Here is a 57,671-nt window from a genome sequence, read left to right on the forward strand (position 1 = left end):
CATCGCCAGGCTTCAAATTTCTTGTTTATGTCTTTTGACATGAACAGTAAAAGAATTTACTTAGCGACCATAGCACAGCGGTCCCACCTGATCCCATGCCGAACTCAGAAGTGAAACGTTGTAGCGCCGATGGTAGTGTGGGGTCTCCCCATGTGAGAGTAGGTCATTGCTGAACACCCTTTCAAAACCCAGCCTTCGGCTGGGTTTTCTCGTTTCTGCTCCCCCTCATTTTCACTTCATAGTATGAATTTTTTCGAAGTAATCTTCCCGAACATTAATTCTTTTTATCTGTTTTCTCTTGCGGTAACTGTTATTCTCTTATAGTTTATTTAGATATCTGGACGTCTAAACATCCCTTTGGTGTCCGAGGCTATGTTTAAGGAGTGAACACCATGCCGATCAAAATTCCTGATCAACTGCCCGCAACGGATATTCTTCGTGGGGAGAATATTTTTGTTATGTCAGAAACCCGGGCTGCGAGTCAGGAAATTCGTCCTTTGAAGGTATTGTTGCTGAATTTGATGCCGAAGAAAATTGAGACGGAAACTCAATTTCTCAGGCTATTATCCAATACCCCTTTGCAGGTGGATGTTGAGCTTTTACGTATCGATAATCGTCCAACCAAGAATACGCCAACAGAGCATTTAGATACGTTCTATCGTCAGTTTGAGATGGTTAAGAACCGTAATTTTGATGGCCTAATCGTGACAGGTGCACCGCTAGGGTTGGTACAGTTTGAGGATGTACTGTATTGGGAAGAAATCCAGGCCATCATGAGTTGGGCTCGTACTCATGTGACTTCGACCTTGTTTGTGTGCTGGGCTGCTCAAGCTGGCCTGAAGCTACTTTATGACTTACCTAAGCGAACCCGCAAGGAGAAACTTTCTGGCGTCTATTGGCATCAGGTTCATGATTGCCGCAATCCGATTGTGAGAGGATTTGATGACAATTTTCTTGCTCCACATTCCCGATATGCCGATTTTTCGCCAGAGTATTTAGAAAATCATACCGATTTGGATATCTTAGCGACATCCTCTCAGGCTGGTGTTTACCTGGCTGCGACCAAAGACAAACGCAATGTTTTTGTGACAGGCCATCCCGAATATGATGCTCTGACCTTGCATAACGAGTACACAAGAGATGCAGGAGAAGGCATGGAGCCTAACTTGCCTCTTAATTACTACCCTGACGATAACCCTGAGTTACCACCGGTTGCTAGTTGGCGTAGCCACGGTCATTTGCTGTTTTCAAATTGGCTAAATTACTGTGTTTATCAGCAAACACCGTATGACCTTGAGCATTTTTCTGAAGAGCGCTTCACCAAGGATGAATAGTTCATTGGGGACAGTGGAGACAAAAAAAGACCTGCCATGGCAGGTCTTTTTTATCGGGGGGAATGAACAGGATCAAGCGTTCTGCTTGGCTTCCCATTGTTTCGCTTTATGGATGAGAGGTGTGATTGTTGAGCCTTGTACCAGGATAGAAAACACCACCACGGCATAGGTCATCACAAGGATAATCTCACGGACATCGATTTGCTTGTCCGGGATAACCATGATCCCTGCTGGGATCGACATCGCCATGGCCAGTGCAAGGCCACCACGCAGGCCACCCCAAGTGAGGATTTTGACTGACAGCGGGTTGTAGTCACGGTAGCGGTTGAAGCCGACATAAGAGAGCTTGACGCTCAGGTAGCGGCTCAATAGAACGAGTGGTACGGCAATTACCATCATGATCCAGTCTTCTTGGTGGAAGGCAAATTGCAGCATGCTCATACCAATCAGCAAGAACAGTAGCCCGTTGAGGAATTCATCCACTAATTCCCAGAAGTGGTCGAGGTGATCCTCGCTCTCTTTAGAAAAGCCGATATAGCGGGTCCAGTTACCGATCATGATCCCCGATACGACCATGGCCAGCGGACCTGAGACATGCAGGACATCTGCCAGAACATATCCGGCAGTTGGGATACCTAATGTCAGTAGTAGTTCCATTGAGTGGTCATTGGTGGCACTGATCAAGTAGTGGAAAATCAAACCGAGGGCAAAGCCGTAGGCGATACCACCGATAGCCTCTTGCAAGAATAATTTACCGACACCCATGGCGGTGGGTGCTTCGTTGCCAAAGGCAATCGTGAAGAGTGTTACGAAGATGACGAGGCCGAAACCGTCATTGAACAATGACTCGCCTTCGATTTGCGTCGAAATGCGCTTTGGGGCATTGAGCTTTTTGACAATGGCCAGAACAGCAATCGGGTCGGTAGGAGAGATCAGGGCACCAAAGAGCAGGCAGTAAATAAGGTCAAATTGGATACCCAGCCCTTGGCAAATACCCCAGAGGGCGAAGCCGATAAAGAAGGTGGAGAAAAGGGTGGCAAACAGGGCGAGGGTGGTGATTTCCCATTTTTGATCTTTGAGGTGGGGAAGTTTGATCCCCAACCCTCCGGCAAACAGAAGAAAGCCGAGGATCCCTTTGAGCAAGAAGCTTTCGAAATCAATTTTTCCGAGTTGATCCGCAGCTATGCTTTCGAGGTGGAACCAACCGTTTTGGCCAGCGACGATAATAATAAGTGAAAGGATCAGGGCGCCAGCAGTAATGGCGATCGTTGATTGCATTTTGCCGATTTTGCTGTTGATAAACGCTATCAGCATGGCGGCGGCAGCTAGAAAGCAGAGGGTGCTATAGACGGACATCCTAGGACCTCGGAGGTTGTGGATTGTAAAGGGCGAAAGTGTGACAAAATATAAATCTAACGTGCTTCAATAGCCATTATTATTTTATTTTAGTGAGTTAATATTTAATCAAGTGAAACACCATTTAGCCATCTAGATTTCCATTGTTGCTGTGGTAGGATGTGAAAAAGCTGTAACATGAAATAAGGAAGTAATGTGGTGGTGATGGGCAAGGAACAATTACAGAAGCGCCTGAATGAGCAGATATTGATCATCGATGGCGGCATGGGAACCATGATCCAGAGTTATAAACTCGAGGAACATGACTATCGCGGGACGCGTTTTGCTGAGTGGCAGTCGGATCTCAAGGGCAATAATGATCTGCTGGTTCTGACGCAGCCACAACTTATCAAGGATATCCATTGTGCCTATCTAGAGGCCGGGGCCGATATCCTCGAAACCAATACATTTAATGCGACCAGCATTGCGATGGCTGATTATGCAATGGAGAGCCTCAGTGCCGAGATAAATTTCGAGGCTGCCAGATTGGCCCGGCAGGCAGCCGACGAATGGACGGCGCAAACGCCGGATAAGCCACGCTTCGTTGCCGGGGTGCTCGGTCCTACCAACCGGACGTGTTCTATTTCTCCGGATGTCAACGATCCCGGTTACCGTAATGTTACCTTTGACCAACTGGTTGAGGCCTATGCTGAATCGACTCGGGCCCTGCTCGATGGCGGTGCCGATATTATTTTGATCGAAACAATTTTCGATACCCTCAATGCTAAGGCCTGTGCTTTTGCCGTCGATCTTGTGTTTGACGAGCGTGGTGAGAGCTTACCTGTGATGATTTCCGGAACCATTACCGATGCCTCGGGGCGGACGTTATCCGGGCAGACGACGGAAGCCTTTTACAATTCCCTACGCCACGTAAACCCGATTTCTTTTGGCCTGAACTGCGCGCTGGGGCCGGATGAGCTTCGTCCTTATGTCGAAGAAATATCGCGCATATCGGAAACTTATGTGTCGGCTCACCCTAATGCCGGGTTGCCTAATGCGTTTGGTGAATATGATCTTTCGCCCGAAGAGATGGCGAGCCATGTTGCCGAGTGGGCCCAAAGTGGCTTTATTAACCTGATAGGGGGCTGCTGCGGAACCACGCCCGAGCATATCCGCCATATGTACGAGGCGACTCGTGGGTTGTCCCCCCGCCCCTTGCCTGAGATCCCTATTGCTTGCCGGCTTTCCGGGTTGGAGCCGTTGACCATCGAGAAGGAGACATTGTTTCTCAATGTTGGCGAGCGAACCAATGTGACGGGATCGGCGCGCTTCAAGCGCCTGATCAAGGAGGAGCTCTATGACGAGGCCCTCGAAGTTGCCCGCCAGCAGGTGGAAAACGGGGCGCAGATCATTGATATCAACATGGATGAGGGGATGCTGGATGCGAAAGCGTGCATGGTGCGCTTTCTCAACTTGTGTGCCTCCGAGCCGGAAATCTCTAAAGTCCCGATCATGGTGGACTCCTCCAAATGGGAGGTGATCGAGGCGGGCCTGAAGTGCATTCAGGGTAAAGGTATTGTCAATTCTATCTCATTGAAGGAAGGCAAAGCCAAGTTTGTCGAGCAGGCAAAACTGATCCGCCGCTATGGTGCTGCGGTGATCGTAATGGCATTTGATGAGGTTGGCCAGGCCGAGACTCGCGAGCGAAAGCTGCAAATATGTACCCAAGCCTACCGGATTTTGGTCGATGAGGTTGGCTTCCCGCCAGAAGATATTATCTTCGACCCCAACATTTTTGCCGTGGCGACAGGGATCGAAGAACATAATAATTATGCCGTCGACTTTATCGAGGCTGTGGCGGATATCAAGCGCGACCTGCCATATGCCATGATCTCCGGCGGGGTCTCCAACGTTTCCTTCTCGTTCCGCGGTAATAATTACGTGCGCGAGGCCATCCACGCGGTGTTCCTTTACCATTGTTTCAAAAATGGCATGGATATGGGGATAGTTAACGCAGGTCAGCTAGAAATCTACGATAACGTGCCTGATAAACTGCGTGAAGCCGTTGAAGATGTGGTGCTCAATAGACGGAGTGATAGCACCGAGCGCTTGCTCGATATTGCGGCCGAATATGCGGGCAAGGGGGTAGGGAAAGAGGAGGATGCCTCGGCACTAGAATGGCGTACTTGGCCTGTAGAGAAACGCTTGGAGCATGCCCTTGTCAAAGGGATCACCGAATTCATCGTTGCCGATACTGAAGAGGCCCGGGTGAATGCCGCCAAGCCGCTGGCGGTTATTGAAGGGCCGTTAATGGATGGTATGAATGTGGTCGGCGATCTGTTTGGTGAGGGTAAGATGTTCTTGCCGCAGGTGGTGAAGTCTGCCCGAGTGATGAAGCAGGCGGTGGCTCATTTGGAGCCCTTTATCAATGCTGAGAAGCAGGCGGGGAGCTCGAACGGCAAGATCCTGCTGGCGACGGTGAAGGGGGATGTGCACGATATCGGCAAGAATATTGTCGGAGTGGTTTTGCAGTGCAATAACTACGAGATTATTGATCTTGGTGTGATGGTGCCTTGCGAGAAGATCCTCAAAGTCGCCAAGGAAGAAAATGTCGATATTATTGGTTTGTCGGGGCTGATCACCCCTTCATTGGATGAAATGGTCCATGTCGCCAAGGAAATGGAGCGGCAAGGGTTCGACTTGCCTCTGCTTATTGGCGGTGCGACGACGTCTAAAGCCCATACTGCGGTGAAGATCGAGCAAAACTACCGTCAGCCCGTGGTTTACGTCAACAATGCCTCGCGGGCTGTCGGGGTCTGTACCTCTTTGCTTTCTGATGAATTGCGGCCTGCTTTTGTTGAGCGGTTAGATCTTGATTATGACAGGGTTCGTGATCAGCATAACCGCAAAAAACCGCGGACCAAGCCAATCAGCCTTGATGCGGCTCGCGACAACAAGGTTGCGATTGACTGGGGTAGCTATAACCCCCCAATACCGGCCCAGCCGGAGATTCAGGTGTTTGATAATATGGATGTGGCGACCTTGCGCCGTTATATAGACTGGACCCCTTTCTTTATGACCTGGTCGCTGATGGGGAAATACCCGGCGATCCTTGATCATGATGAAGTCGGTGAGGAGGCCCGCCGTCTGTTTGCTGATGCCAATGCCTTGCTCGACAGAGTGGAGCGAGAGGGATTGCTTCAGGCAAGGGGGATGTGTGCCTTGTTTCCCGCGAATAGTGTGGGGGATGATATTGAAGTCTATACCGACGAAAGCCGGGAGACCGTTGCGAGGGTACTGCATCATTTACGCCAGCAGACCGACAAACCTAAAGGTCCCAACTATTGCCTGTCAGATTATATTGCCCCGAAAGAAAGCGGAAAACCTGATTGGATCGGGGCATTTGCGGTCACTGGGGGGATTGGCGAGCGTGAACTGGCTGATGCTTACAAGGCACAGGGGGATGATTACAACGCGATCATGATCCAAGCCGTGGCTGATCGGTTGGCAGAAGCGTTTGCCGAGTATCTGCATGAGCGGGTGAGGACGGAAATTTGGGGCTATTCGCCGCAAGAGAGCCTGACCAACGATGATTTGATTCGGGAAAAATATCAGGGGATCAGGCCAGCACCTGGCTACCCAGCCTGTCCTGAGCATTCCGAGAAAGGCGCTTTGTGGGATTTGCTCGGGGTTGAAGAGGCGATTGGCATGTCGCTGACGAGTAGTTATGCAATGTGGCCGGGGGCTTCGGTATCGGGATGGTATTTCTCTCACCCTGAGTCTCGTTACTTTGCTGTTGCCCAGATTCAGCCTGACCAGCGTGACAGCTATGCTGATCGCAAGGGATGGGATTTGGCCGAGGCCGAGAAATGGCTGGGGCCAAACCTCGGTTGATTGTGAAAGATCAAAAAAGGCACTCTGGGAGTGCCTTTTTTTCATCAAGGTTCAGCTTATTCAAACAGGCCCTGATGAAGGGTCTGCACCACTTCGCGTGACTCGGCTGTTTTGACCAGGAAGCACAAGTTGTGGGTGCTGGCTCCAAAGCAGATCATCCGAGGGCTGTATTTTTCCAGTCGGCTGAATACTTGGGTTGCAGCGCCTGGGGCGTCGCCCAGATCATTGCCGATCAGAGCAACGAGGCAGAGATCTTGTTCGACCTCAACCCGGCAAAGTTTGCTCAGGGCTTCCATCGCGGCTTCTGGCAGGCGAGGTGCGCCGCCGCACGTATCTGTTTGATCCAACGTTAGGGAAACGCTGACTTCAGATGTTGTGATGAGATCCACCGAGATTTTGTATTCGGCCAGGATTCTGAATACCTCGGCCAAGAAACCGTAAGCATGGAACATGTTCAGGCTAGTCAGGGTGACCATCGTCTGGTTGCAGCGCAGAGCCAGGGCTCGGAATTTCGGAGCATCGGTGACACTCTGGCGAATCCATGTTCCGCCTTGTTCAGGGGCTTTGGAGGAGCCGACAAATACAGGGATTTGCTGGCGCACAGCCGGGAGCAAGGTTGACGGGTGAAGGATCTTAGCGCCGAAGTTTGCCATTTCGGAGGCTTCGCAGAAGCTGATCTCTTTGATCGGCTTGGCGTTGGCTGCAATGCGAGGGTCAGTGGTGTACATCCCCGGGACATCGGTCCAGATCTCTAGGATTTCTGCACTGATGGCTTCGGCGATCAACGCTGCGCTGTAGTCGCTGCCACCACGGCCCAAGGTCGTCGTGACGCCAGATTCGTCGGCCCCGATAAAGCCCTGTGATACGATAATCGTATCTGTCTTCAAAATAGGCTGAAGATGCTGGTCGGCAAGTTGTCGAATGGTGTCGACCTCAGGTACGGCTTTGCCGTACTGGCTGTCGGTCCGCATGACGTCACGGATATCGAAACGTAGGGCGCTCGCCCCCATTTCGTTGAGAATTTGGGTAAACAAGTGGGTAGAGAGCAATTCACCATGGGCGACAAGCTGGTCAGTCAGTTGTACTGACGGCTTTTGTGCGGCTTGCTCTGCTAATTTAGCAATATGGCTAATAAGTTGTTCGACCTGGGTTGTGACCGTTTCAGGGTGGGCCAATTGGTCGATGATGTCTTGGTGGATCGTTCGTAGTTGTTGTAGCCGTTTGGAGCGCTGCTCGTTATCGGCAAGTCCGTTTGCAAGTTCAACCAGCAGGTTGGTTACGCCAGAACATGCACTAATCAACACTACCTTAGCGGCAGGATTATCCTTGATGATAGTGGCACTTCGGCTCATGGCGGCATGATCGGCTACGCTGGTGCCGCCAAATTTCGCTACGGTAATCGGTGGAGGAACAGTAAAGTTATTTTCTACAAAGCTCACAATGAGTCTCCCAGTATGAAATAGAACAATCAATTACCAGGGGGGACTCGGGATCAGATCCCGACATACAGTCGGAGCAATTAGGTAGGATGTAGACGTCGAACGGTACAACAACCAGAAGCTCCTCACCTTCCTGTACCATAGGTTGGAAGGTGACAGCCAGAAGGATTCAACCTCCAAAGCCGATATGCCATGCCCCCTGTCATGCCATATCTCGGCGTTACTCCCCCTCTCAAGATTGCTTTGGGGTGGGGCCCCGCAATCATCGATACCTGGGTAACGCTCCTCTTCTGTCTGCCCCCGAAAAATCACGATTTCGGGATGAACAAAAAACGATCTGTATTGAAGCTGATTTTCTAGCCCTTTGTCAATTGGTTGCAGGGAAGAATAAGCAAAAAAAATGCAAAAAAGTGTCTGGGTTTGGCTGCTATCAATATTCTGTTCATAAATACACTTATCTTCGAGGGGAACTGGCGAGCCGGCATGTATTGATGAAAGTATTGGCGCGGGTATTCAACAGTAAGACGGATGCATAGATATACGCATATTGGCGGGGGAGCTGATATAGTCATATTGAACCCTATAACCAAGGCTGACCGAAGAACGTCAGGGAGGACCAAGCATGACTAAAACCAGTTTCTACCCCCCGCAACGGACATTGATGGGACCTGGCCCGTCAGATATTTCCCCGCAGGTGCTGCAAGCATTGAGCCGGCCGACAATCGGCCATCTCGATCCGTTGTTCATCGGGATGATGGATGAGCTAAAGCAGTTGCTACAGTATGCCTTCCAAACCCAGAACCCATTTACTATCGCGGTATCAGCCCCCGGCAGTGCGGGTATGGAGGCGTGTTTCGTCAATTTGGTCGAGCCCGGCGATAAGGTGATTGTCTGCCGTAACGGGGTGTTTGGCGACCGAATGAGGGAAAATGTCGAGCGTTGTGGCGGGATCGCGGTCATGGTCGATAATGCGTGGGGAGAGCCGGTTGATCCAGAACTGGTTGAACAAGCCTTGGAGGCTCACCCCGATGCGGTGATTGTCGCGTTCGTTCATGCCGAGACATCAACTGGAGCGCTGAGCGATGCCGAAGTGATTGCTCGGCTGGCCAGAGAGCACGGCTGCCTGACGATAGTCGATGCGGTGACATCGCTCGGTGGTGTTCCGCTGCTGGTGGACGAATGGCAGCTTGATGCTGTTTATTCGGGTAGCCAGAAGTGCCTGTCATGCGTGCCGGGGTTGTCGCCTCTGACGTTTTCAGAGCGTGCAGTGACCAAGATCCAGTCGCGCAAGACCCCGGTCCAGAGCTGGTTTTTGGATCAGAGCCTGGTGTTGGGCTACTGGAGCGGTGAGGGCAAGCGTAGCTACCATCATACCGCCCCGGTCAACAGTCTTTATGCGCTGCATGAAGCTCTGGTAATCCTGTACAACGAGGGGCTGGAGAATGCGTGGCAGCGCCACCGTGATATGCATAATGAACTGCGAGAGGGGCTGGAACAGCTGGGTATTGCCTTCGTTGTCGAACAGCCTTATCGCCTGCCGCAGCTGAATGCGGTGTATATCCCGGACGGGGTGGATGATGCCGCCGTGCGGAAATTATTGCTCGAACGTTATAACTTGGAGATCGGTGCCGGACTGGGGGCGCTGGCGGGCAAAGCATGGCGGATTGGCCTGATGGGGTATGCGGCCCGTAGCGAGAATATTGCGTTGTGTCTGCGGGCATTGGAGAGCGTGCTGAAGTAACGCCACCAACAGCAGGGAGAAAATGGCAGCCGAGAGATCGGCTGCCATTTTTTTATCGGGCCAGGGGCTTATGGGCACCGTCTTTGGCTGGGGTGAAATCCTCTAACGGGAAGAGGTAGATGGCTTCTAGGCGTACCTGCTCGGCCAGTTCAGGCTTGTCGATGAAGGTATAGGCCACGATAAGCTGACGGTAGAGTTTCGGGCGAGTCCATGTTTTGGCTTTTATGTTTGCCCAGTGGATAAACTCGTTAACCAATTGGTCGTTATCATTGGCCATTCCGATTTGCAATTGGGCTTGATAGAGATCCCATTCGTAACGGTTTTGCCATGCCCAAGGGTTGTTGACTTTGAGCAGCAGGTCAATGTTGCCCTCGGGATTATTTTCGAAACGGCTAAGCAGTTGCCCCGAATATAGCGAAGTGGTCATGAACGTTGTCACGATAAGCGGCAATATCCATGCTGAGACGCGAATAGGCACAATATGTTTTAAGGGCGTCTTATGGTATTTGGCTGTCAGGTTATCGACCCAGTAGATCAGGATAACAAAGGTGATCCAGTGAACCAGTGAATAGTAGAACGGGTACTCTAGCTGGATATGCAGCACTATGGGGAAAAACAGCCCCAACAAGGCAAGCCGTGTGCCGTGGCGGGCTTTTTTTACTTTAAACAGCACAGCTGCCGTCGCAAGGAAAATACCGAGGAGCGGAACGATGCCTCCTTCTACCGCCCAGAACAACAGCTCGTTGTGAGGATGGTGGAGAGTGGGTAATCCAGCTGGCTGGCTTGGGTCAAGCTGGTGCCACTGAGCAGTTTGTAGCAGGTAGTTGGTGGTGAATGTGCCGTAGCCGTAGCCGGTCAATGGCTGGTTTTCTAGCATTGCGACCGCTTGTGATAGATGGCTCACGGGGAGACCGGCTAGAGTCTGGCTGTCATCAGGCGGGGTCCACTCGATTTGGGTACCGATATGCAAGGCAATACTTAGGCCGAGCATTACCATCAAAAACCACATCCGGCCTTGTGCCCTGGCGGCAAAGTGGCGTAGATAGGGAAGCATCAGACAGCTAGCGATCACCGCGGCAAGCCAGCCGGTCTTGGAGCTCAGAATAACCAGCAGCGGAATGGTGACGACAGGGGTCAGGAGTAAAAAAAGCTGCCGCCATGACCATTTCCCGCGGTACATCGGAATACGTGCCAGCAGATAGGCCGACAGAGCCAAGCCGGTAGCAAGAAAACTGGCCATGGTAGTGTTGTTGGGAAAGATACCAGCAGGGTTGAGGCTGAGGTCCGCAAGAGAAGCGAAAGGGCTGAACGGCGATTGCAGGATCAGTTGCACCCAGCCCCAGACTGCCTGCATCCAGATAGCGATCAAGAGCATCCAAAGCAGGGCCTGACGCTGCTTCAGGTTGAAGGCAAATTGTTGGAGAGCGATAAACAGCAGCATCCCGCTCCACAGACCCAGCAAGCGAGGTAATGCCTGAACAGGATTGGCTTGCGGATAGGCAAGGGGCAGGGTGAGCAGCAGGCAACTGATCAGCAGGACGACGGTCAGTCTGGAATAGCGCCAGATACGCTGACGGCTGATTTCCAGCAGACCGACGCCGAGCGCCAGGCTTAGCGGGATCCAGCTCATGGCATTGGAAGGAAGGGCGAGCCCTGTCCCTGCAGGATGCGGCTGGAAGTAGTGCATTGTCAGCAGGAACAAGCAGCCTAGTGCGACCAGAAACGGCTTGATCAAGGGTTTGCTGATCCCTTTGTCTGCCATCTGGGTGCCTTTTACGTACAACACTGTCATTGCGTTTCCATTCGAGAGAAAACCGGGCCAAGGCCCGGTTTGTCATTTTGTTATTGTCTTATCCCGTTATTTTACTGTGCTTACAGTGGGTAGCAACGGTTTCAGGAAGCGTGCCGTGTGAGATCCCTCTACGGTTGCCACCTGTTCGGGGGTGCCGCAGGCAATAATCTCGCCGCCGCCGCTGCCGCCTTCCGGCCCTAGGTCAATAATCCAGTCGGCTGTTTTGATGACATCGAGATTATGCTCGATCACCACGATGGTGTTGCCGTGGTCGCGTAGCCGGTGCAGGACATTGAGCAGTTGCTGAATATCATGGAAGTGGAGGCCGGTTGTCGGCTCGTCGAGGATATACAGCGTCTTGCCGGTGTCTCGTTTGGATAGCTCGCGGGCGAGCTTGACTCGCTGGGCCTCGCCCCCGGAAAGGGTCGTGGCGGCTTGGCCGAGGCGGATATAGGACAGGCCGACATCCATCAGGGTTTGCAGCTTGCGGGCGATGGCTGGCACCGGGTCGAAGAACTCTCGCGCATCCTCGACGGTCAGCTCCAGTACCTCATCGATGGTTTTGCCTTTGTAGCGGACTTCCAGAGTCTCGCGGTTGTAGCGCTTGCCCTTACAGGCATCGCACGGCACATAGACATCCGGCAGAAAGTGCATTTCGACTTTGATCATCCCGTCACCCTGACAGGCTTCGCAGCGGCCGCCCTTGACGTTGAAGCTGAAGCGGCCCGGCTTGTAGCCACGGGTACGCGATTCAGGGGTGCCGGAGAACAGCTCGCGGATCGGGGTGAAGATCCCGGTGTAGGTCGCAGGGTTCGAGCGCGGCGTACGGCCAATCGGGCTTTGGTCGATGTCGATCACTTTGTCGAAATGCTCAAGATCGCGGATTTCGCGGTAAGGAGCCGGCTGACCGGTGGTTGCCCCGTTGAGGTGCTGGTGGGCAATAGTGAAGAAGGTATCGTTGATCAGGGTGGATTTTCCCGAGCCGGATACCCCTGTCACACAGGTCAGCAAGCCGACCGGGATCTCGATATCGACGTTCTTCAGGTTGTTGCCGGTAGCGCCGAGCAGCTTGACGGTACGCTCGGGATCCATTTCGATCCGGTGTTCGGGCACGGCAATGGCTTTTTGACCGCTGAGATACTGGCCGGTTAGTGACTGCTCGTTGGACAGAATGTCTTCAAGCGTCCCTTCGGCGATGATGCTGCCGCCGTGGACTCCGGCCCCCGGGCCGATGTCGATGATGTGGTCGGCGGTGCGGATCGCATCTTCGTCATGCTCAACCACGATGACGGTGTTGCCGAGATCGCGTAAGTGGGTCAGGGTTTTGAGCAACCGTTCGTTGTCGCGCTGGTGGAGGCCGATAGAGGGTTCGTCCAGCACATACATGACACCGACTAGGCCTGCGCCAATCTGGCTGGCAAGGCGGATCCGCTGGGCTTCGCCGCCGGAGAGGGTCTCGGCACTGCGCGACAGGTTAAGGTAGTTGAGGCCAACATTGACCAAGAAGCTGAGGCGATCATTGATTTCCTTGAGGATCTTCTCGGCAATTTGGGCTTTCTGGCCGGTCAGCTCAAGCTGGCTGAAAAATGCCATGGCTTCGCTGATACTCATCTCGCTTACGGCGGGCAGGGCGGTATCGTTGATGAACACATGGCGAGCCTCTAGACGCAGGCGCGAGCCGCCGCAGCTGCCGCACGGCTTGGTCGAGACGAATTTGGCCAGCTCTTCGCGTACCGAGTTGGATTCGGTTTCGCGGTAGCGGCGCTCCATGTTGTTGAGGATCCCCTCGAATGGGTGGCGGCGTACCGTGATATCACCACGGTCATTGATGTATTTGAACTCGATATCGGTTCGGCCCGATCCTTTCAGCACGACCTCTTTGATTTTGGCCGGCAGCTCATTGTAGGGAGCCTCGATATCGAAGCCGTAGTGCTCGGCCAGCGAGCCGAGCATCTGGAAGTAGTAGAAATTGCGGCGGTCCCAGCCGCGGATTGCCCCACCGGCCAGGCTCAGTTCGCCGTTTTGAACCACCCGTTCGGGATCGAAAAACTGCTGGTTGCCCAAGCCGTCACAGGTCCCGCAGGCACCGGCCGGGTTGTTGAACGAGAACAGGCGCGGCTCAAGTTCAGCCATGCTGTAGCCGCAGTGGGGGCAGGCAAAGTTGGCCGAAAAGATGATCTCATCGTGCTCGCCTGCGGTCATCGGGCTGACCACGACGGTACCGCCGGACAGCTCCAGTGCGGTTTCGAAGGATTCGGCCAGCCGCTGCTGGAGATCATCGCGAACCTTGAAGCGATCGACCACGACTTCGATGGTATGTTTCTTGTGGAGCTCCAGCGTCGGTGGATCGGACAGATCACATACCTCGCCGTCGATCCTCGCGCGGATATAGCCTTGGGCCGCGAGGTTTGCCAGTGTCTTGACATGCTCGCCCTTGCGCTCTTTGACGATCGGGGCCAGCAGCATCATTTTGCTGCCCTCAGGCAGCTCCAGCACTTTGTCTACCATCTGGCTCACGGTCTGGGCGGCCAGCTCCGTGTTGTGGGTCGGGCAGCGCGGTTCGCCGACACGGGCATACAGCAGGCGCAGGTAGTCGTAGACTTCGGTAATGGTACCGACAGTTGAGCGGGGGTTGTGGGATGTCGACTTCTGCTCGATGGAGATCGCGGGGGAGAGACCTTCGATATGGTCGACATCGGGTTTTTCCATCAGTGACAGGAACTGGCGGGCATAGGCCGACAGGGACTCAACGTAGCGGCGTTGGCCTTCGGCATACAGGGTATCGAAGGCAAGGGAAGATTTCCCTGAACCCGACAGGCCCGTGATCACGATCAGTTGATCCCGGGGCAGCGTGAGGGAAATGTTCTTGAGGTTATGGGTTCGGGCACCCCTGACTTCGATTTTATCCATATCGTATGCTTATTATTGATTCGTATGTGAATGCGGCATTATTGCACAGCCCCTAGATCCGGAAAAGAAAAAAGCTGTATGAATGCACAGTAAAGTGGTTATAATAGCAGCACAGTTTTCTTGCAGATCCTCGCTGTATTTCTCTCTTAATCTCTAGGCTCAGCCCTATTCGATTCAGGGGGAAAATGGTAGACTGCGCGATTAAGTATAAACTTTCAATAACGGTGTACGGGAATGTTACCGGCGCCGATCAAGAGATTGGAGAGAACTATGGCCAGTCGTGGCATCAACAAAGTTATCCTAGTGGGTAACTTGGGTAATGATCCAGAAATCCGTTATATGCCAAGTGGCGGTGCAGTAGCAAATATTACTGTTGCTACCTCTGAGACATGGCGCGATAAGAACACCGGTGAGCAGCGCGAGAAAACCGAGTGGCACCGTGTTGCGCTGTTTGGCAAACTTGCTGAAGTGGCAGGCGAATACCTGCGCAAAGGTTCTCAGGTCTACATCGAAGGTCAGCTTCAGACCCGTAAATGGCAGAACCAGCAAGGCCAAGATCAGTACACGACTGAAATCGTGGTTCAGGGCTTTAACGGCGTGATGCAAATGCTTGGCGGTCGTCAGGGCGGTCAGGGCGCACCTATGGGTGGCCAGCAGCAACAAGGTGGTTGGGGGCAGCCTCAGCAGCCAGCAGCCCAGCAGCAGAGCTACGCACCTCAGCAGCAGTCTGCACCGCAGCAGCCACAACAGCAGGCTGCTCCTCAGCCTCAGTACAATGAGCCACCAATGGATTTTGACGACGATATTCCGTTCTGATCCATGCAATACTGAACACAAGAAGCCCCGCATTGCGGGGCTTTTTTTGTCTGTGGCAAATTATTCGAACAAGAAGAAATAGCCGTAGGCAACCAGCAGTGCGGGGATGGCTGAGTATACGGTGGCTACGAGGGCTGCCTTTGGTGCCAGGGCGATGGCCGGGAACAGGGCGTCCCCGTCGTTGCTGATGGCATTGCCGAGTTGAGCCGAGAGCGGGACGGTCCCTGAGAGGTAGAGGCTGGTCACCAGAATTTGCGGGCCGCAGCCGGGAAGCAGGCCGATAGCCACTCCCATCAATGGCAGCAGCAGGGCCCAGTTGGAAAACAGCTTGGCCAGATCCAAACCATTCCAGTACAGGGTCAGTTCGAACAGTAAGAAGGCGGCGATCACCCAACTAGTGACAAAGTTGGTATCTTGGGCCACGCGCTGGAACAGGTTGGCGGTACGGAGCTTGGGATCTTCGGAAACCGCGGATTCATAGTCGGTCACATCACGGCTTATCGCCCATAGCAGCATGGCTGTCACGGCGGCGGCGGCACCTGCGATGGCCGTTGTGCCGGCGGGAAGGCCAAAGGCCAGATCGGTATCGATCTGGAGCGATCCCATGATGGCAATAGTGATCGCCGGCAAGAGCATCCATTGCCAGAATTTGCCCTGAAGGCGGACGCCAGGCTGGTTCAGTGCCGGCGGGTGGTTTTTATCGCAACAGGTATTCGTTGCTTGCTGGATGTTGTCTGGCCGCATGAAGTGCTCGCCGTGGATGGCGTCGATCAGCCAGCCGGAAAGTAGGCCGACAACAAAGCCGAGGGCAACGACCATTAGTCCGGTTGAGGGTTTCGCGGCAAGCAGCAAGAAGGCGGCGTCCCCCATGGTTGCGGTCAGGACAGCAACGACAGCCCCGAAGCTGAGCTTGCCCCTGACATATTGAGTGATGACGACAATGGCCCCGCCGCAGCCGGGCAGCGCACCCATCGCTGAGGCAAAGATCACCTGGAAGCGGGCGCTTTTTTCCAACAAGAGGGAAAGGGAGTTATTGCCTTGGCTCAGTTTGGCGGAAATAGCATGGTAGATTGCCAGCGTTGCGGCCACGTAGGCGGCAACCTGCCAGAAGGCATCAGCGAGTACATTGACGGTCAGTTCGCGGGTGCCGTCGGATGCGACCAGCAAGGCCAGCAGGATCATTGGCAGGAGCAGCCGCTTGTAGGTTAACCGGTGTTGCCTGGGTAATGCCCTTTCTAGAGCCTGTTGGATAGGTGCCATATCAATCTCTGTCTCTGCATTATAGGAAAGTATAGAAGTAATTTAAATGCAAACGAGAATTATTATCAAGTGGTATTTTCGTTAGGACACATACCACCTGATCGGGCCTAGCCTCAGCGGAGGTTTCCGGCGGCGGCTTTGGCCTTGATAAAGTCGATGAAGAGCTTGGTCTTGACGTGGTTGAATTCCAGCTTGGGGTAATAGGCGTAGGCCGAGAGGAGCGGTTGTTTCAGGCCCGGCAAGACGGGCACGAGCAACCCTTTGCTGAGTTCGCGTTTTACGGTGTTTGCACTGGCAAGAATGATCCCCATCCCGGCCACGGCGGCAGCGACGAGGGCTTCAGGGTTTTGGGTGGTGAAGTTGCCTTTGAGGCGTAGGCGAATATCATTTTCGAACAGGTGTTCCTGCTCATGGCCGTGGCTTCCGAACAGCAGGCAATTATGCTGGATGAGCTGCTCGGGGCTTTCGATGGCGGGCTTGCCGTCAAGGTAGGCAGGGGCTGCGTAGAATCCGGTCTGGAAGCTGAAGAGCTTGGTCGCGATGTAGCTCGATGAATTGAAATCCGCCAGCTCTTTGCTGATAAAGAGATCTAGATTGAGATCCGGAAGTTGTCCGGGGGTGATGGTATGGAGCTCAATTTGGATATTCGGATAGCTTTGGGTGAACTCGGCCAAGTAGTTGACCAGCAGGCGGCTGCCGGTTGCCAGCGGGGCACCGATCCGCAGGACGCCGCTGACTTCGCCGTAGGTGGATGTGGTTTCTGCCAGCATCTGGTGCCAATCGTCGAGCAGGCGCGCGCTGCGTTGGTAGAAAAGCCTACCGGCATCGGTCATGGTCAGGCTGCGGGTGGTGCGTTTGAGAAGCTGGACGCCGAGTTGCTTTTCTAGCCAGGAAAGACGCTTGGATAAGGCCGAGCTTGAGGTGTTTAGTTTGGTGGCGGCTTGGGCTAGCGACCCTTCGTTGACGACCATGACAAAACTGTTGGTGCAGGTGATCCAATCCATTCTATTACTCGGCTCCGGCGTTATATTCCATACATTATCATGGCTTTGATGCGCACGCAGCTTACATGCTGGTATTTGTTGGCCTGAAATGGCACTGAGGAATGAATAAATTGCTAATTTGTAGGGTGGGGCACTGACACGGCAAAACAATGGATGTTATTTTTAAGTTATGGATTTAAGCATGCTCGGCATGTTGAACTGCCTCCTTTTAATCGTGTAGATAGCGGGTATATGAGAAAAGCTTCTGGAATGAGGCTAACCAATCGCTTGGTAGCTTTTGTAACGTTAATTGTAATTTGTGCCATGTTCATTATTTTTGTGGGCGGTGCCGTCAGTTTTCGTAAGTTGGGACAGGATTACCTCACCCACTACCTCGATGGCGTTGTCGGGGTGATCGACCAAGAAATGGCAGAGCCCCAGGGGGCGTCATCCATGTCCCGCTGGCTGCCGAAGTTGCTCAAGGCGAGCAATGTTGTTGAGCTGGAAATTGGTAGTGAAAGCGGCATTGTATACACCTTCAAGGGGCTGCAAAAGCTGCCCGACCCATCGATTCTTCATGCCAGCCATTACGAATTGGCGCATAATCCCGGCTTTTATGTCTCCCTCAAGTCACTCCCGCCCTATACCGAGTTCACTTATTCGATCGGTGCGATGTCCTCGATTAGCCTTGCTATCGCGTTGATTATTTCCGGCTTGGTATGGGGGCTTGATTGGCTGCGGCGTCAGCTGCACGGTTCGGAGTTGCTCGAAGAGCGAGGGCGGATGATCCTAGCCGGCAAAGTGGATGACTTTGCGGTGGGGGATGAGCAGGAATGGCCGGCAACGGCGAGCTTGGCGCTGGATCAGATGATTGCCGAGCTCAAGGATGCCCGTCAGGAGCGAAGCCGGTTCGATACCTTTATCCGCACCCACACTTTTCTTGACCAGTTGACTGGCGCAGCCAATCGGGTGATGTTCGACAGTCGGCTTCAGTCAATGCTTCAGGATCAGGAGGCCCACGGTGCCGTGCTGCTGATCCGGATCGCCGACTGGGACGAGCTGCTGGCGGAAAAAGGCAAGGAAGCGGCCGATGAGTTGATTCAGGATGTCGGGGTTGTGTTGTCCAACTTGGTTCAACGCTATCCGGAGACGGTACTGGCCCGCTATTTCGACGCCGAGTTTGCGATCTTGCTACCGCAGCAGTCGGGCAAGGAGGTGAAACAGTTCGTTGGTACAATGATGAATGCACTGGACCGATTGGTGCCGCCCACCCCGCTGGATAGCGAAAACTGGTGCCATATCGGCATGACATTCTGTGCCAGCGGCGAGCGCCGCGGGCGGATCATGGATGAGGCCGACATGGCTCTGCGCAGTGCCATGCTGCAGGGAACCAATAGCTGGTATGCCTTTCGCAAGGATCAGCAGTTTGAAGATGCTCGGGGCAGTGTTCGTTGGCGCACCTTGCTCGATGCCGTGTTCTCCAGCGGCGGGCCAATCCTCTACCAGCAACCGGTGGTCATGCTGGACGGCAGTATTCTGCATCGGGAAATGCTGGCCCGGATCAAAGATGAAAACGGTATGCTGATTAAGGCCTCGCGTTTTTTGACGGCAGTCGAGCAGGTTGGCTTCAGCGCCAGAATGGATCGGGCTGTGGTGGGGAAAGTGTTGGAAAAACTAAGGACCGAGCCGGTTGCCGAAGCCGTGTCGGTGAACCTCAGTGTCAATGCTTTGCTTGATAAGCATTTTGTCAAATGGCTTCGTGATGAGTTGCTGCAGACGCCGCGTACGGTATTGAACCGTCTTTATTTGGAAATCCCGGAAGGGGCGTTGGTCAAGAACCTTGACGCCATGCGCCCGGTGGCTAGGATGCTTGGCGGGCTCGGTTGCAAGTTGGTCGTTGATCAGGCGGGTCGTACTATTGTTAGCACCCATTACATCAAGGACATTCAGGCGGATTACATCAAGCTCCATCGTGGGCTGGTCAAGGAGATTAACCTGCGTCAGGAGAACCAGCTATTTGTCCGCAGTATGCTGGGGGCAAGCGCCGATACCCGGGCTCAGGTTATCGCTGTCGGGGTCGAAAATAAAAAGGAATGGCAGGTGCTAACCCAGTTGGGAATTAAGGGCGGGCAGGGACGATATTTTGCAGCGGAAATAAGCGCGGAAAATAGAAAGTAAGTTCTTAATATTAAAATATCATGTGAAATACGTTATTAATAATCATATAAAAACATTATTTTAATTGTTACTATTTGATTAGCACGGTCAAAATATTGACGTCCCTGCATTTATATCCATGAAGGATTAGGCGGGCTGTATTTCTTTTTGCGCTGGTAGTCTTCACGTTGAAATCAATTCTAAATAAATTCATTAAGCAGCCGCGACAGCAGGCGACTGTATCGATGGCGTTATTTTCCGATACCGTCGCTTTGGTGTGCCGTCAAGATGGTGCCTGGCTGGTTGATGAGTACAGTGTTCGAGATAGCACGGGCTGGCCTATGGCCGTTCGAGAATTGGCAGAGCGCCATTCGCTGAAGGGGGAGCATGTCCAGCTTGTTCTCGGGCATGGCCGCTATCAGAGTCTGCTGATCGAAAAGCCGGAATTGCCCAGAGAAGAATATCCGACAGCCTTGCCCTTTCTGGTCAAGGACTTAGTCAACGACTCGCCTTCGGAGCTGGTTGCAGATGGCTTTGTCTCGCCACTCAAGGAGCGGTTACAGGTTTTTGTTGCTAACAAAAATCTGGTGGAGTCTTTGGTTCAGAGCCTTCGCGAGGCTGGTTGCGAGCTCAAGGGGATCTCGGTTGAGGAAGTGGTTTGGGGGCAGTTTGGTTCACCCGGACACACCCAGTTATTGCTCCAGCGCCGTGGCAAGGGCAACTTGCAACTGATGGCTTTCAAACAGCAGGTGTTGTGTTTCCAGCGCCAGCTACGTGGTTTCGCTGCCCCGGTGGCTAAATCCGATCCCGCCCCATCCGACGTGATGCAACTTGATGGCTTGGCTCTGGAGTTACAGCGTTCGCTTGATTTCCTCAGTGCCCAGCTACGTGATGTCCCCGTTACTCAGGTGCTGGTTGCCTGCGACGGCGAGGATGATGCCTTACTGGCGACAGCACTCGGCGAGCGTTTGAACGTGAAGGTCGCCGCTCTTTCACTGGAGGAGCAACTGCTGTCGAGTAATGCCCTGCGGGTCGCCTATGCAGGCCTGCACTCGGCCGAGCAATCGAATATCAATTTGTTCAGTGATAGCCTCAAGCCGAAAACCGAGTTGATCACCTTGTCGAATTTGGCGGCAGGGTGGGGGATTGCGATTGTTATTCTAGCCGCGTGTGCAGGCTGGTTCTCATGGCAAAATTATCAGCAGCAACAGCGATTGCAGGCCGAACAGCGTTTGCTAGATAGCGCTAATGGGGCTCTGGCTCGGGCGAAGGAGGCACTCGCGAAGCACTTGCCGAGTCAACTCAAGGTAGACATGGCCGCCGGGCTAGAGAAAAGCCTGGCATCGAAGCAGATGGCATTGAACTCTATCGCCATGCATGATGAAAGCCTCAAGGTAGGTTATGGCGCAATGATGGAGCAACTTTCGTTGGCGGCTAACGGCAATATTTCGCTGTCACATATCCGGGTATCTGGAGCCAATATGGATCTTGAGGGTATGGCCCGGACACCGGACGCCGTGCCTGTTTGGCTACAACAGTTTGATCAGTACAAGGCTTTGTCCGAGCGACGTTTCCAGCAGTTTTCACTGGGGCGGGATCGGAAAAATGGTGTGACATTCACGCTCTTTTCCGATCGTGAGCCCGCCCATAATTCGCAAGGAGGCCAGTCATGAATATGTGGCAACAGTTGTGCGAGAAATTCGACGGACTGACCCGGCGTGAGCAGGGGCTTATCGCCTTGACGGGGTGGGTTGCTGTACTGTTCATCGGTTTTGTGGCGGTCATCGAGCCTCAGATTCAGAGCTTGGATCATGCCGAGCAGCGGTTGGTGATGCTCAGCCAGGCCGTAACCAATAGCGATAACCAGTTGTTGTTGGTGAAGCGTCGGCTCAAGCAAGATCCCGATCAGGAACTGGATACCCGGATCCGCCGTCTCAATGCCGAAAATGCCGAGTTGGATACCCAATTGGCAGAGCGAGTGGGCAGTTTGGTTTCGCCGGCCGAGATGCCAGTTTTGCTGGAAAAGGTATTGGCTCACTCAGAACGCCTGAAGTTGGTTGCGCTCTCATCGCTGCCGCCAGAGCAGCTGCAAAGCGGCGAGCAAGGCGGGTTCTATATTCACCGGGTCAAATTGATCCTGCGCGGTCGCTATTTTGATGTGGTTGATTACCTGAATCAGTTGGAGTCGCTGCCGGTGAAATACTATTGGCAGAGCCTTGATTACAAGGTCAATGGCTACCCATGGGCTGATGTGGAGCTGGTGGTGTATACGCTAGGTGAAAGTAGGGATTTTATCGGTGGTTAAGAACATTGTACCGGTTGTGGTGCTGTGCGGCCTGTGCGGGTTGCCCGCACAGGCCCGCGAGAGTCAGGATCCTACCGCCCCGTTGGGTTGGCAGGCTCCCAAGCGTACGCAGGTGGTAACCCATGCCCGTTTGCCGAACCTACAGGGGATCTTCTGTGACGGGCAGGCATGTACCGTGATCCTCAGTGGTCAGAGTGTCGGGCTGGGGGGCCGGGTAAACGGGTATGTCGTGTCGGCAATCGGGGACGAATCTGTGGTCGTAAGCCGGGGAGGGCGGCAGTGGCGCCTCGACCTGTTTGCAGAGAATATAAAGTCAGAATAAAACGAAGTGATTAAGATGCGAGTATTAGTTGTGGCTGCGGCCATCGTCTCCTTGGTGGGGTGTTCGATGGGCCACCGTAATCCGGTGGAAATCAAAGAGGCGCTCAACCAAGCGGCGAACGAGGCAAATAGCCGGCCATTGATGGATTTGCCAGCCTCGGTCAGTGATGATCTGATGCCGAGTCTGGATGGCAGCGAGTATGTCAGCCCTGTGGCATTGGAGAAGCGTTTTCGCGTCAATGCCCGTAATGTCGATGCCAAGGCCTTTTTCGGTAGCCTGGTGAAGGGGACACCGTTCAATATGGTGATGCATCCGGACGTGAAGGGGAAAATCACCCTTAGTTTGAGGGATGTGACACTCGATGAAGTGCTTGATGTTGTGTCGGACATTTACGGTTACAGCATTACCCGCAAGGGCAATATTATCCAAGTTTTCCCGGCTACCCTGCGCACCGAGGTGATCCCTGTCGACTACCTCCAGCTCAAGCGCCGCGGTGTCTCTCTGACTACGTTGACCACCGGTTCGCTGACCAATAGCGATTCGGGGTCATCGGGGAGCGATTCGTCGGAGGGCGGTAGCAACAGCGACAATAACAACAATTCGAATAACGGTTCGTCGACGACGACGGGCGGTACCACAATCGAAACGGTATCCGAGAGTGATTTCTGGGTTCAGCTCGAGAAGGCGGTTCAGGCGATGATTGGTACCGGCAATGGTCGCAGCATCGTCGTGTCGCCGCAGGCCAGCCTGATTTCGGTACGTGCTTATCCCAATGAACTGCGCGAGGTCAAAGAGTTTCTCGGGATCTCGCAGCAGCGCCTCAAGCGTCAGGTGGTGCTGGAAGCCAAGATCATGGAAGTGACCTTGAGTGACGGTTATCAGCAGGGGATAAACTGGAGCAATATCACCAAGAGTATTGGCGGGACGGATATTACTTTTGGCACCGGGCAGGTTGTCAAAGATGTCGCGGGCAATATTATTCCACAGGTACTGCCTGGCGGTAGTGAAATTGCCAATTTGCTGGGCGGGCAGACCAATGTCACGATTTCCGATGGTAACTTCGATGCGGTGTTGAGTTTCTTGGATACACAGGGTGACTTGAACGTGCTGTCCAGCCCTCGGGTAACGGCCGCCAATAACCAGAAGGCGGTGATCAAAGTGGGTAATGATCAGTACTTCGTGACCGATATTTCCGGTGGCGAGGTAAACAGCGATGGCGGTACGGCATCACCCGATGTTGAGCTGACGCCGTTCTTCTCGGGGATCTCTCTGGATGTGACACCGCAAATTGACGATCAAGGCGGGGTGCTGCTGCATGTTCACCCTGCGGTTATTGATGTGGTGACCGAGGTCAAGGATATCACCCTCGGCGATACGTTCGGTACTTACCAACTTCCTCTGGCCAAGAGCTCGATCCGCGAGTCTGATTCGGTGATCCACGCTCAGTCTGGGGATGTTGTGGTGATCGGCGGCCTGATGAAATCAGCAACCCACGATCAGGTGAGCAAGGTGCCGCTGCTCGGGGATATCCCGGCGCTTGGCCACCTATTCCGCAATATCAATAAAATTGATACCAAAACTGAGCTGGTGATCCTGCTCAAGCCGACCGTGGTTGGCGAGCAGACTTGGCAAAAAGAGATTGAGCGCTCGCGGGCGCTGGTAAAAGAATGGTTCCCTAAGGGGTAAGCCATGTATCTGTTTCACTTCGGTATGGGGGCGGCACCTTTCGGGTTGACGCCCAATACTGCATTGTTCCATGCCCTTCCTCCGCATCTCGAGGCGATTGAAACGACCCTTGCCGCTCTTTCTATGGGCGAGGGGATCATTCAGATCGCCGGCGAGGTCGGAACGGGCAAAACTCTGGTTTGCCGGATGTTAATGGGGCGGCTCCCCGAGCATTGTGAGCTTGCTTACCTGCCGACCCCTGCTGCCAGTGGCTACGAGCTGCGGATTGCATTGGCCCGTGAGCTCGGCCTGGCCACCGACGGTGACAGTGCCCTGTTGGCAGATCGCCTGCAGCAGGGGCTGTTGGCGCGCAAGGCCGAGGGGCGGTCGGTCGTCGTGCTTATTGATGAAGCCCAGGCTCTGCCAGATGATGCTCTTGAGGTGATCCGATTGTTGGGTAATCTTGAAACCGAGCATGAGAAGTTGCTGCAAATTATATTGCTGGGCCAACCGGAGCTTGATGATCGGTTGGCGAGCCACCATTTGCGCCAGTTCCGTCAGCGGATCACATTTCGTAGCGCTCTGCGCCCCCTTACCCATGCCGAGACCGTGGCCTATATCCGTTTTCGTCTGGCCGGGGTTGGGGCATCCCCCGTTTTATTCCCGTATTCTGCCGCTAAAGCCATTTGGCGGGCGAGTGGAGGCATTCCGAGACTCATTAACCAGTTGTGCCACAAGGCACTGATAGCTGCATGCAGTGATAAGCGTCAACAGATCACCCGCCGTGATGTTCTGCTGGCAATTCGAGATACATTGGGAGCACGCCAGCCTCGCTGGACGTATCCGATTTTATGGGGATGGCAATAAGAACCCATGAGTGAACTGAACAAGAAATTACAAACATTGAGTCGGCAGCAGCCCGCGAGCATGGGCTCGTCGCTGGAGCCGGCAGATATTGCACCGCTTCCTACTCGCCGTTACGGATACTGGTTGGCGTTAGCCTGCACCGGTTTGCTCGCATCGGGATGTGTGGGCTGGTGGTTCGGTAGCCAGCCGGTGGAGGCTGTGTCGGCCCCCACGCCTGCCCCCGTTGCCGTTGCGTCCCATGCAGATGGGGAGCGTGTTCCCGAGCCTGCAAAAAAGGATGTGGGCCCGATGGTATCTTCCGCAACGCCTGATGTTCGGAAGATCTCGGAGCAGACGCCAGTGGAAGAGGTCGCACTGGCTCGCGGTGAACCTGAGGATAGTACCCCGGCGATTGCCAGCGTTACCGAGCTGGCCCCAATTGTCTTACCACCTCCGCCGGCGTCTGCCAGCCCCGCTTCTGTTGTCGCGGTAGCCCCGGCGGTACCGCCAGAGAAAAAAGCGCCTTCCAAAGAAGCTCGGGTTAAGGCAGCTGCCGTTTCAGCTAAGGCCGTCCAGCCAGCCGGTGGAACGCGGAGTGAAGCTGATGCGGAGGATGAGCCGGAAAGCGGTTTGGTGATAGAAACCGTGGCCCTGACGCCCGCGCAGCTGGCAGATGTGGAGTTTGGCCGAGCGGAAAAAGCCATGAAGGAAGGTAACAGCCGCAAGGCAGCGGACTATTACGAAGCGGCATTGTCCTATCGCCCTGATTGGGCCGAAGCCCGCCAAAAACTGGCAGCCCTGTATTACGGGCGGGGCGATGTCCGCCGTGCACTGGCTATTTTGCAAGAAGGTCTTGGCTATGACAGCCAGCAGCCGGTATTGCGCCTGACGCTGGCTCGGTTGCTGGTCAGTGAGTCGCAGCAGCAAGCTGCGCTCAATGTGTTGGCTGTCTTGCCTGCCCAGCCGGATAGTGGCTATCTCGCGATGCGCGGGGCATTGGCCCAGCAGCTCAAGAGCAACAATCTTGCCCTGAGCAGCTACCAGAGGCTTGTTGAACTTGAGCCTTATGATGGCCGCTGGTGGATGGGGCTGGGTATTGCATTGGAGCGTGGCGGCAATGGTACAAAAGCCGAACAGGCCTATCAGCAGGCATTGCTGATGGGGCGAATATCATCACAATCACAACAGTTTATTCAGCAGCGGCTGAATGTATTGGCCAGTTCGGAGGGGTAACCGTGGCAATCCGTCTTAGAAAACGTCTGGGCGACTTGTTGGTTGAAGAAGGGATCATCAACCAGTCGGAGTTGGAGCAGGCGCTGAACCAGCAGCAGGCATCCGGCCGCAAGCTGGGGGATACCCTCATCAGCATGGGGATCCTGACCGAGCAGCAGTTGCTGCAGTTTTTGTCGCGTCAGTTGGACATCCCGCTGGTCGACTTGACCCGGCTGAGCGTCGATACCGAAGCGGTGGCCTTGCTGTCAGAGGTCCATGCCCGTCGCCTGCGTGCATTGGCCGTGGGGTTGAATGACGATACGGTGCGGGTTGCGATGAGTGATCCTGCCGACTTGTCGGCCCAAGAGGCGATATACAACCAGCTTAGCCAGTACCGTGTCGAGCTGGTTATTGCGCCGGAGCGGCAGTTGATCGCGGCCTTTGACCGCTACTACCGCCGGACTCAGGAAATTGTCTCCTTTGCTGAGCAGTTGCAGGCCGAGCATCAGAATGAAAATGACTTCGGTTTTGGGCTCGATGACGATGGCAACGAGGAAGTCACGGTTGTTAAGTTGATTAACTCGCTGTTCGAGGATGCGATTCAGGTTGGTGCTTCGGATATTCATATCGAGCCGGACAGCAAGGTGTTGCGGATCCGCCAGCGGATCGACGGCGTTCTGCATGAGACCTTGCTCAATGAGTCCGGGGTGGCTTCGGCATTGGTGCTGAGACTGAAGCTGATGAGCGGGTTGGATATTTCCGAGAAGCGTCTGCCGCAGGACGGGCGCTTCAACGTCAAGGTACGCGGCAATTCGGTTGATGTCCGTGTCTCGACCATGCCGGTCCAGCACGGAGAGTCGGTGGTTATGCGACTGCTCAACCAGTCAGCGGGGATCCTGAGCTTGGAGGAAATCGGGATGCCGGCGGCGATCCTTCAGCGTTTCCGGCGCCAGCTGCGCCGCCCGCACGGGATGATTCTGGTGACCGGGCCGACGGGATCGGGCAAGACGACCACCCTTTACGGGGCGCTCAATGAGCTAAACCAGCCGGGCAAGAAGCTGATTACGGCCGAGGATCCAGTGGAATACCGGTTGCCGCGGGTCAATCAGGTGCAGGTTAACAGCAAGATCGGCCTGACGTTCTCGTCGATCCTGCGTACATTCCTCCGTCAGGATCCCGATATTATTTTGGTTGGTGAGATGCGTGATCAGGAAACCGTGGAAATCGGCCTTCGATCGGCATTGACCGGCCACTTGGTATTGTCGACCTTGCACACCAACGATGCGGTCGACAGTGCATTGCGGATGATGGACATGGAAGCCCCGGGGTACTTGGTGGCCAGTGCGGTTCGCGCGGTATTGGCACAGCGGCTGGTTCGCCGGATCTGCCGTGATTGCTGTACGCCCTATGATCCGGACGAGGCGCAGCTGCAGTGGCTCAGGGCGCGTTTCCCGAACCATGCCGATGCCCAGCTGTATCATGGCTATGGGTGCCAGAGCTGCAACTTTACCGGTTTCAAGGGGCGGGTTGGGGTCTTTGAGCTGCTGGAAATGACCCCGGCGATGATGGATGCCCTGCGCGGCGGTGATGCGGTGCGCTTTACCCAAATTGCCCGCACCAGTGAGGGTTACAAGCCGCTGATTGAGTCGGCGATGGAGTTAGCTACCGAGGGTATAACCAGCCTCAACGAGGTATTGCTCCTCGGTGAGGGGGAAGAGTATGACGGTTGTTCTCTGTGAGTAGTGAGGATAGATAATGGCTGTATTCAAATATCGCGGCCGGGGTAGTAAGGGCGAAATCCAACGTGGCCAGATAGAGGCTGCCAATGAGGGATCGGCGGCGGACTTGTTGATCCGTCAGGGGATCATTCCGTTGGAAATTCGTCGGGTAAAGAGCCGTCAGGCTGCACATAACTGGGCTGAGTTTTTCAAGGCCAGCGTGCCGCTTGAGATCCTGGTGATATTTTGTCGTCAGCTCTATAGCCTGACCAAGGCCGGGGTCCCCTTGCTGCGTTCGATGAAAGGGCTGGGGCAAAGTACCAGCCACCCGTTGATGAAGGCGACGCTGGAAGCTGTTGTGGTGGAAATGACCAACGGCAAGTCGCTATCGGCTGCGATGCGCCAGCACCCCCGGGTATTTTCCGATTTGTTCATTTCGATGATCCAGGTGGGCGAGAATACGGGTAGGCTTGATGAGACCCTGTTGCAGCTCGCTCTTTATTTTGAACAGGAGATGGAAACCCGTCGCCGGATCAAGTCGGCGATGCGTTACCCGCTGTTTGTGGTTAGCGCCATCATGCTGGCGATGACCATCCTCAATATCAAGGTGATACCGCAGTTTGCCTCGATGTTCAGCCGTTTCGGTGTCGAGCTGCCGCTTCCCACCCGGATGTTAATCGCCAGCTCAAATTTCTTCGTTCATTACTGGCCGCTGATGCTCGGTGGCAGCGTGGCCGCGTGGCTGGGGATCCGGATATGGCGTAGGACACCGGCCGGGAGCGAGACATGGGACCGTTGGCGGCTGAAAGTGCCCATTGTGGGCGATATCGTCAACCGGGCCCAGCTATCACGTTTTTCCCGTACTTTCTCGCTGATGATCCGGGCCGGGGTCCCGCTCAATACCGCATTGCAAATGTCGGCTGAATCACTGGGCAACCGTTATCTAGAAAGCCGTCTGGTCGAGATGAAAAACGGGATCGAATCTGGTGGCGGGATTGCGGCGACGGCTAATCACTCAGGGGTCTTCACCCCATTGGTCATGCAGATGATTGCCGTAGGCGAAGAGACCGGTCAGGTCGATGAGCTGCTGCTGGAAGTCTCGGATTTTTATGATCGGGAAGTGGACTATGACCTCAAGACCCTGACAGCCCGTATTGAGCCTATTCTGTTGTTTGTCGTGGCGATTATGGTACTGATTCTGGCTCTGGGTATTTTCTTGCCGATGTGGGGACTGCTCGATGTCGCGCGGGGCGTTTGAATACAATCTGCGCCGGCGACAAGTCTATTTCTTGTACGGTGCGGTGGCGTTGTTGCTGGTGGCCGTGTTACTGGTCGAATGGCACAAGGTTTACCGCGAAGCGGAGAAGGTTCAGCTGCAGACGATGGCCAACACCATTATTCACAGCGCCTCGGCGCTGCGTCAGCAGTGGGAGCTTGAGGGGCACCCCAAGCAGTCTGAAACCGACGGTATTCATTATGGTCATACCCAACGGGGATGGCCAATTATACGCATACGACAAGAAATTGACTGTCCATTAACCTGGCAGTTGCTCTCCTCCCGTGAAAATGTACCTGAATACCTACGTGTGGTGGAAAAAAAGATTTCCAATACAGAGCCTTACAATTCATGTTTTTATGAGGTGAGTCCCGGGAAATGGCTGGAAATTTTTTATGAAAATGAGACAATATACAGCAACGTTTTTTTGACGCATCACCCAAGAAAGTGATGCATATTTGACAAGCGGTATCGTGGTTATTTTGCGGCCAGCCCGGCTGCGGTGCTTTGTTATCGGTATATGGAGATAAGGTTGTCATGAACAAGCAGTCGGGTTTTTCCTTGGTTGAATTGGTTGTTGTGATTATTGTTGTCGGCTTGCTGGCTGTGGCGGCGTTGCCGCGTTTTATGAATGTGACTGACGAAGCCAAGAAGGCCTCCATTGAGGGGATCGCCGGTGGCTATGCCACGGCGGTAATGTCGGTGCGTGCCCAATGGGAAGCTTATGGGCGCCCAAAAAATGATGGCCGCAGCATGGTGGATTATGACGGTACCGACTTCTACCTGACGATGGAAAGTGATGATGGCAAACCGCGTATTGGCTATCCCGTCTCGCTGGACAACAAGGCCATCGATAGCATGGTGGTTGCTGACTGCGTCTCATTGCTGGATAACCTATTGCAGAACCCGCCACGGGTGACTAGCGATAGCAAACAGGCGGCGGATGATGACTACCTGTTCTATACCGATTTGACCACTATCGATAACCAGAAAGCGTGCCGCTATTACCAATTGGCCTCGAAGGTTAAGGGCAGTGACGGTATAGCAAATGTGACGTCGGGTCATTACTTTACCTATCAGCCTGCCAAGGGGCAGGTTCGTACTGAAATTCGTCAGGCTGCAATCTAGGTCGCATGTCAATGAAGGTGATTGGGATGAAGCGTCAGGGTGGTTTTACGCTGATCGAGTTGGTCGTAGTAATCGTGATACTCGGCATTTTGGCCGTAACGGCTGCGCCGCGTTTCCTTGATTTGCAGGGCGACGGCCGCAAGGCGGCGTTGCATGGCCTGAAAGGGGCGATCAACGGAGCGAGCGGTATTGTCTTTGGCAAGGCGGCGCTAGAGGGGAAAGAGCAGTTGCCAAGTACCGCACTGGGCGATGATAGCAAAGGAACACGTATTGCCTTTGGGTATCCGGCTGCCGAAGAAGACGGGATGACCCGGGCATTGATGCTAGACACCGATGATGAATGGAGTGTGGCCTATGGTAAGGCAAGCCAGGTTCGTGGTGTCGAGAATGGAACGCCCCAAGTGGTATATACCTTGAAGGCGCTTGAGCCGGTGCTAACGGGCACGAGCAAGGTGGCTGGCAGCTATTTCGAGCAGATTAAAACGACACACTGCTATGTCGAGTACAGTCAGGCTCACCGGATCTCACGGGAAATTATCGAGCCCATGGTCACCGTGTACCACGCGGGCTGTTAGTGTTTGCCTGCCTGCGCGTAAGGTATAAGCGGATACATTGAGTAAATAGCGAGTCTGCCCGGCAATGGATGCTGGGTACAGATCGCTGTTTGTTTTTATTGTTAATAATAAAGTCCTTGTTAGGAGAGAAGTATGAAACGTCAGGGCGGCTTTACGCTGATTGAATTGGTAGTGGTGATTGTGATCCTCGGTATTTTGGCTGTGACAGCTGCACCGCGCTTTTTGAACCTGCAGGGTGATGCCCGAGGTTCGACGCTGGAAGGCCTTAAGGGCGCGATCAACGGCGCGACAGGCATTGTCTACGGCAAGGCGGCGATTGAAGGCAAGGAGCAGGCTGACGGCTCCTCTACGGCGATTGATGTTGATGGAATCACCACTAGTTTTGGTTACCCTACAGCACAAGATACGGGTATCCAGAAAGCATTGAAACTTGATACCAATGAGTGGAAGGCGGCTTTCGGCAATACATCAAATCAGCCTCGAACAGCATTGTTTACTCTGAATGCGATTAAGCTGGGCAATGAAGCGACGGATGTCGCCAAGGTGGAAGCGACAAAATGTTATGTTAAGTACACCGAAGCGCAACAAATTGGCACAGCTCCAAACCAAACGATTAAAGAAGCTAAGGTCGAAGTGGTTAAGAAAGGCTGTTAATCATTGTATAGGGCCCTTCGGGGCTCTATTTCCTCAGTGTCGGCCTCTTGCGGGTATTGAGGAAATAGAGTGGATAGTGGTAGCTATTTACCGGATTTTGATTCGGTGAGTGATAGCTATTTTCTCGTGTTGTTAATAATAAAGTCCTTGTTAGGAGAGAAGTATGAAACGTCAAGGCGGCTTTACGCTGATTGAATTGGTTGTGGTGATTGTGATCCTCGGTATCTTGGCTGTGACAGCTGCGCCGCGTTTTTTGAACTTGCAAGGTGATGCCCGCGGGTCGACGCTGGAAGGTCTTAAAGGTGCTATGAACGGCGCGACCGGTATCGTGTTCGGCAAGGCGGCTGTTAAGGGCCTAGATCAGTCTCCGACTGCTGATCTGATCGTTGATGGTAAGACGATGAAATTGGCATTTGGCTACCCGGATGCATCAAAAGACGGTATCACCAATGCATTGAAGCTGGATTTGTACACCGCTGCTGTTGAGGGCGGGGCCGCTGAGCATAAGGGCGAATGGCAAGTTCAATATGACGGTACAGATGCCTACTACACGTTGAGTGCAATTAAATTGGCTTCTGATATCAAGTCAAGCACTTGTTATGTGAAATATACGCAGGCTACTCAAACAGGGGAAGGCGATGCTAAGACGACGCTAGAACCTGTCGTAAAAGTTGAGAAAAGCGGCTGTTAATTCCTGGTTTGATAGAGCCCTGCGGGGCTCTATTTCCTCAAGTGCTTGGTGGAGTATGTCGAGTGTTTGAGGAAATAATTCTTATCGTCTTTTTTCTTCGGGATGAGTTATGGCCCGTACGCCTCGCGGTTTTACCCTAGTTGAGCTGATTGTGGTGATAGTCCTTATCGGGATTATCTCTGTTGTCGCGGCTACGCGGCTTATCGGACGCAGTAGCTATGATCCCTATCTCAATCGTGATCAGGCGATTGCCATGACCCGCCAAATCCAAGTTGCCAGCATGAATAGCGAGTTGGGGCAGGACTGCCGCCAATTGGTTGTCTCTGCTGATTATTTCGGATCGCCAGTTAGCTGTGCTGGGTTCGTCCATCCCCTGACCGGCGCCAGCGACAATTTGGCACTCTCTGTTACTGGTTTGCCTGACGGGGTGAATAGCATGATGTTCAACCTAATGGGGCAGCCTTACTATCTTGATGCCGGCAACACTCCCCAGCGGCTCTGCCTGCGAGGGTGCCGTTTTGTGTTTGGCGGCAACCGCTCGGGTGAGCAGGCGGTGATGGCGATGAACAAAGAAGGCTACGTCTATGCCGAATAACACCAGCTTACCATCTCCTTGCCAGCCCTCTATGCGCCGTCAGTCCGGCTTTACGCTTATCGAAGGGATTGTGGCGATGGTGCTCCTCAGTATTGCCATGGTGACGTTGAGTAGCTTTTTGTTCCCTCAGGCTGAGCAATCGGCCAGGCCCTATTATCAGGCGCGCGCTGCCGCCATCGCCAATGCCTTTTACAATACGATATTGTCCCGTCAGTTCGATGAGAACAGCGGGCTGCTCACCGACAATACGGTACGCTGTGACGAGACGGCATTTGGTGCCGCAAAATGTACGGATGAAGCTAAATTCGGCCCTGATAGTGGTGAGACGTATCGTGATGGCGAAAGCGCCAGTTCCCGGCTCAATGTGGCGGCGGCCAACGATGTTGATGACTTCGAGGGCTGCTGGGGGGATCGTGCCTTGTGTGCTACCCGTTATTCGCAGCAGCCGTGGCGGGGGCCGATTGAGAGCCTGCTGCACAGTGACGGCGAGTCGACAGATAGCTACCTCAATATGACCGTCGATGTCGCAGTCGGCTATGACGCCAGTATGAATACACCAAGCCCTGATTATCCTCATCAGCACAAGCGAATCACCTTGCAGGTCGATACCGGACGTCATGGCACATATGATTTTTCCGCCTTCCGGAGTAATTACTGATGGCGCGTTTATTGCGGCGGCAGCGCGGGTTTACCCTGTTTGAAATGGTGATTGCCCTTGTTGTCCTCGGGGTTATTGGACTCGGTATTGGTGCATATCTTCAGCTCGGGGTTGAGGGCTATGTTCAGACGGTGAGCCGGGATCAGCATCAGCTGATAGCGCGCTTCGCCCTGGAGAAAATGAGCCGCGAGATCCGCCATGCCGCGCCAAATAGTTTGGCGACCCGCCAGAGTGGCCAGTGCCTGACGTTCTATCCCGTTCGTTTGTCGGGTTTTTACCTGTATGAACCATCCCAGCAGAGCTTGGCGGTGACGCCGGTGCTGGGCAGCGAGGCTGACTGGCTGGCGATCGATGGGGACAGTTGGGCGGCAGTCGGGTTGGGGTCTGCGAGTCAGTATGACGCCAAACGGGACCGTGTATTGGGTGTTGCCAAAACCCGCGAACCGGAAGTATTGAATGTGCAGCTTGCCGTGCCTCTGCAGTCTCGTTCGCCGGGGAAGCGTTTTTATACCTACCGTGACAAGGTCAGTTACTGTTTTGAGTCTGCCACCCATAGCCTCTACCGCTTGGTTGGTGACAATGCGCAGCCGTCCACTGATACGCTAATCGCACAGGATGTCGAATCGGTGGCATTTACCGCGAGCGGGGCGGGTATGAACAGCAATGGGATGGCACATATCAAGATGGTACTGAGCGATCCTCAGAGTCGGGAGCGTTACTCCTATCAGCATACGGTACAGGTGATGAATGTTTTATAGCAGGCAACGTGGCAGCGTGTTGATGGTGGCGATCTTTGTGATCACCGTGATGGCAGTGATGGCAGCGGCATTGATCCGAATCGATTGGTCGGGGCAGGACACCACGACCCGTGAGATCCTTGCCAGCCGAGCTTGGTATGCCGCCCATTCGGGCAACGAATATATGATGAGTAAGTTGTTCCCGCTGGGTAGTCGCTTGGCTGATGCTGACGCTTGCCGTCAGTATACCGGTCAGCTACCAGCCGCACGCTTTCAGTGCCAGTCGTTAGTACTGACTTGTACCAAGATCCCTTATGGTGATAGTCCGTCACCGAGCTACAAATTCAAACTGGAAACCACCGCCCGCTGCGGAACCGGCAAGTTTGCCGTTTCCCGCACTCAGGAGTTGTGGGCCAAGGATGTTGAATCGCATGATTAGACCCTTATTTCTCGCGCTATGCTTGACCATTGCAGGTATGGCTCCGTTTCAGGCTTTGGCCGCAAGCTGCTTTGCCAGCAGCAAGGCATCGTTTGATGTGACGTTCATGATCGATCAGGCGCGGTTGTACGAAACCGTGATGGCCCAGCAAAGCCGCGGCCAGCGTCAGCTGCCGTTGTGGAGTGACGAGCTCAATACCAAGTTGTATGCCGTGATTGCCGATGATCATATTCAGCGTGGCAGGAATTATAAAGTCTGGCTTAAATATATCCATTCCGGCAATGCCAGCCAGAAGGCCGGTATGTTGGAGTATTACATTTGGGAGCAGGGAAATTGGAAGCTTCTCCAGCAGCGTTGGGCAGATCTCTCATCGCTGAAAAGTACCAAAATAGGGATCAAGGCATTGGGCAATGCTGTGACAGGCTTTCAGTGTCAGGCGCCACAGCCTCCTGAGTTAGCTGATTATTGTGACCTATTTCCAGGACCTCTTCAGACTTGGGAGGGTAATACCAATAACTACCACACATCAGACAAAGCGAGCACGATATTCAATACCAAGGAGCATCATATTGGTTTTAGTAATGCCATTATTAATGATTTATATGGCTCGCAGTACAAGCCCGAGGACAACGTTTTTGCCAAGTGTGACGGTGAGGCTTGCCTATTAAATGGCAAGATGGCAGCAAACCGAATTTTGACATGGGATACTTCGGCAGCAAAGCATATCGAAACATATAAAATTGTGCATAACGGTGAGAATTATACACCGCCAGTCGGAACGTATTTTAAAGATTCTGGCGGGGTCGCATATGGTCTGATTGTCGATAAAGGAGGCCATGTTACCTTCAACCAAGGTGAATATTGGTTTGATAATCTTAGTTTGATCGAAGGCGGTGAGATTACGATCAAGGGGAAGGTGATCATACATGTTCGTTATAAGATTGAGGCCAGTGCAGCAATTAATACCGATCATGATGCCGATGATCTGACCATTCTTGCTTACTATATGGACGGCCATGGCACGAGTAAATCTTGCCCGTTGCCACTTCATGGCCCAACTCGTCCTCCAGAGGTTGCTCAGGATTATACGGTAAAGCTGAATAATGCCGGTTCCATCCGAGGGCGTATCTATTCTCGAGGTCCGGTGGCGTTGTCTAATCAAACAACGATGCGTGGAGCGGTAACTGCCTGTCAGTTGCAGTTGACGAACCAAGCGGAGATTATTGGTGACAGTGCGTGCTTCAATCCCCCTCCGGCCAAGGATTATTTTATCGATGTAACCCCGGAGCAGGATTTCTCGCTGACCTGCGATCGGCAGAAGGTTGAGTTTCAGGTGACGGACAAAGAAGGCTTGCCAGCAAAGGGCTACAAGGGCGAGGTTGATATCGCTACATCGCTGAGTACGCCGGGCAAGGCCTATTGGTATAAACAGGAAAGTGGCGGGACGGGAAGCCGGCTTGATGCCAGCCAGGCCCACTCACTGGCCGTTGATGACAATGGCCATCTGGCGTTATGGCTCAAGAGCGACAAGATTGGCAAGGTGTCGGTGACGGCAACCCTCGCCGATGACAAGGACAAGAGCGATAGCGGCCTATACAATTTCGTGCCGTTCAAGTTTGTGATTGCGGATGAGCATTTGCCCGTTGTTGCAGGGCGTCCGGTGGATATCGAGATCAAGGCAATGGCTTGCTCTTCGCCGCAGAGCAACGAGGTGGCTTCAGGCTACCAAGGTGAGCGGACACTGACATTGGCGACCCGTTATGATGCCCCCTTGACGGGCCGGGATTCTGTCGAGCTGGCAGCGCCAAAGAGCGATGACTGGAAAACCGAGGCGATTAAACTGGATTTCAATCAAGGCAGGGCCAAGGCGCAGCTGCGCTACCTTGATGCAGGAAAGACCATGCTGACCCTGTTTGATCCCGAGTGTACGCTGGATGGTTGCGAGATCCTTCCGCGATCACGCCGAGCCAGCCTGCGCGATCTCGGTAACTGGCAGCGCCTTGAAGGCAGCCAGGCTGTTTGGTCACGGCCCTATACCTTTGCCCTGTGCAACGCAGGCGGAGAAGCCAAGCCGATCCAGAGTGCCACGGGGACATCTGTTAAGGGAAATGCCTTTGTTGCCGCTGGCGAGCAATTTGAAACCAAAGCCAAGCCAGTGATTTGGTTGCCGGTAGATGCTGGCAAGTCGGATATCGACGCGCAGGGCAATGCTAGAGGGACGGTTGACAGCTCGCAGATGTGCGGGCGGCCGATAACGGCTAATTTCATGGCTTCCGGCTCGCCGGGCACGAGCGTCGAGTTGTCAATTCCTGCAGGAGAGGGTATCCAGCCCCACTCGCCGAGGGTAGCCGGAGCAAGTGCTGGCCAGCTGTTTGTCGAAAACCAGTCTTTAACGAACCAATCCCTCGAAGACACCCCGTTTTCGGCACGCTGGAGCGAGGTCGGGAGCGTGTTGCTGCAGGCTGATACCCAAGCTGATTATTTAGGGATGGATATGAACATGGGCTATCGTCCGGTTGGCCGTTTTTATCCCAAGTATTTCAAAGTAGTCGAAGCACAAAGTGGTACTGCTTATCCGCAGGATCAGAGCTTTGTCTACATGGATCAGCCGTTCCGCGCGATGCTGAGGGTGCAGGCCCAGAATGCCCAGAAGCTGCCAACGGTCAATTACGGTTATTTTGCCGATAAAAATCAACTGGGTGTCGAGGTGGAAGCGGTTGATACCGGTGTCGATTATCTGTTGCCGAACCGGCTGACTGACCGTATTGATTTTGGCGGTTGGCCAAAGAATTGGGGCCAGATGTGGCAGCGGGACAGCGTGATTGTCCCTGATAGCCCGCTGCTGTTTGGCCGCTTGCTGGCCTCCCCGGCGGTACTGGCCGGCGGGAGGTCTACTGCACCTGATGGTCCGTATGAGGTTGCGATGGGGGTATTGCCGCAGGAGATGTCGGCAAGCGAGTGCCAGCAGGTTGGTTGTCCGGTATTGGCGCAGCCGAATATAGAAGTGGTCGCTTGCGGTGCCGGGCAGGATTGCAGCGAGCCTCGCAGTGCCGAGCAGTTCGCCCGTTTTGCCACCCGTTATGGCCGGATGGTGTTGGATGATGTTGCTGGACGTGCCGATAGCGATCTGACGATCCCGCTGCGGGTAGAGTACTGGAATGGTACTGAATTTGTGACCAACAAAGATGATGACGTCTCCCGGTTCGATGGCCAGTACAGCTGCCGCCAGATCCTCGCTCAGTCGGTGGCGATAAAGAGCCAATCGAGAATCGAAGGCAAAGGACAGGTTGAGGAAGGTGTTACAGGGAAGAAGCATTTGACGGCGATTCCTGATCCAACAAGAGGTTACCGCGAGCAGGCGCGTTTTTGGCAGAAGTTAGTTGACGCTAACCCGAAAAAGGCCGTCAGCAATGATCCGGACATAGCGTGTGAAAAAGGTTATGCTGGGGAGCAGTCTCAGCCCTGGTTGCTGTTTAACTGGCGTGGCTTGGGGGATGAAAATCCATCAGCAGTGGTTACTTTTGGGGCATACCGAGGGAATGACCGCATCATATATCGGGGGGAAAAGGGCATTAATGGGCTGCTTAACTAAATAAAATGCCGATCTGTGGCAGGTTTGACAATCCTTGCCTTGTCTCGATCCGCCCCCCCTGATACATTTAGCGCAATTTAACGAATTTCTGAGCTTGCAGGATTAGCCGAAGACTATGTTTAAAAAACTTCGTGGCATGTTTTCTAATGACCTGTCAATTGACCTGGGTACCGCCAATACCCTCATTTACGTCAAGGGACAGGGCATCGTTCTTGATGAACCCTCTGTTGTCGCGATCCGTCAGGATCGTGCCGGCGCAACCAAAAGTGTGGCCGCAGTAGGCCATGCGGCAAAGCAAATGCTGGGTCGTACTCCGGGTAATATTGCTGCGATTCGTCCGATGAAAGACGGTGTGATTGCCGACTTCTACGTGACAGAAAAAATGCTACAGCATTTTATCAAGCAGGTTCACGACAATAGCCTGCTGCGCCCAAGCCCACGAGTTTTAGTTGCGGTACCTTGTGGTTCGACCCAGGTCGAGCGTCGTGCAATCCGCGAATCTGCCCAGGGTGCTGGTGCGCGTGAAGTGTATTTGATCGATGAGCCAATGGCGGCTGCAATCGGTGCTGGCATGCCGGTATCGGAAGCAACGGGTTCTATGGTGATCGATATCGGTGGTGGTACGACCGAAGTTGCTGTGATCTCACTAAACGGTGTTGTTTACTCGTCGTCAGTACGCATCGGCGGTGACCGTTTCGACGAGGCGATCATCAACTATGTACGCCGTAACTACGGCAGCCTGATCGGCGAGGCGACCGCTGAGCGCATCAAGCACGAAATCGGTTCGGCTTACCCGGGTGACGAAGTCCGTGAGATCGAAGTCCGCGGCCGTAACCTTGCTGAAGGTGTGCCTCGTAGCTTCACGCTGAACTCCAACGAAATTCTGGAAGCATTGCAAGAGCCACTGACCGGTATTGTTTCTGCCGTGATGGTTGCCCTTGAGCAGTGCCCGCCTGAGCTGGCGTCTGATATTTCAGAGCGCGGTATGGTTCTGACTGGCGGTGGTGCGCTGTTGCGTGATCTGGATCGCTTGTTGACCGAAGAAACCGGTATTCCAGTGGTTGTGGCCGAAGAGCCGCTGACTTGTGTTGCCCGTGGCGGCGGCAAGGCTCTGGAAATGATCGACATGCACGGTGGCGATCTGTTTAGCGATGAATAATGCCCGCCCGGGCATTTCTACAAACAGGTTATAGTGTTACATGAAACCTATCTTTGGCAGGGGCCCCTCCCTGCAACTGCGCCTGTTTCTTGCTATTTTGCTGTCGGTTGGCCTTATGCTAGCCGACAGTCGTCTTGACGCCTTTGCGAATGTTCGTTACCTGCTCAACTCTGCCATAGCCCCCTTGCAGTACGCCGCTAACCTGCCGCGCGATATGCTTGACGGTGTTTCCGGCCAATTCAGCACTCACCAGCGCCTGCTTGCCGAAAACAAACTGCTACAGCGTGATTTGCTGGTGCAGCAAAGCGACGTGCTATTGCTTGAACAGTTGAAACAGGAAAACCAGCGGCTCCGTGAGTTGCTGGGCTCGCCGTTTGTCCGTGACGAAAAGAAACTGATTGCCGAGGTGATGGCGGTGGACTCGGATCCGTACAGCCATCAGGTGATGATCGACAAGGGCCGGGTTGACGGTGTTTACGAAGGCCAACCGGTGATCAACGAAAAAGGGATTGTCGGTCAGGTGTCCTATGTCGGTGCCCACAACAGCCGGGTGCTGCTGCTGATTGACCCGACCCATGCGATTCCGGTGCAGGTTGTTCGAAACGATATCCGGGTGATTGCCTCTGGCAGTGGTTTGGTTGACCAGATCCAGCTTGAGCATGTGCCGAGCAGTACCGATATTCAGGTCGGTGATCTGCTGGTGAGCTCTGGTCTCGGCGGGCGCTATCCGGAAGGTTATCCGGTAGCCCATGTCACTGAGTTTTCGTTCGACAACAAACGCCCATTTGCCCAGATCAAGGCCCGCCCGACAGTGCAGTTTGACCGATTACGTTATCTGCTGTTGGTGTGGCCGACCGCGCGCGAGACCTTGAGTGCAGGAGAAATGAACAGTGACGCACAGTAAAGCGAACGGTCGCGTGTGGATTTGGCTCTCATTCCTCGTGGCTTTGATTTTGCAGGCCGCACCGTGGCCTGGTGAGCTTGAGCCGTTTCGTCCTTCTTGGGTGATATTGGTGGCTTTTTACTGGGTGCTGGCCCTGCCGCACCGAGTCAATGTCGGTACCGCACTGGTGCTCGGTTTGCTCTGGGACCTGATGCTGGGCTCGACCCTCGGGGTGCGCGGGCTGATGATGTCGGTCCTGTGCTATATCGTGGCCCTCAATTTCCAGGTCTTGCGTAATTTGTCACTGTGGCAACAGGCGATGCTGATCGGTTTGCTGACCCTCGGTGGCAAGCTGGTGGAGTTCTGGGCTGAGTATCTGGTGTCGGTGATCACGTTCGATCCCGAAAGGCTGTGGGCCGTGGTATTGAACTTCCTGCTGTGGCCGTGGTTGTTCCTCCTGCTGCGCCGGATGCGCCGCAAGCTCTCAATTCGTTAATATATATTCCCAATACGATCTGTTCGGTGCTAGTGTGTAACCATGCCCATCAAGGCACAACGAATGGATCGTATTGATTTCCCAGACCAAACCGAATGAATGTTACTATGTCGACTCCGCAATTGTATTTAGCCTCAGGCTCCCCGCGACGCAAAGAACTCCTAACCCAGCTTGGTTACCACTTTGAACGTGTGGTTGTTGATGTCGAAGAGCAGCATCAAGTCGGGGAATCCCCGTCGGATTACGTCCAGCGCCTGTCCCGTGACAAGGCCAATGCTGGCGTTGCCGCCGTGGCGGGCGCGGCCCCGGTACTGGGGGCGGATACCATAGTGGTAGTGGATGGGACGATCCTAGAAAAGCCGCGTGATTTCAACGATGCCAAGCGGATGCTTACTCTGCTTTCCGGGCGTCAGCATCAGGTCATGACGGCGGTGACGCTGGCAAGCAGCTCGGCGCAATCCACTCGGCTTGTTATCACCGATGTCTGGTTCAAAACGCTATCAGAACAAGAAATAGAAGCCTATTGGGCTAGCGGTGAACCTCAGGACAAGGCGGGTAGTTACGGCATTCAGGGAATTGGCGGCAAGTTCGTCGAGCGCATTGATGGCAGTTATTATGCTGTGGTGGGGTTACCGTTAGTGGAAACCGACATCATGGTTCAAGAGTTTTTAAGTTTGTAAATTCAGAGGCAACCATGAGCACAGAGCTGCTGATAAACGTCACTCCGAGCGAGACCCGCGTCGCGATGATCGAAGCGGGGAGCTTGCAGGAAATTCATATTGAGCGTGAATCCAAGCGCGGTATTGTCGGTAATATCTACAAAGGCCGGGTCAGCCGGGTTTTGCCGGGGATGCAGGCTGCTTTCGTGGATATCGGCTTGGACAAAGCGGCATTCCTGCACGCTTCCGATATCGTCCCACATACCGAGTGTGTGGCCGAAAACGAGAAGAAGCAGTTTCAGGTCCGCGATATTTCCGAGCTTGTTCGTCAGGGGCAGGATCTTGTTGTACAGGTCGTCAAGGATCCGTTGGGTACCAAGGGCGCGCGCCTGACCACGGATGTGACTTTGCCGTCTCGTTACCTGGTATTTATGCCGGGGGCGAGCCATGTTGGTGTTTCCCAGCGCATTGAGAGCGAAGGCGAGCGAGATCGCCTTAAGCGGGTTGTTTCAGAATATTGCGACGATTTGGGTGGCTTTATTATCCGTACCGCTGCCGAAGGGGCTACGGACGAGGAAATCGCTCAAGATGCCGCGTTTTTGAAGCATCTTTGGCGTAAGGTGCTTGAGCGCCGTGCCAAGTACAAGCCAAAATCCATGCTGTATGGCGAGTTGGGCCTGGCCCAGCGGATCCTGCGAGATTTTGTCGGTACAGAGCTAGACAGTATTCTTGTTGATTCTCGATTGGGTTTTGAAAAACTCAAGGAGTTTACCGATGAATTCGTTCCTGAGCTGAGCGATAAGCTGGAGTACTATGCCGGCGAGCAACCTATCTTTGATCTCTATGACACCGAGAACGAAATCCAGCGTTCGCTGGATCGCAAGGTGGAGCTTAAGTCTGGTGGCTACCTGATTATCGATCAGACCGAGGCGATGACCACGGTGGACATCAACACCGGGGCATTTGTCGGCCGCCGCAACCTCGAAGAGACGATCTTCAATACCAATATCGAGGCCACCAAGGCGATTGCCCGCCAGCTACGGCTGCGCAATCTCGGCGGTATTATCATTATCGACTTTATCGATATGGCACTCGACGAGCATCAGCGCAGGGTATTGATTGCGCTGGAGCAAGCACTCTCTTATGACCGAGTGAAAACCAATATCAACGGCTTTACCCAGCTGGGCTTGGTGGAAATGACCCGTAAGCGAACCCGTGAAAGTATCGAGCATGTATTGTGTGATACCTGTCCGACTTGCGAGGGGCGCGGAACGGTGAAGACGGTGGAAAGTGTCTGCTATGAGATCCTGCGTGAGATCACCCGGGTCAACAGGGCTTACGATGCTGACCGTTTCGTGGTGTACGTATCGCCTGCTGTTGCCGAGGCACTGGCCGGGGATGAGTACCATGCGCTTGCCGAGTTGGAAGTCTTTATCGGTAAACAGGTTAAGATCAAGGGCGAGCCGCTGTATATTCAGGAACAGTTCGACGTTGTGATGATGTAAGCGAGGCGATGGCGTGACAACACTCCCCGTGCGTCTGGCCAGAAGCGTGATGTGGCTGGTACTAACATTGTTGGTACTGGCCGCAATTGCAATCAGCGCCTTGCGTTTTTTGCTGCCCCAACTCAATGATTACCGCGAGCCGATCAGGCAATGGGCGTCAGCGCAGGCAGGTATGTCGTTGGCGGTCGATCATGTCGAGGGCCAGTGGCGTAATTTAGAACCATCACTGACCCTGAAAGGGGTGAGTGTCAATTTGCCGGACGCGCCCCAATCGCTGGTGGCCATCGGTGATGTGTCGATGCGGTTGGATATGCTGGGCTCGCTGCTAAGCCTGAGCCCGGTATTTACCGATCTGCGTATTGATCGCCTCAGTTTGGATTTGACGCGTTTGAGCGGGTTTGGCGATGGCAATACCAATACTGCCGATGAACCTGCCGAGACGACTCAGCTGGCGACGATCCGCCGCCTTGAGGAGTTGCTATTTGTCCAGCTCGGACAGTTCTCCCTCCGTAATAGCGAAATTACCTTGATGTCACCGGCTGATGAGCGGATCACCATCGCGATTGAGTCGCTCAAGTGGGTGACCCTGAATAACCGGCACCGGGCAGAGGGTGTCATCAGCGTGGCCGATACCCATTTCAGCCAGATGACCGTGATGGCCAACCTATCGGCCAAGCAGCATCTCAGTGAGCTCTCCGGGCAGATATATCTTCGTGCCCGCAATCTCTCTTTAACGCCGTGGCTCAACAAAAAGGTGCTGACCCAGACCAATGTCACTGGCAGCAATATCAATGCCGAGCTGTGGCTTGAGATGGCCGACGGCAAGCCCTCCGGGAGCCTGTTACAGCTTGATGACAGCTACTTGCGCTGGCAGTCAGGCAAGCAGTCCCATACCTTCAAAATCACCAAGGGGCGGGTGGGCTTGAAGCCTGCAGCGCTGGCCAATGGTACCTCTGGATGGCGGGTTGACACCAACCAGCTGGCCCTGAGCACCGATGGCAAGGCGTGGCCGGCCTTTGAGTTGGCGGCGAGTTGGCATGAAGGGCAGTGGCAGGCGGCGATCAGCCAGTTGTCGCTGGCCAGGTTGCGGCCGTTTGCTGAGTTTATTCCTGACGGGAAAGAGACGGTGGCCATGCTTGGCCAATTACAGCCGCGTGGGTTGGTGAAGGATATTCGCCTGTCTGGTAACGGCGTGCAGGATCCTCGTTTTTCATTCCGCCTTGATCAGGTGGGGATCAATAGCTGGGATCTGGTTCCGGGCATGGGTAAGCTCAATGCCGAGGTGGCCGGGGATCTGAAAGGAGGCCGTGCGGTATTGAGCATGGCTGATGACACCCTGCCTTACAGCGAAGTGTTTCAGGCTCCTCTCAAGATCAAGCAGGGCGATATCACGGCCTACTGGCAGCTGGACAAGCAGGGCTGGCGGCTGTGGAGCGACCACCTTGCTGTTGCCACCCCGGATCTCAAGGTCGATGGCCAGTTCCGGATCGATTTCCCGGCGGATGCGCCTGCTTGGCTCTCTTTTTACGGCGAAGCCAGTGCTTACAAAGTGGGGGAAACATGGCGTTACCTGCCTGCCCCTGCATTGGGTCAGGAGTTGACGGATTATCTGTCTGCGGCGATACAAGGCGGTAAGGCAGAACACGCCAAGCTGCTGTGGTACGGCGAGCTCGAGGATTATCCCTACCAGAACCATGACGGTATTTTCCAGGCGGATGTACCGCTGCGCGGCGGTAAGTTCAGTTTCGATACGGTCTGGCCTGACTTGACGGATCTTAGCTTGGATCTGCTGTTTGAAAATGACTGGATGTACCTTGATGCCAGCCATGCCAAGACCATGGGGGCAACGGCTTCGCGAGTCACAGGCGGGGCCGAGCTGGGCGAGAATGGCCACCTTAAATTGACGGTGGATGTGGCGGCGGACGGTGAGCAGGTACGTGATTACATGCTCGCCACCCCGTTGGTGGACTCGGTTGGGGCTGCCTTGACGACCGTGCAAGTCAGTGGCCCTGTCAGCTCGCGGTTCAAGCTGGATATCCCGTTTGATGGCAGTGATGTCAGGGCGTGGGGGGATGCCACTCTTAGTGGTAATGCCGTCGTTCTTGATGCGCCGCCGATCCCGCTCGACAACGTGAGCGGCAAGATTGTGTTTGACAACGATGTAGTGAAAGCCGATGGACTTAAGGCGTCCATGCTGGAACAACCGATTGAGCTTGGATTTTCCGGGCGGAGCGTCGCGGACGGCTACCGGGTGGATGTGGATTTTGGCGGTAACTGGCAGGCAGAGAAGCTCCAGGCACAGCTAGACGATCCCCTGTTGGCGCATGTCCGGGGGCTGAGCCGCTGGCAGGGTAAAGTCGGTGTGGATCTGCACGATACCGGTTTTGATTATCAGGTCGCAGCCGATGCCGATCTCACCCAGATTTCGAGCCAGTTGCCATATCCGCTCAGCCATGTCGCAGGAACACCCCAGCGTCTGTCGCTGGCTGTTACGGGGAATAAGCAGCAGTTGACGGGCAAGCTGATCACCAAGGATGCGGCCTATCAGGGGATTTTCAATCTTCAAGGTGAGCGTATTGTCATCGAAGGCAGTGAGTTGGCTGTTGGCAAGTCGACGTTGCTGCCAACTAGAGGGGGCGTCCACGGGGTGGATATCGACAGCGAGCGGCTCGATGGCGACCGCTGGATAGCGCTGGCTGGTGAGATCCACGATAAAGTTGATACCGGTATTTCCAGCGGTACCCACAGTGCGTTTCCTGAACTGCCGCTGCCGACCCGGGTGAAGGCTTCGGTCAGGCAGTTGGTGCTCGCCGGGCTGGATTGGAACAGGGTGGCTTTGAATATCAGTCAGCAGCACGGCCGCTGGGATATTGCCGTTGACGGCCGTGAGCTCAAGGGCCGGGCGTCAGGTACCAAGGGAAGCCCGTGGAATATCAATATCGCCAGCCTGCACCTTAACCTGCCGGCGCTGGAGCAGCAAGATAGCTCCAAATATCAGCCACAGCGTGATATTACCCCACCGACGGAGTTTGACCGCTCGATGATGGCCAATATGCCGGAGCTTGATGTTCAGGTACATGATGCATGGCTGCAAGGGTACAAGCTGGGATCTGTATCGGGTAAATTACGCCGGGGTGTTGATATGCTCGAGTTGCAGAACTTTACGGTTGATTCAGGTTCGACGGTGCTTAATTTAGATGGGCACTGGAGTTTGCGTGGTGATCGCAGCGAAACTCAGATTGCATTCGATATCGAGGGTGACAATAGCTCGGACTTGATGGGGCGGTTTGGGATTAACGGTGGTATTCAGGGGGCTGAATTCAGTTCCTATGCGTCGATTCAGTGGCAGGGAACCCCATGGTCGGTTCACCGTGAGACCTTAAGTGGCGAGCTGAAGTCTGAGACCGGCAAAGGTGTGATCAGTGATATTGGTGGTGCCGGACGGTTGCTGGGATTATTCAGTATTGATTCGATTGTTCGCAAGATGAAGCTCGATTTTTCAGGGATTTTCGATGATGGCTTGGCTTTTGACTACATTCGAGGCAGCGGTCGGATTGAGAACGGCCAGTTCTATACTGATGATATCAAGATGCAGGCATTGGCCGGTGATATGTTTATCCGTGGAAGTGCTAATCTTGTAGATGAAACTGTTGATGCCAAAGTGAAATTTATCCCAGATTTCACTTCGGGGATCCCCGTGCTGACAGCCTTTGCGGTTGCGCCACAGACGGCGATTTATGTGTTTGCCATTTCCACGGCGCTGTCGCCGGTACTCGATGTCTTTACTCAGGTGAATTATATCGTCAAGGGACCGATAGAATCGCCATCTGTTACCGAGCAGTCTCGTTTTACCGGTGAGTTCAAGGTGCCTGATTCCATGAAAAGCAAGGAAACAGGCAAGGAATAACCACCGTTGCTGGTGGCAGTGATTATGATAGTCGGTATTGGATTTACCGAGGCAAAAGGAGGCAGCCATGACAGTTGTTGGCTTGGTACAGATGAATTCGGGCAATGAGCCCGAACGCAATCTCAAGCAGTTGGAAAGAAAGCTCAAAGGATTGCAGCTTCAAGGGGCCAAATTGGTCGTGACGCCGGAAAATTGCTTGGTGTTTGGCACCAAGGACGATTACTCCCGTCACGCCGAACCCTTGGGGGATGGGCCGTTGCAGTTGGCCGTCGCGAAGATGGCCCGTCAGCTTGGGATCTGGTTGTTGATAGGGTCTATGCCGATCCGCCAGCCTTCCGGAGCCCTGACCACGACCGCTTTGCTGTTTGACGATAACGGAGAGCGGGTTGCGCATTATGACAAGCTGCACATGTTTGATGTGGCCGTCGCCGATATGCACCGTACCTATCGTGAATCTGACACCTTCGAGCCGGGACAATCGGTGAAAGTCGTCCCAACGCCATTTGGCAACATTGGGCTGTCTATTTGTTATGATATCCGATTCCCGTTGCTATACAGTGAATTGCGCGAGCAGGGGGCTGATATTATTGTGGTGCCTGCGGCCTTTACCAAGGTGACGGGCAAGGCACACTGGGAGCTGCTGCTCCGCGCTCGTGCTGTCGAGACCCAGTGCTGGGTCCTCGCGGCGGCGCAGTGGGGGGAGCACAATGAATCCCGCGAGACCTGGGGGCATTCGATGGTTGTCGATCCCTGGGGACAGGTTGTCGCCACCCAGTCCCAGGGTACCGGGGGGGTGCTGGCCGAGATTGATCTTGGTTTTAGCCAAGCGATCAGAACAAACATGCCGTTGGCGGAACATGCACGCTTTGCTGTTCGCCGACGTGACCGCTAAGTGGCAGTGGCCGCTTGGCCGAATGACAAGAGCAGAAAAATGACACTGGAAACTGTAGAAAAGACAATGCTGGCCCAGTCAGGGCTGGGACGTGAAGAGCTGAGTCGTACACTGGGCGTAGTGGCGGCCCGCGAGGTCGACTACGCTGATATTTATTTCCAGTCTTGCTGGCATGAGTCGCTGGTTCTAGAGGACAGCATCATCAAGGATGGATCATTCAATATCGATCGCGGTGTTGGGGTGCGGGCGGTGTCTGGCGAGAAGACCGGTTTTGCCTATTCCGATCAGATCAACCAACTGGCCCTGACCCAAAGTGCCAAGGCGGCGCGCGGGATCACCCGTAGTGGTGGCGACGGCAAGGTCAAAGCATTCACTCCGGTCGTACCGACAGAATACTATGCCGCGGTCAATCCGCTGAACGGTTTCGACAAGCACCAGAAGATCGCTTTGCTAGAAGAGATCGACCGTTATATCCGGACCAAGGAGCCATTGGCGACCGAGGTGTCGGTTAGCCTCAACGGTGTGTATGAGCAAGTATTGGTCGCCGCTCTCGATGGGACGTATGCTGCGGATATCCGTCCGTTGGTTCGACTATCGATCAGTGTTTTGATTGAGAAGGGTGATAAGCGTGAGCACGGTAGCGCGGGTGGCGGTGGCCGTTTTGGTTACGAGTACTTCCTCACTGAAACCGGCGGCAAGAGCGTGGCCCTGACTTATGCCGATGAGGCTATCCGTCAGGCATTGGTCAATATTGATGCCGACGAGGCACCTGCGGGTACGATGCCCGTTGTTCTTGGCGCGGGTTGGCCGGGCGTATTGCTGCACGAGGCTGTGGGTCATGGTCTTGAGGGGGATTTCAACCGCAAGGGCTCGTCAATGTTCTCGGGGCAGATGGGTGAGCAGGTGACATCCAGCCTATGTACGATTGTCGATGACGGTACCTTGGTTGATCGCCGTGGTTCGATCAATATCGATGACGAGGGCACGCCGGGCCAATACAATGTGCTGGTCGAGAAGGGTAAGCTCAAGGGCTACATGCAAGATAAGCTCAATGCCCGCTTGATGGGCGTAGCACCGACGGGCAATGGTCGCCGAGAGTCGTATGCGCATTTGCCGATGCCGCGTATGACCAACACTTACATGTTGCCGGGCGAGCACAGCCCTGAAGAGATTATTGCCAGCGTGAAGCGTGGTGTTTACGCGCCGAACTTTGGTGGTGGCCAAGTGGACATTACTTCGGGCAAGTTCGTTTTCTCTGCGTCTGAGGCATACCTGATTGAAGACGGTAAGATTACTCGGCCAATCAAGGGTACGACCCTGATCGGTAGCGGTATCGAGGCAATGCAGCAGGTGTCGATGGTCGGTAACGATCTCGATATCGACCGCGGCGTCGGTGTCTGTGGCAAGGCAGGGCAGAGCGTGCCTGTCGGTGTCGGTCAGCCGACCCTGAAAATTGAGTCGATGACGGTTGGCGGTACTCAGTAAGCGCCAATCGACAGTGATAAAAAATGCCAGCGAAGATGCTGGCATTTTTGTTTGGCGGCGAACAGAACGCTTAGTCTTCGATGTACAGCTCTTTGAGGTACTGGAAGATTTCGCGGTAAGCCTTGGCTGGCTTGTTCTGCTCTTTTTCTTTCTTGGCCTGACGAACCAGCTGGCGCAGGTGCTGACGGTCAGCGTCAGGGTGATCAACCATAATGGCATTGATCATGCTGTCACCGTTTTCGATCAGCTTGTCGCGCTTCTGCTCTAGCTTGCGCAGTTGGGCTGTGGTTTGTGAGTGCTTGTTGTTAAGTTTGTCCAGTGCTGTCTGGATTGGCTCAATCTCAACCTGACGCATCAGTTTGCCTATACGCTGTAGCTGACGGCGACGGGCTTCGTTTTTGAAGCGCTGAGCGTCTTTCACCGCTTCTAGCAGCTCTTCGTCCAGCGGGATTTTTGCCAGCGCACCTGGTTTTAGTTCAACCAGCTCTTCGCCCATTTTTTGTAGGGCTTCCATATCGCGCTTCATCTCGGATTTACTTACCCAGATGATTTCTTCTTCTTCTTCCCAAGGGGCTTTTTGGTTTTTACGGCTCATAATGGGCTCATCGCTTTTGCATTTTGGAGTATTTTACCAGTTTAATCATCTTTTGGGGCGCAAAAAACACCCTGCCAGTGTTATCCTAATAGTAATACCTTTTTCAGAGGCTTGTGGCACATCTGTGATGCTGGCAAGTCCGTGGTGAGATAATTAGATGATGGACGTGAAAGAACAGGTCGCCCAGCAGCGTGTTCAGCTGGAAGCTGCAGTAGCCCGGGCGCTTGAGCTGGCTGGTATGCAGGCTGATGCCGCAGAAGTGGCCATTAACAAAACCACCGGGATCAGTGTATCGACGCGGATGTGTGAAATCGAAAATGTCGAGTTCAACAGCGACGGCGCGTTGGGGATCACGGTATATCGTGGCCAGCGCAAAGGCAGCGCATCAACATCGGACCTCAGTGAAGAGGCGATCGCCCAAACTGTGGCGGCAGCGTTGGATATTGCCCGTTATACCTCGGAAGACCCATTTGCCGGCCCTGGACCGGCAGAGTTGATGGCGAGGGATATTCCTGATCTTGATCTGTTCCACCCTGACGAGCCGGAACCGGATCATGCCGGTGAGATCGCCGCTCGTGCTGAGCAGGCCGCGCTGGACTACGATCCACGGATCAAGCAGAGCGACGGGGCAAGCTATGACAGCCATTACGGGATCCGGGTATACGGCAACAGCCACGGGATGCTAGCCAGTTATGCCTCGAGCCGCCACAGCACCAGCTGCTGCGTGATTGCCGAGGGCAAGAACGGCGAGATGGAGCGCGACTACAGCTATACCAGCGCCCGTCGAGCTCAGGACCTATGGACACCGGAAGCGGTGGGCTTGCATGCCGCCGAGCGCACCGTTGGCCGAATCGACCCTCGTAAGCTATCAACCCGCGAAGCGCCGGTGATGTTTGCCGCCGATATTGCAACAGGCCTGTTCGGCCATTTGGTGATGGGGATCAGCGGTTCCAACCTTTACCGTAAGTCCTCTTTCCTGCTTGATCACCTAGGTAAGCAAATTTTCCCTGACTGGGTGAATATCAGCGAGCGTCCACATGTTCTGCGCGGGATGGCCAGTACGCCGTTTGACAGCGAGGGTCTGGCAACCCATGATCGCGAGATTATTCAGGATGGCACTTTGCAGACATACCTGATGACCAGCTATGCGGCGCGTAAACTGGGCAGCCAGCCAACCGGCCATGCCGGCGGGATCCACAACTGGCTGGTCAGCTCGACCGGCGAGAGCTTCGAGCAGATGCTGCGCAAGATGGATCGTGGCCTTTTGGTGACAGAGCTGATGGGCCAGGGCGTTAATATTGTCACGGGGGATTATTCTCGTGGTGCGGCGGGTTTCTGGGTGGAAAACGGCGAGATCCAGTATCCTGTCAGCGAGATCACCATTGCTGGCAACCTTAAGGATATGATGGCCAATATGGTTGCTATCGGTAGCGACACCGAAATGCGCAGCCAGATCCAGACTGGCTCTATTTTGCTCGACCGGATGAAGATTGCCGGCGAGTGATACCTGTCGAGGTAGCTGAAAATACAAAAAAGCGAGAGCCGGTGCTCTCGCTTTTTTTATGGTTCGATCCGGCCTCGTTATTGGACCAAAAAGAGGGTCGCCAGTCCGAGGAAAACCGACAGGCCGACAATATCGGTGATGGTGGTGAGAGCCATGCCCCCTGCCAGCGCCGGGTCGATATCCATTTTCTTGAGCATGATCGGGACGCAGACCCCAGCGATACCAGCGACCAGCAGGTTGGTGAGCATGGCCCCGGCAATAATGGCCCCGAGCAGGAAGTTCCCCTTCCACAAGACGACGACGGAGCCAATGATAATCGCCCACAGGATCCCGTTGATCAGGCCGACACGCGCCTCTTTGCTTAGCAGCCAGCGGGTGTTGCTGTCACCGATGTGGCCGACGGCTAGGCCGCGGATCACCAGGGCGACCGTCTGGTTGCCCGCCACCCCGCCCATTGACGGTACGATGGTCATCAAAATAGCGATTGAGGCCATTTGTGCGAGGGTTTCCTCGAACATATTGGAGACGGAGGCGGCAGCCAAGGCGGCAAGGACGTTGACCCCGAGCCAGATACTGCGGCGCTTGGCGGATTTGACGACGGGGGCAAAGGTGTCCTCGTCATCGTCCATACCCGCCATACTCATCATCGAGTGCTCGGCATCTTCACGGATAATATCGACCACGTCATCGATGGTGATACGGCCGACGAGGTGGTTGTTGGCATCAACCACCGGTGCCGACAGCCAGTTGCGGCGCTCGAACAGGTTGGCGACCTCACCATCGTCCATGTCGACCGGAATCGCATCGTCGGCATCTTCCATCACATCATGGATCTCGACATCGGGCTGGGTGGTGATGAGGGTGGCCAAGCTGAGGTAGCCGATCAGTATTTCGTTGAGGTCAACCACGTACAGGGTATCGGTCGCTTCCGGCAATTCGCCCTTCATGCGCAGGTAGCGCAGAACCACGTCGGCACTGACATCACCACGGATGGTGATGAAGTCGGTGCTCATGATGCCGCCGGCGGTGTCTTCCGGATAGGCCAGTGCTTTTTCGACCCGGTGACGGTCGGTCGCATCCATTTGCGCCAGCACTTCTTGGTATTTGTCGTCGGGCAGGCTACGCAGGACGTAGGCAACGTCATCCGACTCCATCCCTTCGGTAACGGCGGCCAGCTTGTCCGGTGCCATCTGGGCAACGATACCGTCTTTGACGTCTTCGGAAAGCTCGTCGAGGATATCACCCTGCTCTTCGGGATCGGTCAGTTGCCACAGGACCTGACGTTCTTTTGGGGGGCAGGCTTCAAGCAGGTGGGCGATGTCTTCCGGCTCCATCTCCTGCAGCATGCGGCGGACATGGACAAACATCCCGTTTTCTAGGGCCTGGTTGACTTCCTGTAATGTTTGGTGCGTGTTGTCTTGTTCAATAATGTCAGCCATGGCCAGCAGTACCCCAAATGACTCTGAGACGTTATACCGCGAGGAGTCCTCTGCCCGATGCCAGCTATGACTATGAGGTATAACGATGCAATAAGCTGAATTTTAACGCAATAGGAGGTGGCTTGTCTCATCAGATATGAGAGGAAATGATCAATTCATCACCAAGAGGGGCGAGCGATGTGCTAAGTGGCTTAGTTTTCCTCGTCAAAGCCCGCTTCGATAAGCTCGCTGACTGCGGCCAGTGCCGTGGCGGCATCATGGCCTTCAGCTGATACGACCACCCGCTGCCCTTGGGCTGACTCGAGCATCAGCAGGCCCATCACGCTATCGGCGGTGGCGGTTTTGATACCGTTGCTGATGGTGATGGTCGCCTCGAAGCTCTGGGCTAGCTCGACCAGTTTGATTGCCGCCCGGGCATGGAGGCCGAGGCGATTCTTGATAAACAGATCGCGGCTCAGGCTACTCATTGCTTACTTTCCAGTGTTCGGTGGCGAATCTGGACTTGGTGCCCTTCATAGCGGAAGTATTCGGCAAGCTGCTGGGCAACGTAGACAGAACGGTGCTGGCCGCCGGTACAGCCGATGGCTACGGTTAGGTAACTGCGGTTGTTTTTTTCCAGCATCGGTAGCCAAGTTTCGATGAAATTGCGGATCTGATTGGTCAGCTGGCCGACTTCGGGGTGGCTGCTGAGGTAGTCTTTGACACCTTGATCGAGGCCTGTCTGGGGTTTTAGCTCCGGTACCCAATGGGGATTGGGCAGGAAGCGAACATCAAACACATAATCGGCATCAGTTGGCAGCCCGTATTTGAAGCCAAAAGACTCGAATACCATGATCAACTCACGCGCATCGCGTCCGAGAACTCGGGACCGGACCATCTCGCTCAGGTCATGGATTGACTTATGGGTGGTGTCGATAACCAGATCGGCCCGCTCCTTGATGGGTGCCAGTACGGCATTTTCCGACAGGATTGCCTGTTCCAGTCCGAGATCGAAGCGTGACAGTGGGTGTAGGCGGCGGGTTTCGCTATAGCGTTTTACCAGTGTCTTGTCGTCGGCATCAAGGTAAAGCACGTTGACATCGATATCATCGCCCAGAGACTCGAGGATATGTCGGATTTCATCGGGTTGGGATGGCAGGTTGCGCACATCAATGCTGACGGCGATATTTTGTTGGCTGCCAGCCAGAGTTCGGACGAATTCCGGCAAAAGGTTAACAGGCAGGTTGTCGACACAGTAATAACCGAGATCTTCCAATACGCGAAGGGCAATAGATTTTCCCGAGCCGGAACGACCGCTTACGACCATTAACATCATGGCTGTTATTCCTCAGGGTTGGGGCGAAAGAGGGTGATCATTATGAATCACAGGTGAGTATTTGATAAAGCTCTTCGTCGCTTTGCGCGGTACGGAGCTGTTTGCAGATGTGTTTGTCGTTGAGTTTTTCAGCCATGCTGGCGAGTGTTTTTAGGTGTTCCTGACATTGGGTTTCAGGTACCAGCAGTGCGAAGAGCAGATCGACCGGTTGGTTGTCGATGGCATCGAACTGGATGGGATCCTGACACTGGATCAGAACCGCAATGGCTTCATCGCTGTTGTTGATCCTGCCGTGGGGAATCGCAATGCCGTGGCCAATGCCGGTACTGCCCATCTTTTCTCGATTGAGCATACATTCGAATAATGGCTGGGGGTTTTGGTCCAGATGCTGGGCCGCGATTTCGCTGATGATCTCGAGAGCGCGCTTCTTGCTGGTGCAAGGGACTGCACTCTTGGTGCAGTCCAGGCTCAATACGTTACTCAGTTGCATGATTAATGACTATTGAGTTTATCTTTGTGTTTGTTTAGTTGACGTACCAGTTTATCAGTTAAAGCATCAATCGCGGCATACATATTTTCAGAATCCGCCTTGGCGTGGATTTCCCCAGCGTTGATATGGAGGGTGGCTTCGGCGACCTGCTGGAGCTTCTCCACGTTCAAGATGACATGGACATTGTTAATCTTATCGAAAAAACGTTCGAGTTTGTCGAACTTGGTTTCCACATATTCACGCATGGATGGGGTGATTTCAATATGGTGCCCAGTAAGATTAATTTGCATAGACATCTTCCTTCTTGTTCGCCTTAGAGTAGGCGTTTTCGCTGATTAGACGGCGGGATCCCGAGGGATTCTCGGTATTTGGCGATGGTACGTCGTGCCACCATAATCCCTTGTTCCGCCAATAATGTCGCTATTTTGCTGTCACTCAGTGGCTTGGCCTGGTTCTCGGCCGCGACCAGCTTTTTCACCAGAGCCCGGATAGCGGTCGATGAGCATTCACCGCCGTTATCGGTACTGACGTGACTGGAGAAGAAGTATTTAAGTTCGAAGATACCGCGTGGGGTATGCATGTATTTTTGGGTCGTGACCCGTGAAATGGTGGACTCGTGCATGTCGACAGCCAGCGCGATGTCATTGAGCACCATCGGCTTCATGGCTTCCTCGCCATATTCGAAAAAGTCCTGTTGATGTTCGACAATACAGCGGGCGACCTTGAGCAGGGTTTCGTTGCGGCTTTCCAAGCTCTTTATCAGCCATTTGGCGTCTTGCAGGTGGGTGCGGATGAACTGGCTGTCGGCCGTGTTGCGGGTGCTCTTGCTCAGCGCCGCGTACTGCTCGTTGACCCGGATCCGCGGTACGCTGTCTGGATTGATGGTGACGACCCACTGGCCGTGATCCTTGAATACCGATACATCGGGCACGACGTATTCCGTTTCGCTGTTTACCACCCGGTTACCCGGGCGCGGGTCAAGTCCGTGGATCAGCTGCATGACCTGTTTCAGCTCAGCTTCCTTGAGCCGGGTATCGCGCATCAGCTGGCGGAAGTCTCGGTTGGCCAACAGGTCAATGTAGTCGGTCAGCAGCATTTTTGCTTCTGCCAGCCATGGTGTCTCGGGCTTGAAGGTGGCCAATTGCAGCAACAGGCATTCTTGCAGGTTGCGGGCCGCTACGCCGAGAGGGTCGAACTGCTGGACGCGTTTGAGAACCGCCTCGACCTCGTCAAGCTCAACTTCGTCATCGCCGAGGCTCTCAAGAATGTCGTCGGTCGAGCAAGACAGGTAGCCTTTCTCGTCAATGGCATCAATGATGGCGGTGGCAATGGTGCGGTCAGTCTCGCTAAACGGCGTCAGTTCTAGCTGCCAAGTGAGGTAATCTTGCAGGCTTTCGGTGGTTTCGCCTTGATAGACGGGCATGTCGTCGTCGAGAGCAATGCCGGTACTGCCGGTGCCTGCACTGTAGACGTCGTCCCAGGTGGTGTCGACGGGCAGATCTTCGGGCATTTCACGCTTTTCGATGGCTTCGGAGGTATCGAAGCTCTCGGCATCGCTGTCTGAATAGTCGGCCTCGCTGCTATCGCGACTGTCGTCGTTGTCGCGATCTTTGTGCTCTTCGCCGGTGAGGGTTTCATGGGCACTCTCTTCAAGCTCAAGCAGGGGGTTGGCATCAAGGGCCTCTTGGATTTCCTGTTGGAGATCCAGAGTCGATAGCTGCAAGAGACGGATCGCCTGCTGAAGCTGGGGCGTCATTGCCAACTGTTGACCAAGTTTGAGCTGAAGCGAGGTTTTCATCGTTATTTATGTACCTTAATTGTTATCTTTGCTATTGGCAGTACACCCAGCAACACTGTTGGTCCGTGCCTGCAGGGTGTCCGCTTCGGTACGTCCTTACTACTAACTATAGACGGAACTGGTCGCCCAGATAGACTCGTTTCACGTGCTCGTCGTTGAGTACTTCAGACGGTGTGCCGTGGGCGATAAGGTGCCCTTGGCTGACGATGTACGCTTGTTCACAGACATCCAGAGTTTCTCGAACATTATGGTCGGTGATCAGTACGCCTAGCCCACGATCGCGTAAATGCTCGATGATTTTCTTGATATCGATCACAGAGATAGGATCGACACCGGCAAAAGGTTCATCGAGTAGGATGAACTTAGGGTTGGCGGCCAGGGCGCGGGCAATTTCTACCCGGCGTCTTTCACCACCAGAGAGCGCCATTCCCAAGCTATTGCGGATGTGCTGGATATTGAACTCGTCGAGCAGTTCTTCCAGCTTGTCCTGCCGCTCGGCTTTGCTGAGCTCCTTACGCGTCTGCAATACTGCCATCAGGTTGTCGTGGACTGACAGCTTGCGGAAGATTGAGGCCTCCTGGGGCAGATAGCCAATGCCCATCCGTGAACGGTTGTGCATGGGTTGCAGGCTGATATCGACGTCATCGATAGTGATCGAGCCGGCATCGCGGGCGACTAGGCCCACGATCATGTAGAAGGAGGTTGTTTTGCCTGCACCGTTGGGGCCTAGCAGGCCGACAATCTTGCCGGATTGAACCTCAAGGCTGACATCGGAAACAACTTTGCGCCCGCTGTAACTTTTGGCCAGGTTTTGTGCTTTCAATACTGCCATGTCGAGCTTACTTCTTATTTTGGTTTAGCTGGTTAGGCTGCAAGATAGTGGTAACGCGTTTTTTCTTTCCGCTTTCGGCGACCAGTTTTTGCTCGTCGATCTTGTAGCTAATCACCTTGCCTTGAATTTCGCTGCCTTCTTGGATCAGGATGGCATCATCGGTCATCTTGAGGAATTCCGTTGATGTCTCGTAGCGCATTTTCTTTGCCGCGCCGTCGATTGGCTTGCCGTTGTCCATCAGCTGGTGGAACGTCGCAGGGGCACCGTAGGCATCAATGGTCTCTTTGCCCTCTTGACCGCTAGGCCGGGTCACGACGACTTTGTCGGCGCGGATGTCAATGCTGCCCTGACGCAAGATTACATTGCCAGTAAAGGTGACGATATTGTTCTGGATATCAAGTTCCTGATTGTCGGAGTTGATATAGATAGGCTGCTCGGTATCGTTGCTCAATGCCCATGTAGGGCTAGAGAGCAGCAGGCAGAGCAGGGTAGTAAGTTTAAAGTGCTTCATATCTACCTTTTACATTATTCAACAGGGTAGCGATGCTACGATCCATATTCCCTTTCAGGCCGATGCCTTCGTTTTCGAAGTGTTCACCGGTAATCTTGACCGGATCCGGGGTGTCGAAATCCTTACT

48 protein-coding genes, 1 rRNA gene and 1 riboswitch (1 of these 50 running past the window's edge) are annotated in these 57,671 nt (G+C 54.2%); of the genes, 33 read left to right on the forward strand and 16 right to left on the reverse strand.

Annotated elements, in window-relative coordinates; translation table 11 throughout:
• Positions 1 to 59 precede the first annotated feature (59 nt).
• Both rrf and metA read left to right on the forward strand, forming a co-directional pair.
• Positions 60 to 175: ribosomal RNA gene (gene rrf, locus ABT56_RS08805) — 5S ribosomal RNA — on the forward strand.
• Positions 176 to 392: 217 nt separating this feature from the next.
• Complete coding sequence (gene metA, locus ABT56_RS08810) at positions 393 to 1,334, forward strand: homoserine O-acetyltransferase MetA (protein WP_047878518.1); 942 nt, start codon at positions 393 to 395, stop codon at positions 1,332 to 1,334.
• Between the two features lie 72 nt (positions 1,335 to 1,406).
• Here the strand turns inward: metA and ABT56_RS08815 are convergent, their stop codons facing one another.
• On the reverse strand, positions 1,407 to 2,690 hold the full coding sequence (locus ABT56_RS08815) for a cation:proton antiporter (RefSeq protein ID WP_047878519.1): 1,284 nt from the start codon (positions 2,688 to 2,690) through the stop codon (positions 1,407 to 1,409).
• Between the two features lie 204 nt (positions 2,691 to 2,894).
• On the opposite strand from ABT56_RS08815, the gene metH reads away from it, so the two are divergent.
• Positions 2,895 to 6,563 carry a methionine synthase gene (gene metH / locus ABT56_RS08820; protein ID WP_047878665.1) on the forward strand — a complete coding sequence of 1,223 codons (3,669 nt, stop codon included), beginning with the start codon at positions 2,895 to 2,897 and terminating at the stop codon, positions 6,561 to 6,563.
• Between the two features lie 56 nt (positions 6,564 to 6,619).
• Here metH and lysC read toward each other — a convergent pair whose 3' ends face one another.
• Complete coding sequence (gene lysC, locus ABT56_RS08825) at positions 6,620 to 8,002, reverse strand: lysine-sensitive aspartokinase 3 (RefSeq protein ID WP_047878520.1); 1,383 nt, start codon at positions 8,000 to 8,002, stop codon at positions 6,620 to 6,622.
• Between the two features lie 110 nt (positions 8,003 to 8,112).
• A riboswitch (Lysine riboswitch) is annotated at positions 8,113 to 8,300 on the reverse strand.
• 324 nt (positions 8,301 to 8,624) lie between these two features.
• On the opposite strand from lysC, the gene ABT56_RS08830 reads away from it, so the two are divergent.
• Positions 8,625 to 9,743 carry a pyridoxal-phosphate-dependent aminotransferase family protein gene (locus ABT56_RS08830; protein WP_047878521.1) on the forward strand — a complete coding sequence of 373 codons (1,119 nt, stop codon included), beginning with the start codon at positions 8,625 to 8,627 and terminating at the stop codon, positions 9,741 to 9,743.
• Between the two features lie 52 nt (positions 9,744 to 9,795).
• Here the strand turns inward: ABT56_RS08830 and ABT56_RS08835 are convergent, their stop codons facing one another.
• Positions 9,796 to 11,535, reverse strand: a complete 1,740-nt coding sequence (locus tag ABT56_RS08835) for a PglL family O-oligosaccharyltransferase (protein ID WP_047878522.1) — start codon at positions 11,533 to 11,535, stop codon at positions 9,796 to 9,798.
• Positions 11,536 to 11,601: 66 nt separating this feature from the next.
• A complete protein-coding gene (gene uvrA / locus ABT56_RS08840) occupies positions 11,602 to 14,445 on the reverse strand; it encodes an excinuclease ABC subunit UvrA (RefSeq protein WP_047878523.1) in 2,844 nt (947 codons plus the stop codon).
• A gap of 270 nt (positions 14,446 to 14,715) precedes the next feature.
• On the opposite strand from uvrA, the gene ABT56_RS08845 reads away from it, so the two are divergent.
• Positions 14,716 to 15,261 (forward strand): single-stranded DNA-binding protein, encoded by a 546-nt coding sequence (locus ABT56_RS08845; protein ID WP_047878524.1) that lies wholly within the window; start codon positions 14,716 to 14,718, stop codon positions 15,259 to 15,261.
• Between the two features lie 60 nt (positions 15,262 to 15,321).
• On the opposite strand, the gene ABT56_RS08850 is transcribed toward ABT56_RS08845, so the two are convergent.
• Both ABT56_RS08850 and ABT56_RS08855 read right to left on the reverse strand, forming a co-directional pair.
• Positions 15,322 to 16,521, reverse strand: coding sequence for a putative manganese transporter (locus ABT56_RS08850; RefSeq protein WP_047878525.1), 1,200 nt, complete (start codon positions 16,519 to 16,521; stop codon positions 15,322 to 15,324).
• A gap of 113 nt (positions 16,522 to 16,634) precedes the next feature.
• A complete protein-coding gene (locus ABT56_RS08855) occupies positions 16,635 to 17,525 on the reverse strand; it encodes a LysR family transcriptional regulator (protein WP_047878526.1) in 891 nt (296 codons plus the stop codon).
• Between the two features lie 231 nt (positions 17,526 to 17,756).
• Here ABT56_RS08855 and csrD point away from each other — a divergent pair, with 231 nt between their 5' ends.
• The 27 genes from csrD to tldD all read left to right on the forward strand — a co-directional run bounded on the left by csrD (position 17,757) and on the right by tldD (position 49,060).
• Positions 17,757 to 19,682, forward strand: coding sequence for an RNase E specificity factor CsrD (gene csrD, locus ABT56_RS08860; RefSeq protein WP_047878527.1), 1,926 nt, complete (start codon positions 17,757 to 17,759; stop codon positions 19,680 to 19,682).
• A 224-nt stretch (positions 19,683 to 19,906) separates the two neighbouring features.
• Positions 19,907 to 21,334 carry a PilN domain-containing protein gene (locus ABT56_RS08865; protein ID WP_157037806.1) on the forward strand — a complete coding sequence of 476 codons (1,428 nt, stop codon included), beginning with the start codon at positions 19,907 to 19,909 and terminating at the stop codon, positions 21,332 to 21,334.
• Complete coding sequence (locus tag ABT56_RS08870; protein ID WP_047878529.1) at positions 21,331 to 21,966, forward strand: type II secretion system protein GspM; 636 nt, start codon at positions 21,331 to 21,333, stop codon at positions 21,964 to 21,966. Before ABT56_RS08865 ends, ABT56_RS08870 begins: the two co-directional genes overlap by 4 nt.
• Positions 21,959 to 22,288 carry a hypothetical protein gene (locus tag ABT56_RS08875; protein WP_053062424.1) on the forward strand — a complete coding sequence of 110 codons (330 nt, stop codon included), beginning with the start codon at positions 21,959 to 21,961 and terminating at the stop codon, positions 22,286 to 22,288. Before ABT56_RS08870 ends, ABT56_RS08875 begins: the two co-directional genes overlap by 8 nt.
• 15 nt (positions 22,289 to 22,303) lie before the next feature.
• Complete coding sequence (gene mshL, locus ABT56_RS08880; protein ID WP_047878530.1) at positions 22,304 to 23,974, forward strand: pilus (MSHA type) biogenesis protein MshL; 1,671 nt, start codon at positions 22,304 to 22,306, stop codon at positions 23,972 to 23,974.
• Between the two features lie 3 nt (positions 23,975 to 23,977).
• Positions 23,978 to 24,820, forward strand: coding sequence for an ExeA family protein (locus ABT56_RS08885; protein WP_047878531.1), 843 nt, complete (start codon positions 23,978 to 23,980; stop codon positions 24,818 to 24,820).
• Positions 24,821 to 24,826: 6 nt separating this feature from the next.
• Positions 24,827 to 26,032: a tetratricopeptide repeat protein gene (locus ABT56_RS08890; RefSeq protein WP_047878532.1), complete on the forward strand. Its 1,206-nt coding sequence runs from the start codon at positions 24,827 to 24,829 to the stop codon at positions 26,030 to 26,032.
• 2 nt (positions 26,033 to 26,034) lie between these two features.
• Positions 26,035 to 27,750: a GspE/PulE family protein gene (locus ABT56_RS08895; protein WP_047878533.1), complete on the forward strand. Its 1,716-nt coding sequence runs from the start codon at positions 26,035 to 26,037 to the stop codon at positions 27,748 to 27,750.
• A gap of 16 nt (positions 27,751 to 27,766) precedes the next feature.
• Complete coding sequence (locus tag ABT56_RS08900) at positions 27,767 to 28,987, forward strand: type II secretion system F family protein (RefSeq protein ID WP_047878534.1); 1,221 nt, start codon at positions 27,767 to 27,769, stop codon at positions 28,985 to 28,987.
• Positions 28,968 to 29,456 (forward strand): hypothetical protein, encoded by a 489-nt coding sequence (locus ABT56_RS08905; protein ID WP_047878535.1) that lies wholly within the window; start codon positions 28,968 to 28,970, stop codon positions 29,454 to 29,456. Before ABT56_RS08900 ends, ABT56_RS08905 begins: the two co-directional genes overlap by 20 nt.
• 86 nt (positions 29,457 to 29,542) lie before the next feature.
• A complete protein-coding gene (locus ABT56_RS08910; protein WP_047878536.1) occupies positions 29,543 to 30,133 on the forward strand; it encodes a prepilin-type N-terminal cleavage/methylation domain-containing protein in 591 nt (196 codons plus the stop codon).
• 26 nt (positions 30,134 to 30,159) lie between these two features.
• Positions 30,160 to 30,708 carry a type II secretion system protein gene (locus ABT56_RS08915; RefSeq protein ID WP_047878537.1) on the forward strand — a complete coding sequence of 183 codons (549 nt, stop codon included), beginning with the start codon at positions 30,160 to 30,162 and terminating at the stop codon, positions 30,706 to 30,708.
• 132 nt (positions 30,709 to 30,840) lie between these two features.
• Positions 30,841 to 31,362 carry a type II secretion system protein gene (locus ABT56_RS08920; RefSeq protein ID WP_047878538.1) on the forward strand — a complete coding sequence of 174 codons (522 nt, stop codon included), beginning with the start codon at positions 30,841 to 30,843 and terminating at the stop codon, positions 31,360 to 31,362.
• A 163-nt stretch (positions 31,363 to 31,525) separates the two neighbouring features.
• A complete protein-coding gene (locus ABT56_RS08925; protein WP_047878539.1) occupies positions 31,526 to 32,053 on the forward strand; it encodes a type II secretion system protein in 528 nt (175 codons plus the stop codon).
• A gap of 109 nt (positions 32,054 to 32,162) precedes the next feature.
• A complete protein-coding gene (locus ABT56_RS23230; RefSeq protein WP_053062425.1) occupies positions 32,163 to 32,648 on the forward strand; it encodes a prepilin-type N-terminal cleavage/methylation domain-containing protein in 486 nt (161 codons plus the stop codon).
• Positions 32,638 to 33,306: a type IV pilus modification PilV family protein gene (locus ABT56_RS08935; protein ID WP_053062426.1), complete on the forward strand. Its 669-nt coding sequence runs from the start codon at positions 32,638 to 32,640 to the stop codon at positions 33,304 to 33,306. The genes ABT56_RS23230 and ABT56_RS08935 overlap by 11 nt, the downstream gene beginning before the upstream one ends.
• Positions 33,306 to 34,064: a PulJ/GspJ family protein gene (locus ABT56_RS08940; RefSeq protein ID WP_047878540.1), complete on the forward strand. Its 759-nt coding sequence runs from the start codon at positions 33,306 to 33,308 to the stop codon at positions 34,062 to 34,064. Before ABT56_RS08935 ends, ABT56_RS08940 begins: the two co-directional genes overlap by 1 nt.
• Positions 34,054 to 34,482 carry a hypothetical protein gene (locus ABT56_RS08945; RefSeq protein WP_047878541.1) on the forward strand — a complete coding sequence of 143 codons (429 nt, stop codon included), beginning with the start codon at positions 34,054 to 34,056 and terminating at the stop codon, positions 34,480 to 34,482. The genes ABT56_RS08940 and ABT56_RS08945 overlap by 11 nt, the downstream gene beginning before the upstream one ends.
• Complete coding sequence (locus tag ABT56_RS08950) at positions 34,475 to 38,074, forward strand: DUF6701 domain-containing protein (RefSeq protein ID WP_047878542.1); 3,600 nt, start codon at positions 34,475 to 34,477, stop codon at positions 38,072 to 38,074. The genes ABT56_RS08945 and ABT56_RS08950 overlap by 8 nt, the downstream gene beginning before the upstream one ends.
• A gap of 115 nt (positions 38,075 to 38,189) precedes the next feature.
• A complete protein-coding gene (locus ABT56_RS08955) occupies positions 38,190 to 39,233 on the forward strand; it encodes a rod shape-determining protein (protein WP_047878543.1) in 1,044 nt (347 codons plus the stop codon).
• A 40-nt stretch (positions 39,234 to 39,273) separates the two neighbouring features.
• On the forward strand, positions 39,274 to 40,137 hold the full coding sequence (gene mreC, locus ABT56_RS08960; RefSeq protein WP_047878544.1) for a rod shape-determining protein MreC: 864 nt from the start codon (positions 39,274 to 39,276) through the stop codon (positions 40,135 to 40,137).
• On the forward strand, positions 40,124 to 40,612 hold the full coding sequence (mreD, locus tag ABT56_RS08965; protein ID WP_047878545.1) for a rod shape-determining protein MreD: 489 nt from the start codon (positions 40,124 to 40,126) through the stop codon (positions 40,610 to 40,612). Before mreC ends, mreD begins: the two co-directional genes overlap by 14 nt.
• A 107-nt stretch (positions 40,613 to 40,719) precedes the next feature.
• Positions 40,720 to 41,292, forward strand: coding sequence for a Maf family protein (locus tag ABT56_RS08970; protein ID WP_047878546.1), 573 nt, complete (start codon positions 40,720 to 40,722; stop codon positions 41,290 to 41,292).
• Between the two features lie 14 nt (positions 41,293 to 41,306).
• Positions 41,307 to 42,776 (forward strand): ribonuclease G, encoded by a 1,470-nt coding sequence (rng, locus tag ABT56_RS08975; RefSeq protein WP_047878547.1) that lies wholly within the window; start codon positions 41,307 to 41,309, stop codon positions 42,774 to 42,776.
• 13 nt (positions 42,777 to 42,789) lie between these two features.
• Positions 42,790 to 46,683: a YhdP family protein gene (locus ABT56_RS08980; RefSeq protein WP_053062427.1), complete on the forward strand. Its 3,894-nt coding sequence runs from the start codon at positions 42,790 to 42,792 to the stop codon at positions 46,681 to 46,683.
• Positions 46,684 to 46,750: 67 nt separating this feature from the next.
• Positions 46,751 to 47,575 carry a carbon-nitrogen hydrolase family protein gene (locus ABT56_RS08985; protein ID WP_047878549.1) on the forward strand — a complete coding sequence of 275 codons (825 nt, stop codon included), beginning with the start codon at positions 46,751 to 46,753 and terminating at the stop codon, positions 47,573 to 47,575.
• 39 nt (positions 47,576 to 47,614) lie between these two features.
• Positions 47,615 to 49,060 carry a metalloprotease TldD gene (tldD, locus tag ABT56_RS08990; protein WP_047878550.1) on the forward strand — a complete coding sequence of 482 codons (1,446 nt, stop codon included), beginning with the start codon at positions 47,615 to 47,617 and terminating at the stop codon, positions 49,058 to 49,060.
• A gap of 70 nt (positions 49,061 to 49,130) precedes the next feature.
• On the opposite strand, the gene yjgA is transcribed toward tldD, so the two are convergent.
• Positions 49,131 to 49,655 carry a ribosome biogenesis factor YjgA gene (yjgA, locus tag ABT56_RS08995; RefSeq protein WP_047878551.1) on the reverse strand — a complete coding sequence of 175 codons (525 nt, stop codon included), beginning with the start codon at positions 49,653 to 49,655 and terminating at the stop codon, positions 49,131 to 49,133.
• A 160-nt stretch (positions 49,656 to 49,815) separates the two neighbouring features.
• Between yjgA and pmbA the strand changes: the two genes are divergently transcribed.
• Positions 49,816 to 51,159, forward strand: a complete 1,344-nt coding sequence (gene pmbA, locus ABT56_RS09000) for a metalloprotease PmbA (protein ID WP_047878552.1) — start codon at positions 49,816 to 49,818, stop codon at positions 51,157 to 51,159.
• A 77-nt stretch (positions 51,160 to 51,236) separates the two neighbouring features.
• Here the strand turns inward: pmbA and mgtE are convergent, their stop codons facing one another.
• The 9 genes from mgtE to lptC form a co-directional block, all read right to left on the reverse strand.
• Positions 51,237 to 52,598: a magnesium transporter gene (gene mgtE / locus ABT56_RS09005; protein WP_047878553.1), complete on the reverse strand. Its 1,362-nt coding sequence runs from the start codon at positions 52,596 to 52,598 to the stop codon at positions 51,237 to 51,239.
• A gap of 191 nt (positions 52,599 to 52,789) precedes the next feature.
• On the reverse strand, positions 52,790 to 53,065 hold the full coding sequence (locus ABT56_RS09010) for an HPr family phosphocarrier protein (RefSeq protein WP_047878554.1): 276 nt from the start codon (positions 53,063 to 53,065) through the stop codon (positions 52,790 to 52,792).
• The gene (gene rapZ / locus ABT56_RS09015; protein WP_047878555.1) at positions 53,062 to 53,913 is read right to left on the reverse strand and encodes an RNase adapter RapZ; all 852 of its coding nucleotides are present in this window, start codon (positions 53,911 to 53,913) and stop codon (positions 53,062 to 53,064) included. Before rapZ ends, ABT56_RS09010 begins: the two co-directional genes overlap by 4 nt.
• Positions 53,914 to 53,953: 40 nt before the next feature.
• Positions 53,954 to 54,403, reverse strand: a complete 450-nt coding sequence (ptsN, locus tag ABT56_RS09020) for a PTS IIA-like nitrogen regulatory protein PtsN (protein WP_047878556.1) — start codon at positions 54,401 to 54,403, stop codon at positions 53,954 to 53,956.
• Positions 54,404 to 54,405: 2 nt separating this feature from the next.
• Positions 54,406 to 54,693: a ribosome hibernation promoting factor gene (hpf, locus tag ABT56_RS09025; protein ID WP_047878557.1), complete on the reverse strand. Its 288-nt coding sequence runs from the start codon at positions 54,691 to 54,693 to the stop codon at positions 54,406 to 54,408.
• A 23-nt stretch (positions 54,694 to 54,716) separates the two neighbouring features.
• On the reverse strand, positions 54,717 to 56,201 hold the full coding sequence (locus ABT56_RS09030) for an RNA polymerase factor sigma-54 (RefSeq protein ID WP_047878558.1): 1,485 nt from the start codon (positions 56,199 to 56,201) through the stop codon (positions 54,717 to 54,719).
• 106 nt (positions 56,202 to 56,307) lie between these two features.
• Positions 56,308 to 57,033: an LPS export ABC transporter ATP-binding protein gene (gene lptB / locus ABT56_RS09035; protein ID WP_047878559.1), complete on the reverse strand. Its 726-nt coding sequence runs from the start codon at positions 57,031 to 57,033 to the stop codon at positions 56,308 to 56,310.
• A gap of 7 nt (positions 57,034 to 57,040) precedes the next feature.
• Complete coding sequence (gene lptA / locus ABT56_RS09040) at positions 57,041 to 57,544, reverse strand: lipopolysaccharide transport periplasmic protein LptA (protein WP_047878560.1); 504 nt, start codon at positions 57,542 to 57,544, stop codon at positions 57,041 to 57,043.
• Positions 57,531 to 57,671 carry the 3' end of an LPS export ABC transporter periplasmic protein LptC gene (gene lptC / locus ABT56_RS09045; RefSeq protein WP_047878561.1) on the reverse strand. 417 nt of this gene lie beyond the right edge of the window, so only the last 141 of its 558 coding nucleotides appear in the window; its start codon lies off the right edge, out of view; it ends in the stop codon at positions 57,531 to 57,533. The genes lptA and lptC overlap by 14 nt, the downstream gene beginning before the upstream one ends.

The organism is Photobacterium aquae, from assembly GCF_001029445.1.
Lineage (GTDB): Bacteria > Pseudomonadota > Gammaproteobacteria > Enterobacterales > Vibrionaceae > Photobacterium > Photobacterium aquae.

Bases quoted from the DNA above. Each gene is read 5' to 3' on its own strand.
- metA (WP_047878518.1), top strand. From the start codon at position 393: ATGCCGATCAAAATTCCTGATCAACTGCCCGCAACGGATATTCTTCGT.
- ABT56_RS08815 (WP_047878519.1), bottom strand. From the start codon at position 2,690: ATGTCCGTCTATAGCACCCTCTGCTTTCTAGCTGCCGCCGCCATGCTG.
- metH (WP_047878665.1), top strand. From the start codon at position 2,895: ATGGGCAAGGAACAATTACAGAAGCGCCTGAATGAGCAGATATTGATC.
- ABT56_RS08830 (WP_047878521.1), top strand. From the start codon at position 8,625: ATGACTAAAACCAGTTTCTACCCCCCGCAACGGACATTGATGGGACCT.
- ABT56_RS08835 (WP_047878522.1), bottom strand. From the start codon at position 11,535: ATGACAGTGTTGTACGTAAAAGGCACCCAGATGGCAGACAAAGGGATC.
- uvrA (WP_047878523.1), bottom strand. From the start codon at position 14,445: ATGGATAAAATCGAAGTCAGGGGTGCCCGAACCCATAACCTCAAGAAC.
- ABT56_RS08845 (WP_047878524.1), top strand. From the start codon at position 14,716: ATGGCCAGTCGTGGCATCAACAAAGTTATCCTAGTGGGTAACTTGGGT.
- ABT56_RS08850 (WP_047878525.1), bottom strand. From the start codon at position 16,521: ATGGCACCTATCCAACAGGCTCTAGAAAGGGCATTACCCAGGCAACAC.
- ABT56_RS08855 (WP_047878526.1), bottom strand. From the start codon at position 17,525: ATGGATTGGATCACCTGCACCAACAGTTTTGTCATGGTCGTCAACGAA.
- csrD (WP_047878527.1), top strand. From the start codon at position 17,757: ATGAGAAAAGCTTCTGGAATGAGGCTAACCAATCGCTTGGTAGCTTTT.
- ABT56_RS08865 (WP_157037806.1), top strand. From the start codon at position 19,907: ATGGCGTTATTTTCCGATACCGTCGCTTTGGTGTGCCGTCAAGATGGT.
- ABT56_RS08870 (WP_047878529.1), top strand. From the start codon at position 21,331: ATGAATATGTGGCAACAGTTGTGCGAGAAATTCGACGGACTGACCCGG.
- mshL (WP_047878530.1), top strand. From the start codon at position 22,304: ATGCGAGTATTAGTTGTGGCTGCGGCCATCGTCTCCTTGGTGGGGTGT.
- ABT56_RS08885 (WP_047878531.1), top strand. From the start codon at position 23,978: ATGTATCTGTTTCACTTCGGTATGGGGGCGGCACCTTTCGGGTTGACG.
- ABT56_RS08890 (WP_047878532.1), top strand. From the start codon at position 24,827: ATGAGTGAACTGAACAAGAAATTACAAACATTGAGTCGGCAGCAGCCC.
- ABT56_RS08900 (WP_047878534.1), top strand. From the start codon at position 27,767: ATGGCTGTATTCAAATATCGCGGCCGGGGTAGTAAGGGCGAAATCCAA.
- ABT56_RS08905 (WP_047878535.1), top strand. From the start codon at position 28,968: ATGTCGCGCGGGGCGTTTGAATACAATCTGCGCCGGCGACAAGTCTAT.
- ABT56_RS08910 (WP_047878536.1), top strand. From the start codon at position 29,543: ATGAACAAGCAGTCGGGTTTTTCCTTGGTTGAATTGGTTGTTGTGATT.
- ABT56_RS08915 (WP_047878537.1), top strand. From the start codon at position 30,160: ATGAAGCGTCAGGGTGGTTTTACGCTGATCGAGTTGGTCGTAGTAATC.
- ABT56_RS08920 (WP_047878538.1), top strand. From the start codon at position 30,841: ATGAAACGTCAGGGCGGCTTTACGCTGATTGAATTGGTAGTGGTGATT.
- ABT56_RS08925 (WP_047878539.1), top strand. From the start codon at position 31,526: ATGAAACGTCAAGGCGGCTTTACGCTGATTGAATTGGTTGTGGTGATT.
- ABT56_RS23230 (WP_053062425.1), top strand. From the start codon at position 32,163: ATGGCCCGTACGCCTCGCGGTTTTACCCTAGTTGAGCTGATTGTGGTG.
- ABT56_RS08935 (WP_053062426.1), top strand. From the start codon at position 32,638: ATGCCGAATAACACCAGCTTACCATCTCCTTGCCAGCCCTCTATGCGC.
- ABT56_RS08940 (WP_047878540.1), top strand. From the start codon at position 33,306: ATGGCGCGTTTATTGCGGCGGCAGCGCGGGTTTACCCTGTTTGAAATG.
- ABT56_RS08945 (WP_047878541.1), top strand. From the start codon at position 34,054: ATGTTTTATAGCAGGCAACGTGGCAGCGTGTTGATGGTGGCGATCTTT.
- ABT56_RS08950 (WP_047878542.1), top strand. From the start codon at position 34,475: ATGATTAGACCCTTATTTCTCGCGCTATGCTTGACCATTGCAGGTATG.
- ABT56_RS08955 (WP_047878543.1), top strand. From the start codon at position 38,190: ATGTTTAAAAAACTTCGTGGCATGTTTTCTAATGACCTGTCAATTGAC.
- mreC (WP_047878544.1), top strand. From the start codon at position 39,274: ATGAAACCTATCTTTGGCAGGGGCCCCTCCCTGCAACTGCGCCTGTTT.
- ABT56_RS08970 (WP_047878546.1), top strand. From the start codon at position 40,720: ATGTCGACTCCGCAATTGTATTTAGCCTCAGGCTCCCCGCGACGCAAA.
- rng (WP_047878547.1), top strand. From the start codon at position 41,307: ATGAGCACAGAGCTGCTGATAAACGTCACTCCGAGCGAGACCCGCGTC.
- ABT56_RS08985 (WP_047878549.1), top strand. From the start codon at position 46,751: ATGACAGTTGTTGGCTTGGTACAGATGAATTCGGGCAATGAGCCCGAA.
- tldD (WP_047878550.1), top strand. From the start codon at position 47,615: ATGACACTGGAAACTGTAGAAAAGACAATGCTGGCCCAGTCAGGGCTG.
- yjgA (WP_047878551.1), bottom strand. From the start codon at position 49,655: ATGAGCCGTAAAAACCAAAAAGCCCCTTGGGAAGAAGAAGAAGAAATC.
- pmbA (WP_047878552.1), top strand. From the start codon at position 49,816: ATGGACGTGAAAGAACAGGTCGCCCAGCAGCGTGTTCAGCTGGAAGCT.
- mgtE (WP_047878553.1), bottom strand. From the start codon at position 52,598: ATGGCTGACATTATTGAACAAGACAACACGCACCAAACATTACAGGAA.
- ABT56_RS09010 (WP_047878554.1), bottom strand. From the start codon at position 53,065: ATGAGTAGCCTGAGCCGCGATCTGTTTATCAAGAATCGCCTCGGCCTC.
- rapZ (WP_047878555.1), bottom strand. From the start codon at position 53,913: ATGATGTTAATGGTCGTAAGCGGTCGTTCCGGCTCGGGAAAATCTATT.
- ptsN (WP_047878556.1), bottom strand. From the start codon at position 54,403: ATGCAACTGAGTAACGTATTGAGCCTGGACTGCACCAAGAGTGCAGTC.
- hpf (WP_047878557.1), bottom strand. From the start codon at position 54,693: ATGCAAATTAATCTTACTGGGCACCATATTGAAATCACCCCATCCATG.
- ABT56_RS09030 (WP_047878558.1), bottom strand. From the start codon at position 56,201: ATGAAAACCTCGCTTCAGCTCAAACTTGGTCAACAGTTGGCAATGACG.
- lptB (WP_047878559.1), bottom strand. From the start codon at position 57,033: ATGGCAGTATTGAAAGCACAAAACCTGGCCAAAAGTTACAGCGGGCGC.
- lptA (WP_047878560.1), bottom strand. From the start codon at position 57,544: ATGAAGCACTTTAAACTTACTACCCTGCTCTGCCTGCTGCTCTCTAGC.